Consider the following 57,671-nt stretch of genomic DNA (forward strand, 5'->3'; position numbering starts at 1 on the left):
ACGACGATACAAAAACAGGTGGAAGATCGAAAGAGTCTTTGCCTGGATTCAGCAGTTTCGACGTTGTCAAACAAGATTTGATTACTATGATGCTAATTTTCTCGGATTTGTACAATTAGCTTGTACAATTATATTATTAAGAAACTACTTTTGAGATACGCTCTAATTGTTTTTGAATCGTACCATAAATACCAGCTATTAAGAATTGACTTTACTTTAGTATTGGTAATTATTTTATTTTCTTTGTTTATCCACCAACAAGCCAATGCTATATTTAAACACTTGTCAGTAATTGCAACATTATTTTTTTTTGCATAATTAACTATTGCCTTATGTGATTTTAATATGTTATTTAGGGTTGATAATCTCATTTTTATTTATAATTTATTTGTTATTGTTTGATATTATTTGTTTCAATTCCTGTAATCGGTTTAGGTATGGTAAAAAGGTTTGTTTGCCTTTGTTCGCTTTCACAGTGGCAAGATGGCTTTCAATAAATGAGGAACAGTTGGTTATTGTGCTGCACCCGTTCAACTTTACAGAATGGGCTGGTAATTCAATGTTTGCAAAGTAGTTTTCAAGTTCGATAATATCCTGTTCCCAGCTTACGGTATTCGGTTGTTCAGGTTTACTGAAATAGTAAACGGGTTCGGGCTGTTCAAACGGTATTACCTCAACCAATGTTTGAACGGCTGGGGGTGGTTCGGTGGCTTCGGATTCAGGTAGGGCAAAGGCTTTGTAATTGAATCTTATTAAATAATCGGCAAGGTCAAGCCCTTGTTTCCTTTCTGCTTCAGTTGCTTTGCGTTCCAATAAATCGGAAACAGTAAATATTGTAATGTGTGAAAGTTCCTTTGCCCTGCTGCTCCATTTTTCAAACCCATTGAGGTCGGGAAATAGTGTAACAGTTCGCCCCTTTAGTATGCTGCATTTTTCAGCGTTAAGGTTGGTAAGACTGCCAACTGCAACCCAAATAAACTGGGGTAAATAAACGCTGGCAATAATAGCTGTTTTTTCGCTTTCAACTATAGCAACGGGTTTTGTTTTATCAATTAGTAAGTGTTCGCCAAATAAACATTGCCTTAACTCAAATTCGGGCTGTTTGAGGACTTTATGTACCCAGTTAATATGGTTGAACGGTTCTTTTACTCTTTTGCCTGTGGTGGGGCTGTAAAGCATTATTTTGCCCGTTCTTACTTTGCCCTGTGTATCTATTTGCCAAAATACCGTTGCACCGTTCCAATATTTTGAGGTGGCAATAAAATAACGACTTACTAATTCGCTGGCAACCCCAACCCCGAACAGGTTAATAAGGAACTTTACAAAGTTGTTCATTTGGTACGATGTGGGATTCAGGCTGTCTTTAAATACCTCAACGGGAATGAATGAAACGGGCTTTGGTTGAGGTGTAACAGGTCGAAGTTTGTATGCTTTGGGCTGGGGGGTATCAAACGAAATATTGTTATCCTGAAAATATTGTTTCGGGGTGTAGTGGTAACCGCAATTATTTTGACGGTTGCACCTACCAACGTTGGGGGATATGTGTTTGCCTGTTTCCGTATCAATGTATCTGGAAAAGGTTTTATCCCTTTGCTGGCAACTGGGGCAAGGGTAACGGGTATTCATTCCATTGTATGGTTCTAATATATATTTGCGTTCACTCATTTTTTACTTATTTTGGTAACATTAGTAACATTTAGTAACATTGGTAACAGGTGTTACTAAGTGTTACTACTGTTACTAATCCTGTTTGTAATCCGGCTAACTTTTACTTTAAAGCTATTAAACTTGCTTTCGTCCTTACATAACCGTTTTGCAATGGTATATGCTGTTATGCCGGGTTCAGCTTGTAATAATTCTTTGATACTGTTTTCTAATTCAGATTTTTCACTTTCACTAATTTGGATCAGGTGTTCCCGTTCTGTTCCGTAATTGAGAAACTCAAATTGTAAAAAATTAGAGGGCTTAGCTATTTGACAAATACAAACATATTCAGCATCGTAAATTTGTTCGGTGTTCCGCTGCTTAATCTGTTTCAGGTAGCGTAAATTTTTATCGATGTGGCTTTCACCGATTGAAAAGGAACTATCACAAAAGTTTATTAGCATCTTACTGCCTTGTAAATCATTTCGGGTTATGGGTTTTGATAAATCCCTTTTCGGTGTGTGTGCAAGTGCTAATATTGAAAGCCCGTATTTGTTCTTTAATGCTTTCAAATGTTTCATTAAGGGCAAAGCATCTTTAGCCTTTTCAGTTTCATTTTTGAGGTAAGTAATGTTATCAATGATTAAAACCTTTGCCCCTGTTTCGGTAATACTTCGTTCCAACGAATGGTTAAGGTAACCCTCAAAGGTTTGGTTTTCGGGTATTACTGCATCCGGGTTTATTTCAACCCGTATAAAGTTGTTATCAAAGCTGTAATGCTGTTTAAACTTTATTGAATATCGGTTTTCAAATTGTTTGTCGCTTAACTCAAAATCAAAATACAAAATCGGTTGCTTTGGTGTTTCCAATTTAAAGCCCACTATCTGTTCGCACCTGCTTATGCTATTACCAATTTGCACGGCTAAAATTGACTTACCTAAATTGGTATCGGCAAACAAAATACATAGTTCCCCTTCAAACCAAAATTCACCAAAAAGCATTTTTGGAATAGGTCGGGTTTTCGCCTGTTCAATCCAACGGCTGGCTGTTTTTACGGTGAACAGCCCTTTGTTTTCTTTGGCTTCATTGCCTTGCATTAAAAGCCTTTCAGCTTCGGTTTTAATATCCTCAACCCCGATACCGTATTTTTCAAATTCAAATTGAGGATAAAGTTCATTTAATTGCTTATCTTTGGGGCTGTTAAATATCTCATTAATCCCGTAATTCTTAGTATTCATAATCGGGGTTTTTTATTTGTGAGTATTTACGTAAGTTGCTGCCTGTATTTGCTTCTCCTGGTAACTTGTATTACTATTAGATAGCATCCAGGCTTCTAATTTTTCCCTGTCGAAAAAAATACGTTTCCCATTAGGTTTACTAAACGGCAAGATGCCGTTGGCAGTCATCTTATACACATACGATTTTGCATACCCTAAGTACTGGCATCCCTCTTCAAAGGTTAATACCCTTTTGTTTTGAAAATTCATATTAAATAAATTAAAAACTTAAAAAAATGAATAACCGGTCATCCTGTTAACGTAACGAAGATGGTAACAAAAGGAAGGGAAAATAATACTATTGGTAGAGTGTGTAGTTGATATGTAGTTGGTGTAGTTTGAAATACCTGTTATTATTCACTTTCAGGTAAATGAGCTGTTTTATTTTTATAACTACATGTTTATTTTCATGTAGTTGGTTTGGGGCTTTTAAAATGTGCTATTGCTTTTATCAAAATTTTATATCGTCCTTAGGCTTTTTCATCTCTATTATTTTGAAGTGCTCCAGCATCAATGTCCTTACCATTGTGGAAAAAACAGTTGCAGGTTTTTGTAAGATAGGTTTGGATGGCATTTTTAATGCAAGGCGATGAGCGTATTTTTTTCAAAAAATTGTAAGTCTTTAATAAAAGTGTTACTCTCTCTGCATCAAGTTGATATAGATACCCTTCAGGACAGCCAACCATAATTTATACATACCCTAAGGCAATACCCACAAACAAAAAGATAATTTTGAACTGCCTACAGCTACTCAGATTGTTTGGGCAGATGACAGGGAACAGCATACAACCAAAGTGAATGCCCGGTATTTGATTTTTAGGTAGCCAGTAATGGTATATAGGCTTTAAAACCCATCACCAACTACCGAAAATGTTTAACACATAATCTGCCAAATTGCCATTTGCTATAAAGTATTTGGATGATGTTATAAATTTCTATATATTTATTTTTTATAGATGTAGAACGCATAGATCCAGCAAGGCAAATAGCTAACGCATGGTTTAATTGTAAACAATAAGCTGTGGGTGAGGGCAGCGAAGCTATAGGTAAGAGTGACCAAAGAAGGGAAGAAGACATTCAATAAAGGTTGGCTTTACGAAAGCGTGTAAAAATGTATATGTATTGCGCAAAAATGATATAAGAAATTGAAAATCAATGCAACAATATTTTTTAACATAATAAAGCGGAACGCCTAAATATTCGTAAATAAGCGAGTTGGCTGTAATTTTCAATGACACTACCCGATAAAATAAATATTGCACTTGCGACACTCACTGCTTGTTATGTTTACTTAACTTATAGGCTATTACGTGTAGCATCAAAAACGAATGACACCAACCGAAATCTGTTGACAGAGCAGTTTAGATTGTCAAATTTTCCCATTTTGAATTTTGTGTCTTATTCCGAAGAAAACTTGAATTATCTAAAAATTCAAAACATTGGAAATACCCCATCATATGACATAGACATCTGGCTATTCCTTACAATAACAGATGAAGAAATAACGCCTGAGAACTATTTTGACACTTATGTCCCAGACAAGAATAAAAAATACATCAAGTTTGATAAAATAAAATATAGCGACAACTGGGGAATTTCTGACCGTGGCTGTTATCCAGTTTTAATTCCTAAAGCATCAATTCATATTCCTTTAAATTATCCACCTGTTGATGACTGGTTCTTTGATGTTTTGATACAATATCGAGATGTGTTAGGCAATAACTACTATCAGAGATTATTGTATAAGTCAAATCATCTTGACGGACAACCATATGTGGCAGACGAAATTGAGCCACCAATTCCTACCCTTATAGAAAGAATTGATTTCACAGATGAAAAGCTTGATGCGAAAAAACTAAATGAAGCATTTGCATGGTTGTACGAAAATTACAAAGCTTCCTTTTATGCTGACTCCTTAATTACAGGTCTGAACGTAGGACCAAGTTTAAAATGGAAAATTGCTTATGAATAAAACTACAGCCAACAGTTGAACCAACATTGCTTTGCGCAATGAGATGATGTTTTAACTTAGTGTTACTAAATTATTTATACAATGGAAAAAAAACAGTAACACCGTATGCAATTAATGCATTGCAGCGCACTTCAGATTTAATGGCATTAGGCCACTACAGTGAACTTACCCGTAAACATCTATGTTAGCAGAGGATGGTTAGACAAATATCCTTTACTGGTAGCTTAAACTTTACGACGCAACCGGCAGTGCGTGGTGATATTGACATGCCTCAACACAAAAAAATAAGTAAAAAAAGTAATCAATAGTTTGTATATTAGCTAACGCTTACAATGGACAACAGTTTCTAGACAGTCAAGAAATTGAGTTTGACGACCAAAATGACTTACTTGACAAAGTTCATCGAAAAGGTCTTGGTTACCATATAGTTGCTATGGCTTATGTTTGGAACAATTGGTTTGACGAAGCTTTTCGACTTGAAAGTAATTTTATGAGTAGAATGTATTGGCATTCATTTTCGGAAGGTATCGGACAATACTTAGAAATGCTAATCATAAAACAACAAACAGAACATTTGAAAATCTTATTTTCTGACATTGAGTTTAAATATGCTTTTTTGACACATTATGAAGTTTTCGTGTCGCTTTTAATCAACCCAGAATATACAATTACAAAAATGAATGAATTTGTTCCGTTAGTAAACAAAGTAAATGGACTCAATAAAACGTATGGCGACGGATACAAGTTTATTTGACAAAAAGGCGAACGCACAACATTGCATTGGCGTTATGTCGGCGGACAGATTAATGAACTTCAGCTTCAGCTATTTATCATTTTCAGTTCGAGCTGGACATTATTAATTTAGCTGTGGTTCTTATCTTCATCTTTTGTAATTTTATTCAGCATTAGTTATGGGCTGATGTTTTTCAAATTCCGCCACATCGCCAATGCGTGAACCGTTACCGGCAAGCATAAAGAACGAAACTAATGAAAATATCAAACATAAGAATAGAAAACTTTCGCTCAATAGAGACAACTAGTTTTGACCCGACAGACTTCAATATTTGCGTTGGGCAGAACAATTGCGGTAAGACAAATTTCTTTGAAGCAATTGAATTCTTTTTCAATGGTATTGGACGTAGTGGCAACATAAATGACCTAAAGTTTAAACGTGAAGTCGACAGAGAAATCTTAGTTGAATTGACTTTTACAGGAGTATTAGACGGTGCTGCCCAAATGCAACACGAAGGGAATAGAACGAAAATTGAGAATGTATTGAGCGGGAATGACGTTGTGACTGTAAGGCGTTCAAGTTCTAATCCGACAAAAAGAAAGGTTTTTGTAAACCGGCAAGAAGTTAATCCAGGAACAGGCTTTGACGCTGCATTAAATGATTTCCTTCCAAAATTTGAGTATGTAAATACTAAGCAATACTATGACAGTGTTGCAAAATATGGGAAGTCAACTCCCATCGGCATAATGCTATCAGGAGTATTGACAGCTATATTAGAAGAAAATGAAAAATATCAACAGTTTCAGGAAAAATTTAGAGAACTATTTGAAGATGATGATTCTCAAATTAAAGCAGAATTTGAAAACATAGGAAACTGTGTTAAAATTCATTTAGAAAAGCAATTCCCTGACTGCACAAAAGTTAAGTTTGAAGTTTCTGCACCCGTTTTTGATGACCTTTTAAAAAACTTTGAAACCACAGTTGACGATGGAATTGAAACCTCAGCAGAAGAAAAAGGCGATGGGATGCAGAGAGCTTTAATGCTTGCAATAATTCAGGCTTATGCAGACTTTAGAAAAGCTAACGAAGATTTAGGCAAGTCTTTTATTTTCTTCATTGACGAAGCAGAATTGCATTTACATCCGACAGCTCAAAGAAATTTAAAAAATGTGCTTCACCAACTCTCTACACATACAGACCAAGTTTTTATTAATACGCATTCATCTGTTTTTGTAGCTGACAACTACCCTCATCAAACAATTTTTAAAGTTGAGAAAAACAATGGAGCAACTTCAATAACACCAGTTTCTGATTTTGAAAAGCCTTATGTAGTTTTTGAATTACTTGGTGGCAGTCCAGCAGATTTATTACTTCCACGCAACTTCTTAATTGTTGAAGGTCAAAGTGAATTTGAACTATTAACAAGAGTAATTAGAAGATTCTATGCAGACCGACCGACAATTCAGATTATAAAAGCAAATGGAGACATTGACCAAGTTGTAAGAACGATTAACGCTATTGAAAAAGCATTCATACCCTTGGGTGCAAGTATTTACAGAGATAGAACTGTTATTCTTATTGACCAACCAAGTCAACAGACACAAGGCGGTGTAACACAGTTTTTACAGAAATATAACCATTTACAACAAAACAATCAATTCTTTCAACTTGGAGCAAGAGACATTGAACAATGTTACCCAGACCCACCAGACCAGACCTATGGCAATTGGAGAAAAACACAAGAAGAACTTGACGCTTTAAAACCAAACGGTGATAAGATAATTGATGGCAAAAAGAAAAAGCAACTTGCCAAACAGGTTGGTGAAAATATAAGTCAAAGTCAGTTTGAAAAAGACTTAGTAATTTGTTTTAATGCATTACAAAGATGTTGGGAATTGGCGTATTGACAGACATAAAAACAAGAATGCCAGCCGGTAACAGTAGTCAGGACTTCAGTTATTTTACTACACCCATTTCATAAGGTTGCTGATGAACCAATACGTAACGGATGCGATGGAGTAATTTTCGTGCGATCTTGATGATAACAGTCCGGCATTCCTTCCGTTTGATCTGCTCCTGGAAAAATAAAGCCATCGCAGGATCGACTCGTTTGGCTACCCATGCACTCTCCACAAGATCGCTTCTCAACTGCCGGTGTTTTCTCACTGTCAGCGATCCTCGGGTTTCGTTCTCTCCGCTACTATGTTCCATGGGCATAAGTCCTACAAAACTGTTAAGGTGATAGAATGTTTCAAAGCGCTTTACATCGCCTATTTCAACTAATAAGCTGGCGGCAGTTAACGGGCCAATACCGGGAATTGACCTTAGCAGATAATAGTTCTTTTTATAACGTTGCTCACGCATCATTTTCCTGATGGCATTGCTGATGCTTAACAGTTCTTTTCGCAGAAACTCCATTTGTGTGATCATAAAATCCAAAGCTGTTCGTCGGCTAATTTGTTTACAATCCAATGCCCGTAGCCATTTAATGAAGTTGTGACTCCAACTGGCTGTGTCATATTGTTCGGGGATATCGATGCCGGTAAAAGCGAGTAGTCCCTTGATCCTGTTCTTACACCGATTCAAATCGCTCCACAGCTTCTTTCGTTGCCTGAATAAGACACGGTCTGCCTCCTGTTGTTCGTCGGGAATATGGATACCTTTCAGTACGCCAGATTGCAATCGTAGCCCCAGATTACGTGCATCGCGTGGATCTGATTTATTCAAGGTGTCTTTTTGAGAACGGAGAATATCGGCCGGATTAACGACCATACATTCAACACCCAATTGTGTAAGCTGCCGTTGTATCCAGAAACCAAACTTTCCGGCTTCGTAAGTGGCTTTAAAAACAGCACCGGGGAAATGTTTGTGCAGGTAATCCACCATCACCTGAGGGCTTGGGTTCTGATGGATATTTCGAATGAAAAGATCATTCAAATAGATACCTAGGTTCCCTTAACTGCCTCAATAGCTTCTTTAAGGAGCTCTTTAGGTTACATGGAGACTTGGCAATAGTGGGGCTGACAGTAATAAACTCTACATTTGTAATTCTATTGAGCGTTTGTAAAAATGTTGGGCTGACGTTTTTCAAATGCCCCACCATCGCCAATACGTGAACCGTAAGCCGTCATTGTAAAACGACACACTACAACTTTTGAATGACTAATAAACTAAAAACCTTACTCAAAACATTTGCAGACTTTAAGGAAAGCGAACTTGACTGTATCCTTACTTTTTTCAAACCAAAGACTGCAAAGAAAAGTAGCATTTTACTACACGAAGGAAAAATTTGCAAAGAGTTTTACTTTATAAACACAGGCTGTATTCGAACACATTTTATTGACAAAAATGGTTATGAAAAAACAAGGTATGTAGTGCTTGACAATCAAATAGGAACTGCTTTAAAAAGTTTTATCACACAAAAACCATCTAGTGAATTTGTTGAAACCCTTGACGACACAGAATATTTAGCTATTTCTTATAACGACTTTTTTCAACTCAACAAAGAATTAGAAAATTGGAAACTCTTTTATCAAACCATTTTAGAAAGAGCCTACTCATTTCAAAATAGAAAAATTGAAGCCTTAATGACGCAAACTGCCAAACAACGCTACGAAGATTTAATGAAGCGAAACCCTGAATTAACTCAACGATTAAATAATAAAATCTTGGCTTCTTACCTTGATATGAGAGAAGAAACATTAAGCAGACTTAAAACCTCATAGCACGATTTTGACCTATATCAATGTTTGTTCATTTTGATAGTTGCAATTTTGCCATTCAAAAAATCATAAAAAATGAGCAATAAAAAAACAATCACAATCGGTGCAAACACCAACCAACCAATAACTATCAACCGTTTTGGTTATGGCACAATCAGACTTACTGGCGACTTCGTTTGGGGTGAACCCAAAAGCAGAACCGAAGCATTACAAATTCTTAAAACGGCAGTAAACAAAGGCATACAATTTATAGACACAGCCGATTTCTATGGCGAAGATGTTACTAACCGACTTATTGTAGAAGCCTTATATCCCTTCCAAACCGACTTGGTAATTTGCACCAAAGTAGGTACTTCAAGAGGTGCTGATAAAAGTTGGACAGTTTTTAATAGCCCAGAAAATTTAAGAACAAGCATTGAAAATAACCTTCGCACTTTAAAAATTGAGCAATTGAAATTGGTACACTTACGAATTATGCCGAATACGAAAACACCTTTTGCAGAGCAACTACAAGCAATGTTTGAAATGCAAAAAGAGGGAAAAATTTTGCACTTTGGATTAAGTAATGTAAGCCGAGATGAGTTAACAGAAGCACTTACATCGGGACAAATTGCAAGTGTAGAAAATGCTTTTGGCTATGGACAACGAACTTCATTTAAAGCGCATTATCAAGAATACAGAGGCATGCAGGAGGTAATGAACATTTGTATCGAAAACAAAATTACGATGATACCATTTTGGTCATTGCAAAATTCATTGCCAAAAAATGATGACAAAATTTCTTTAATTGCCGAAAAATACAACGCAACACCTGCACAAATAAATTTAGCTTGGCTTTTGCATTACAACGACCTGTTTTTACCAATACCAGGGACATCAAAACTTAAACATTTGGAAGAAAACGTAAAAGCAATGGACATTTCATTAAGCGAAGATGATATGAAATATTTAGGATAAATTAGCACATAGAACAAACAACGAACGGCTAACATGAACTGTGCAAAAGTCGGGCTGAAGAATATCGCCCATCAACTGTAGGAATTCTATTCAGCTTTTGTAATTTGGCTTCTGCTAATCGAGTCTTTAGTGGCCAAGCCAGCAGTGGGATCACGGATGGCCCAACCTTCGCAAAGCCTTTAACGTTAGGCGTTATTTATGGACAACATCATTCGACCAACCATAGCAGAGATAAAAGCAAGGATTTCAGAAATTGAAAACTTGAATTTGTTAGAAGCAGATATAGATAATATTAAAGAGCTTCTAAAACTTCTCTTTACTGGATATGCATTATCAACTCCAGTTTTTGACCCGGGCTTGATTTTATTTCGAGGTATAAAATACTCTGACAAGCCATCAAACATTTCATTTTTATCCTACAGAAAAGTTGGTGCTGCTCAAGGTAGAGCAAACAGGCAAAATGAGCCCTTATTTTATTGTGCCACTATGAGAGAAATTCCGTTTTTTGAACTTGATGTAAAGCCAGGTGATAAATTGGTTATTTCTAAATGGAAGACTGCTACGCGTTTATTAGTCAATAATATTGGTTACACAAAAGAAGTTTTTAAAGATTTAAGTTCGAACAGGGAAAATCAAGAGTGGAACAAAAGTGAAAAGCTGCATCCTGAAATAACGAAAGAAGAAAATGTTTTAGTTCAAAATTTCCTTGCAAGTCGTTTTAGCCAACCAGTTCCTAAAGACAAAACTGAACTCTATAAATTGACAATAGCTATTGCTGAAAAGCATTATATCGCTGACATATTTCAAGGTCTTTTATATCCTACGATACCAATGAAAGCCAATGGTGATAACTTTGCACTAAGACCTTCATTTATTGAAAGCGGCGGACTTGAGTTTGTAGAAGCTGAATGGATTGAGATTACAAAAGAATACGACTTCAAATATGACATTAATGTTTTAGATTGGGCTAATTCTGTTTCTCAAAAAGGAGAAGTTGAATGGAAGGGTAGGCTACCCCAATGGACGATTCCTGAAGGTGAGGAATTATTTTTTTTCGATAGAAAATGGCAAACAAATCGCTAGAAACAGAGATGGAGAAATAGTTGAGCCACATTAAACAACGCCTAACAACTAAGGCTTCGTTGGGTGCGTAGCGCCAACAATGAAGCCGCCTGTTGAACGAAACCGGTAAATTATGCGGGTGTTTATTGATTATGGAGTTATCGTTTTGCTACTGTGTTGCTGTAATTGAAAATCGGGGGGGTATTATTTTTTTCAATTCTTTGTTTACTGCTGTGTGCCTTTGCTTTGCCTGATGTGTAATATTTTTCTATCGAAGTCTAAGTCCTGCAAAGCAATACTCCTTACTTCCATGCACCTTAAACCTGTATTAGCCCCCTAAAAGGCTGGAGATATGTATAGAAATAGATTGACTTATTAAAAAGTCACTAAATTTTAAAAATATGAGTATCATCAACAGAAAATGGAGTGAGGCACAAAAGTTGTAAATCATCCAGGAAGTAGAAATGTATGGCTTGCAAGAAACGCTACGCAGGTACAATTTATCTCAATCACTTTTTTATAAATAGCGAAGATGGTAACAAAAGGAAGAGAAAATACTATTGATGGTCTGTGTAGTTGCTTAGTTAGTGTGGCGTGAAATGCCTTATATCGTTGATTTTATATCACATGAACAGCTTTATTTTTATAACTACATGTTTATTTTCCTGTAGTTGGTTTGGGGCTTTTAAGATGTGCTATTGCTTGTAGCAAATATTTGTATCGTTCTTTGTTTTTTACAACTCTATTATTATTTCCAAGTTTTTTAGCATCAATGTCATTACCCTCATAAGAAAAACATTTGCAGGCGATTTTGTAAATGCCCATTTTCTTTTTGCAAACTGCTTCACTTCCCTTTTCTTTTAAGTTGTTGTGCAAAAGAAAAATAAATCTTGCAAGTTCATTCAGATCACCTTCCCATGATATTTTTTCTTTTACTCCCCCTTTTATATTGAACAAACTATTGAAAACACTTTTTGTGGTAGCTTTATCTATAAAATTATTGTTCCGCAGCACATTATAACAACTTTCTGTATCAACATTGGCAAGTAATTCAAAATAATTTTGTATTGGAATTGCATCTTCTTCCAGTTTATCTATTTCATTAAAATATGGTTCAAACACTCTATAAATGATAGTTCCAAAATAACCGATAGAATTTTTAAGTAATTCCACATATCTCTCTATGTAAATAGGTTTTATAGAATTATCGTCTGTTTTAATTTCATGTAGTACAACTTTTGGAAATGGTTCATCATAAGATTTATTAAATTCATCAGCCCAACTTCTTCTATCATAACAAAGTTCTTTATAAAAATTACTTCGCTGTTCCTTGTTTAATACTCTGACATATGTTTGTAATGTTTTAATAGTTTTTATTCTATTTTTATTCAAAAAATATGTATCCATTTCTTTTGCGTGGGTAGTTAATTTTGCGATTACATTATTTCGCTCTGATTCTATTAAAATCTCATCCTTTTTAAGTTTATTAAAAAAATTAACGAGCGTAAAGTGAAATTCAGGAATTGCACTTAGTATATTTTTAATAACATTAACTTCACCTTCCATTATTATAATTTTAAATAATAAATAATCACTTTGTTATAAATCAAAATTGATTTTGTCTGTTGCTACTTGTTTCATTGCTTCTGCTGCTTTTACATACCGTTGTGTATGCTTCAAGCTGGTATGTCCTAAAAGTTTTGAGGCGGTTAAAACATCTACCTCATTAAATATTAAGTTCGTACCAAAGCTATGCCTTCCATTATGCCAGGTTATTGCTTTTTGAATTTTAGCACGTTTTACCCATGCCTTTAATGTTTTGTTCGCTCCATTGGCAGTTGGTAATACAAAAACATCTTTATCCGGGTTTTCAGCTTTACCTAAAAGTTTGATGGCTGTTTCATTTAAAGGGGTTGTAACAGATTCTCCTGTTTTACTTTGTGTTACTTCCATTTGTTTACTATCAATCTTTATGTTTTTCCATTTTAAAGTCTTTATATCGCACCAACGTAACCCGGTAACACAAGTAAATAAAAAAGCCCTTCTCACTTCGCTGCTTTCAGTAGGGGTTGCACTCAATATTTTTAATTCCTCCAGCGTTAAGGTATCTTTCTTTTTTGCCTTGCCTTTTACTTTACGTTCTACAAAATCCAGTACATTTTCTTTCATTAATTTTTTACGATAAGCCTGTTTAATCATTTTCTTAAAGCGGCTGTAGTATGACGCTGCACCTTCACCGGTGCTATTAGCTTCTAAGTAATCTATAAAATCCTCAATAATTAATGCAGTAAGGTTGCCAAAGGTTAAACCGGGCTTTTTTATTTCAATTAAATAATCAGCAAAACGATTGAGTGCTCCCTGCATATTTCGTTTATCTTTTTTTGTGTAGCCATCAATAAAAGTCTGCATCCACGCTGTAATGATTGTTTTTTTACCTGCATCACTAACCATGTTGTAATTATTAGCTTCTAATTCGGCTGCCCTTGCCGCCTTGATAGCTTCGGCCTGTTGCATCAGTTTTTTGTTTTCTTCACGGTCACCTATATTAGAAACCTTTGAAAGTTTAAGATTTGTAAGTGTTTCAATTTTGCGCTGCCCATTATTATAAATATCTAATCTTAATGAAATGCTGCCATCGGCATTTTTGCGCTTTCTTAGTATTACACTCATTTTTCCTTTGGTTTGATGTTAGTTTCTCTAAGGTATGAATTTTAAATGAAATTGTGTACCTGAGGTACAATAGAGGTACAAAAAAAGAGAAATAAATGATAAATTAAAAGAAATGAAAAGAAAGGAAAAACGTTAAAATCCATACTGGTATTGATTTTTAGGGCATAAAAAAACCACCTTAAAAAGGTGGTTTAGTGCCCAGAACAGGAATCGAACCTGCACTACCTTGCGATAACCAGATTTTGAGTCTGGCGCGTCTACCAGTTCCGCCATCTGGGCTTGGGGCTGCAATATTAAGGCATCCTGTTTAATACACCAAAATGCTGCAGGGTATTTTCTGGTTTTAAATAAAAATTTTGAAGCGTTCGTAACAACTTTTAGTTAATGCCTCTCTATCGTCGGGGTGTGCAATATCCACTAGTAATTTTGCCCGCTGCCTTAAATTTTTGCCATATAAGTAAGCCACACCGTACTCTGTTACTACATAATGAATATGGCCCCTAGTAGTAACAACACCTGCACTTTCTCTTAAATGAGGGGTAATTCTGGAAATACCTTTTTTAGTACGGCTGGTTAGAGCAATAATGGGTTTACCTCCTTCACTTAAAGCGGCTCCACGCATAAAATCCATTTGCCCGCCAATACCACTGTATTGAAATGGCCCAATACTATCGGCGCAAACCTGTCCGGTAATATCTACTTCAATGGCGCTGTTAATGGCTATTACTTTATTGTTTCTTCTAATTACGTGTGGGTCGTTTACATAATCAATATCTAAAAAAGCAAAAGCAGGGTTATCATTTACATAATCATACAATCTTTTGGTACCAATGGCAAAACTGGTTACGTTTTTATTGGGATGAATTTTTTTGAATTTATTATTGATAATATCCTTTTCCATTAAATCAATTACCCCATCACTGCACATTTCTGTGTGCAGGCCTAAATTTTTATGATTGTGTAAAGCTTTTAAAACAGCATCAGGTATGGTACCAATACCTAATTGTAATGTACTGCCATCGTCTATCATTTCGGCAATATATTTTCCTATCTGCAATTCTTCTTTACCCGATTTGCTGCCATAATCTACTTCAGGTAATTGCTCTTCATGATATACCATTTTGGTAATATGGCTTACATGCAGCAATCCATCACCGTGGGTACGTGGCATATAGGGATTTACCTGTGCAATAATGTATTTGGCCGTATTTACAGCAGTGCGTGCTATATCAACCGATAAGCCTAAAGTACAGTAACCGTGTTCGTCGGGTAGCGATACCTGCACAATGGCAACATCAATTGGTAATACATTTTTTTTAAATAAGTCCGGAATGTCACTTAAAAATGCAGGAACAAAATCAGCACGTCCGCTATTCACGGCTTCGCGAACAGAGGCAGATACAAACAAACAGTTGATATGAAATGCTTTTTGATATTCGGGCTTGTCAATTTCAATACTACCCTGAACAGTAATAAATACCGTTTCTACATTTTCTAATCGTGGTGCTTCTTTTGCCAGCTCTCTCAATAAAAATAAGGGTGTACATGCACTGCCCTGAATAAAAACACGCTGGTTGCTCTGTATAACCGATAAAGCTTCTGTTGCACTTACATATTGAATAGGATACATGTTTTTCAGCAAAGTAACATTTGTTTTGCTGCCTGAAAAATGATTTTTGTTAGGTTAGCTGTACATTGAACATACTTAATTGAACAGGATGGTATGGTTTACTTATTGATAGAATTGCTATAATAATTGTGTTTTGCCCTATTAGATTTTTCCTCTAAAACCAATCATGTATTCTTTTTTATTTATAAGTATAGAAAATTTGTGGTTTGGAAATTGGAATAATATAGTATGCATTATTTGTAGTGAATAAAATACCTTTATGTTTCAAATAGTAGCCGTATGATCAAGATTGGCCTGATTAAAGAAGGGAAAATTCCTGCTGATAGTCGCGTGGCTTTAATACCTGCTCAATGTAAATGGATGATGCAACACTTTCCTGATATTGCTATTGTTGTTCAGTCTTCTTCCAATCGTTGTTTTTCCGATGATGAATACCGAAGAGCCGGAATAAAGGTTACAGAAGATGTTACAGATTGTGATATTTTGCTGGGCATTAAAGAAGTGCCTAAAGCGGATCTTATTCCCAATAAAGTGTATCTTTTTTTTTCACATACCCGAAAGAAGCAACCCTATAACCGTGCTTTGTTTCATGAAATGATAAACAAAAAAATTACATTAATTGATTATGAATGTTTAGAACATGAAGATGGGCAACGAATTATAGGATTTGGATTTTTTGCCGGTATTGTTGGTGCCCACAACGGCATGATGTGTTACGGAAAAAGAACCGGCCTTTTTCATTTAGGCCGGGTATATGAAGTAAAAGATTACCGCTCTCTCATTCATCATTATTTTGGATTGAAATTACCCAACATCAAAATTGCTGTTACCGGCAGTGGAAGAGTGGCGCATGGTATTATTGAAGTAATGAATTTATTGGGTGTTACCGAGGTTGAGCCCGATGAGTATTTAGAAAAAAAATTTACATATCCGGTTTATGTGCAATTAAAAGGGGCCGACTTATTTACCCATAAATATTTAAAAACATATCAGCGTGAACATTTTCATACCAATGCAAAAGATTACAGAAGCAGGTTTTTACCTTATGCACACTGTACTGATATTTTGATGAATGGTATATTTTGGACAGAAGAAATGCCAAGGTTGTTTGAATTAACAGATATTGATGAACATTTTGCCATACAAACCATTTCTGACATAACCGACGATGCACATGGCTCTGTACCCATTAATTTAGGTGATCAAACCATTGAAGATCCTGTTTATGGAGTTGACAGAGTGAGCTTTACCAAAACCAAACCTTACTTACCCGATAGCATTGACGTAATTGCTGTTGGAAATTTACCCAATGAGTTACCCCGCGATGCCAGCCGTTATTTTGGTGAACAACTCATGAAACATGTATTACCCGATTTACTCAGCTCAGGTAGTAATATGATTGAAAGGGCTACTATTTTAAAGAATGGGCAACTAACACAAGCCTTTTCCTATTTATCTGATTATGCAGCCGGGTAAATTTTATTTAAAGAAACTGATAATAATCTTTTAATAATGCCGTAAAAGGTTCACTGTATGCATTATTGAGTTCTTTGATTGTTAACATTTCTTCTAACAAAGTAGGAGTTGGTGCTTTCGAAAAAATACAGATGGTTCTAAAAATATGGTGTTTAGGACTGGGTTTTACATCTAATTTATATTCTAAATAAAAATTATTTTGATGTGCCATTGCAATAAATGATGTGGTGCGCTGATAGGGCAAAAGCAATGCAAACCTTCCTTGTTGATTTAAAAATTGATTGCAAATGGGAAGTAAATCCTGCAGCCGAAGTTGTTCACTATGCATGGCTATGTTTTTGTTAACCTGTGGGCTTTTCAGGCTTTTTTCATAAAAAGGTGGATTACAAACCAGCCATTCATAAGTGGTTGCCGGTTGTAACTGTATTACATTACCTTTTATAACTGTTAAGCGTTGGTACCATGGCGATGTTGAAAAATTTTCTTTTGCCTGCATGGCTGCACCTTCATCTATTTCATAGGCATGAATAATTGCCTCATTTTTTTGCGCAATCATTAAACTCAACAGTCCTGTTCCAGTTCCAATATCGGCAATAGTTTTAGCCGGATTATTCGATATATATTGTGCCATAAAAGCCCCAAACAGGCAGGCATCGGTACATGTCTTCATGGCACATTTATCTTGTGCAATTCGAAATTGTTTAAATGAAAAATAGGAATTAGACATAATTTGAATAGGAGATAGCTATCAATAAAAGATAGGATATATTGGTATCATTTCTTGGAAAGCTTTTTGCACAAATTGCCTGGTAGGGTTGCAGGTACAGATGGGTTGGGTGAAATAAAACATCATGAATAGCATTTTAATTCAATATACGATAAATTTTAAGATTTGGCCGCATTGCATAAAAAAATCTCATTGTAGGTGAAGCAATGAGATTTTTTTTTCGATGAAAATTGGTGTAAGATTTATTTTTCTGCAACTAAACCTGCTTTTAAATATTCATTGTTTAGGCGAGCAATATTAGTGAGCGAAATTTCTTTCGGGCAGGCAGCTTCGCAGGCACCTGTATTGGTGCAGGAACCAAAACCCTCTTTATCCATTTGTGTAATCATATTGATTACACGATGATGGCGTTCAGGATCTCCTTGCGGTAAAAGCGCCAAATGCGATACTTTGGCTGAAACAAACAGCATAGCACTGCTGTTTTTGCACGCAGCCACACAAGCACCGCAGCCAATACACATGGCGGCGGCAAAGGCATTATCAGCATTATCTTTATCTACTAATATTGCATTCCCGTCTACTGCATTCCCGGTATTCACTGAAATGTATCCACCGGCCTGTATAATTCTGTCGAATGCAGAACGGTCAACCATTAAGTCTTTAATTACAGGAAAAGCATTGGCTCTCCAAGGCTCTACTACAATTGTGTCTTCATTTTGAAAGGCACGCATGTGCAATTGGCAGGTAGTATTGGCCTGCCACGGACCATGTGGTTTACCATTAATATACATTGAACACATACCACAAATACCTTCGCGACAATCATGGTCAAATGCAATCGGGTCTTCACCTGCCCGAATCAGTTGTTCGTTCAGTACATCAAACATTTCCAAAAAACTCATTTCCGAAGAAATGTTTTCTACCCGATACATTTTAAAACTACCCTTTGCATTTTTGTCTTTTTGTTTCCAAACTTTTAAGTTCAGATTCATGGTATAGTGTTCCATATAAAAAAATTAAAATCTTAAAAAAATAGGATTCAGTTATTTATTTGTAATTTCTTTGGGTGGGTTTAATTACATCGTACTGTAAAGGTTCTTTGTGTAATTCCCAGTTGTGTTCACCTTTGTATTCCCAGGCAGCTACATACATATAATTCGCATCATCTCTTAATGCTTCACCATCGGGTGTTTGGTATTCTTCCCTGAAATGTCCGCCACAACTTTCATTTCTGTTTAATGCATCTATGCACATTAATTCACCTAATTCAATAAAATCGGCAACGCGGCCCGCCTTATCTAATTCTGTATTCAGTTCATTAATGCCGCCGGGTATTTTAACGTCACTCCAAAATTCTTTTTTGAGCTGTTGTATTTCGGTAATGGCTTGTTGTAAACCATTGGCATTTCTGGCCATACCACATTTGTCCCACATAATTTTACCGAGGCGTTTATGAAAACTTTCTACAGTTTGTGTACCCTGAATACTCATCAGGCTTTCTAATCTTTCCTGTACCTTTTTTTCTGCGGTTTGAAAAGCTTCATGATTGGTTGAAATAGGTTTGTTGTAAATTTCGTCTGCCAGATAGTTTCCAATGGTGTAGGGTATTACAAAATAACCATCGGCAAGGCCCTGCATTAAGGCACTGGCACCTAAGCGGTTGGCACCGTGATCAGAGAAGTTAGCTTCACCCAATGCATATAATCCTTTTACAGTAGTCATTAATTCATAATCAACCCACAAGCCACCCATGGTATAGTGTACTGCAGGGTAGATGCGCATGGGAACTTCATAAGGATTTTCGCCGGTAATTTTTTCATACATATCGAAAAGATTACCATATTTTTCTTTTACTACCTGTTTGCCGAGTGATATAATTTGCTCTTTTGAAGGATTATCGATACCGTGAATACCTGCTTCTGTTGTACCATATCTTTCAAAAGCGGCACTAAAGTCAAGATAAACTGCTTGTTTAGAAGAGCCTACACCGTATCCTTCATCACATCTTTCTTTTGCAGCTCTGGAAGCCACATCACGAGGTACCAGATTACCAAATGCAGGATATCTTCTTTCTAAATAATAATCTCTTTCTTCTTCAGGTATCTGGCTGGCTTTACGCGTATCTCCTTTTTGTTTGGGAACCCATATACGGCCATCATTTCTTAATGATTCGCTCATTAAGGTTAATTTACTTTGATGATCGCCGGTTACGGGAATACAGGTAGGATGTATTTGTGTAAAACAGGGATTGCCAAATAATGCGCCATTTTTATGCGCTTTCCAGGCGGCAGTTACATTGCTACCCATTGCGTTGGTCGACAAATAAAACACGTTACCATAACCTCCACTACACAATAGTACCGCATGGCCGAAATGTCTTTCTAATTTTCCGGAAATCAAATCTCTTGCAATAATACCTCTTGCTTTCCCATCAATTACCACAATTTCCTGCATTTCATGGCGGGCATACATTTTTACATTGCCCAATGCCACCTGGCGTTCTAAAGCCTGATAGGCACCAATGAGTAATTGCTGACCGGTTTGCCCTGCAGCGTAAAAAGTTCTTTGTACTTGCACACCGCCAAATGAACGGTTGCTTAACACACCACCATATTCCCTGGCAAAGGGTACGCCTTGTGCCACACACTGATCAATAATATTGGCACTTACTTCGGCAAGGCGGTATACGTTGGCTTCTCGGCTGCGGTAATCGCCACCTTTTACAGTATCATAAAATAAACGAAAAACACTGTCACCATCATTTTGGTAATTCTTGGCCGCATTAATTCCACCCTGTGCAGCAATAGAATGTGCTCTACGCGGACTATCTTGAAAGCAGAAAGCTTTTACTTTATAACCCAATTCGCCCAAACTGGCAGCAGCACTGGCTCCGGCTAAACCGGTACCTACTACAATAATTTCTAACTTCCGTTTGTTGGCGGGGTTTACCAATTTGCAATGTCCTTTATAATCGGTCCATTTATGTTCTAAAGCGCCGGCAGGAATTTTTGATTCTAACATGGTACTACTTTTTTGTAGATTAAAATTGGTATTTTTTATAAAGGAAAACTTCTTTTGTTGAATGAAGCGGTTCCTTTTTGCTATTATATTTTTTCAATCAGCTAATTAAATGAAAATAAAAACTAATTGGCATCAATGCGAAAATGGCAGGAATCACAATGGCAAAACCATACCCAAATGAAGTGAGCATTTGCTGGTATCTTTTATTGTGTACACCTAAAGTTTTAAATGCACTTTGAAAGCCATGTGCTAAGTGGTAACCTAAGCTAATGCAGCAAATTACATAGAATATAACTACCCATAACTGCGAAAAAGTATCACGCATGAGTGCATATAAATTATGCACCTGCAACCCATTGGGCAGTGTTACTTCTTCTACACCGGTAAATCTGGAGGGTATCCAAAACTGTTTCCAGTGTACGATAAAAAACAATAAAAGTATGGTTCCTAAAATAGCCATACTGCGGCTGTACCACTTACTACCTCGGTTACCATATGCAATGGCATAACCTACTTTACGTTTACTACGGTTACCCGCTTCTAAAACATAACCCTGAATAATGTGGAGAAATATAAAAATGAACAAACCAATTTCTAAAATTCGGGGTACAATATTGCTACCCATAAAATTAGCTGCTCGGTTAAACATAATACCGCCATCATCTGCCCAAATACAGGCATTTAAACCGGCATGCACTACTAAAAACAAAATCAGGAAAACCCCTGTTAAACCCATTACTAATTTTTTTCCTACCGAAGAGGTAAACACTTGCTTCCAGGTCATATAGCAGAATTGAAGTTGAAAAAAAAATCTTTGCAAAAATACAATTCACAGCAATGCTATAACAAAATGATTTTTTTATTTTTTGCAAAATGCATTTATTCAAATAACAGTATTTGTTGGTATTTGTTGATGTATAGAAGCGAAGAATGCCATTTTTACTGCATTTTAATGATGTAAACACAACCTTTGTTTAACAATTTGAAATTTTATTTGCTTTGAAAAAAATATGCCCGGCTTTATTGTAGTAATTTAAATTCAGTTCATTGTTGAATTATTGCGCTCATCCTTATTAATATACGCTGAACCAATAATTTGAAAAAATGTGAAATAACACATTACATTTGGTTTATGATAAAATTGCTCACCATTATCTGGAACAGTTTTAAAATGGCTCTTCAGGAATTAAGGGTAAATAAGTTGCGTACTTTTTTGTCGTTATTCGGTATCACCATCGGTATTTTTTGCATTATTGGCGTATTGGCTACGGTAGATAGTTTAAAACGAAAGGTAAAAGGGGAGGTGCAAACCTTAGGTAATAATACTATTTATATTGATAAATGGGAATATGGCGGGGGCGGAGAGTATCCCTGGTGGAAGTTCGTAAAACGGCCAACTCCAACTTATGATGAAATGAAGTTTATTCAGGCTAAAAGCAAGTTGGCTGATGCAATGGCATTTTTTGCCTCGCAAAATGCAACTTTATCGTATGGTGACAATAGTTTAACCAATACAAACATTTACAGTGTTACAGAAGATTTTAATAAAATACAATCTATTAACGTTGCGGTTGGACGTTACATTAGCGATTACGATTTTACCTATGGCACCAATGCCACAGTAATTGGCAATAAAGTAGCTGAAGAATTGTTTGGCAATGCTGAAAAAGCAATTGGTAAAGAAATAGATTTTAACCACCACAAAGCCATCATTGTAGGTGTGCTGGAAAAGCAGGGCAATAGTTTATTGGGCGGATTTAATTATGATGATTGTATTTTATTACCTTATCGGTATTTTGCTTCTATTTACAATATTAAACAAAGCAGCCCTTTTATTATGGTGCAGGCAAAAAACAATATTGCTACAGCCAGTTTATCTGATGAGTTGAAGGGCATTATGCGGCAACAACGGAAGTTAAGTCCGCAGCAGGAAGATAATTTTGCTTTGAATGATGTGAATTTGTTGGGTAATTCTTTAAACGGATTGTTTGGTTCGTTGAATTTGGGCGGATGGGCTATAGCCGGTTTAAGTTTATTGGTGGGCGCTTTTGGTGTAGCCAATATTATGTTTGTAACCGTTCGGGAACGTACCAGCCAAATTGGATTAAAAAAAGCCATTGGTGCCAAAAAACGCACTATTTTAACCGAGTTTTTGTTAGAAAGTGCATTTTTATGTGTGATTGGCGGATTACTCGGTTTGTTTTTGGTTTGGATACTTACCATGGCACTGAGTAAGGTGTTACCTTTTCCTATTTTTATAGCACCCAACATCATTGTATTGGCATTGAGTATTTGTATTGTATTGGGAATTTTATCGGGTATTATTCCGGCCTCTATTGCCGCAAAAATGGATCCTGTTGTGGCCATACGAAGCAAATAGCCTGTACTTTTGCCAAAATTTTTATCTGTGTCTGTTTCTATTTTAGCTATTGAATCTTCCTGCGATGAAACCTCAGCCGCAGTTTGTACTGATGGAATTATTCTGTCTAATTTTATTGCCAATCAATCCATACATGCACAATATGGTGGCGTGGTTCCTGAATTGGCCAGCCGTGCACACATGCAAAATATTGTACCTGTTGTAGAAGCTTCATTGAAAAAAGCGCAAATACAGTTAGCTGACATCGATGCCATTGCATTTACACAGGCGCCGGGTTTATTGGGTAGTTTGCTGGTAGGTGCCCAATTTGCCAAATCGCTGGCATTGGGTTTAAATAAACCGTTAATTGCAGTACACCATATGCAGGCGCATGTTCTGGCCAATTTAATTGGTGAAAGAAAACCGGGTTTTCCATTTTTATGTTTAACGGTAAGTGGGGGACATACACAAATTGTGTTGGCGCATAGCCCTTTGCATTTAGAAGTGTTAGGTGAAACCATTGATGATGCGGCGGGCGAAGCCTTTGATAAAACCGCCAAATTATTAGGCCTGCCCTATCCCGGCGGTCCTTTAGTAGATAAACATGCGCAAACCGGTAATGCAACCGCTTTTAAGTTTGCCGAACCACAGGTGCCCGGCCTCAATTTTTCTTTTAGCGGGTTAAAAACATCCGTTCTTTATTTTCTGCAGAAGCAGTCACCTGAATTTGTTGCCAATCATTTGAACGATTTATGTGCTTCTATTCAGGCTACCATTATTAAAATATTATTACAAAAATTGAAATTAGCAGCTCACCAAACCGGCATCAGGCAATTATGCATAGCCGGCGGTGTTAGTGCCAATAAAGGCCTGCGTACTGCATTTGAAATGATGGGAAAACAAAACGGGTGGGATACTTTTATACCGGCATTTGAATATTGTACCGATAATGCAGGCATGATTGCTATAACTGCCTATTACAAATTTCAGGCAGAACAGTTTTCCGATTTAAGTGTTTCTCCATCGGCCCGGGCAAACTGGTAAATGAAAATATTTTTAAAGAAAATAAAAAAATATTTTTTGTTAACTAAAAAAATTAGTATTTTGCGGCTAAAATCATTAGTTTATGAGTTTTGCCGGAAAAAATTTAAGATACCTCCGCAAATTAAGAGGCTATACTCAGGAAGAATTTGCACAGAAATTAGGTGTAAAACGTTCCTTAATTGGTGCATATGAAGAAGAAAGAGCCGAACCAAAATTAGAAGTGCTGGAAGATGTAGCACAATTGTTTAAACTAAGTTTGGATGAATTACTCTTAAAAGAATTATCCGCTGCAAAAGGAAGCAGTTATCTGGAGCAAAGAAGAAAATTAAAAATGGCATCCTCGGGTTCTGCTATCATCTCTTTTGTTCCGGTAAAAGCTGCAGCCGGTTATTTAGCCGGTTATGCAGATACCGATTTTTTAGACGAACTCAACACGTTTACCCTACCCATGCTGGCGCCCGGCCAATATCGTGCATTTGAAATAATTGGTGATAGCATGTTGCCTACACCCAGCGGCAGTGTAATTGTTGGGGAAAAAGTAGAGGATATTGAAGAAGTAAAATCCAGCAATACTTATGTGGTACTGTCTAAACAAGATGGTATTGTTTACAAAAGAATTTTAAAAAATAACCGTGCCAAAAATAAATTAACGCTGGTGAGCGATAATCCAATATATGAACCCTATGCAGTAGCTACGGATGATATTCTGGAAGTATGGAAAGCATTGTTTATTTTACAAAAAGCCAATACGGTGCAGCGCTGGGATGTAAATCAGTTGGCAGGTATGGTGAATAATTTACAGGCACAGGTTTCTACTTTAAAAAAGAAACTGAATTAGGCTTGGATATTGGATAATGATGGATGATTTTTATGAATGAAAGAAGCTGTTCTTTTTAGAACGGCTTTTTTATTTGTATTTGTTACATCACTCATTATTTGCCATTCATCCTAAAATTGTACTCTGCGCTTTTCATTTCTATTTAGTTTTGGAGTGAAGGAGTATGAACCCATGCAAGGAAAAATTACATTATTCTTATTTTTATTGTTCATCAATTTTACCATTCAGGCACAGGTAAAACAGGTAAAGGCATTTAGAACGCAACATTCCATAAAAATTGACGGTATTTTAAATGAACCGGAATGGACTGCAGCAGAGGCAGCCACCAATTTTATTATTACACAACCAGAATTTGGGTTGCCTGCATCTAAAAATACAGTTGTAAAAATTATATACGATAATTCGGCTATTTATATTGCTGCATATTTGTATGATGATCCAAAACTGATAAGAAGACAATTCACCTTACGGGATGGAGAACAAAGGCAGGATGTGGATGTATTTGCAGTTTCTTTTGATACCTATCATGATGGCCAAAATGCATTCATGTTTAGTGTAACGGCTGCTAATGTGCAAAGTGACGCGAAGCTTTCAGGAAACAATACTTTCAATAATGGGGTGGATTACAATTGGGATGCTGTTTGGGATAGCCATGTAAGTATTGTTGCTGATGGCTGGATTGTAGAAATGAAAATTCCATACATGAGTCTTCGTTTTGCAAAGAAAGAGGTACAGGAATGGGGTATTAATTTTTACCGGTCTATTCGCCGGCTGAATGAATCCAGTTATTGGAATAAAGTAAGTCCAACCGTTTCCGGATTAGTGAATCAATTTGGATTATTAACCGGATTAGAAAGTTTAGAACCCCCGTTGCGGTTGTCGTTTCTGCCTTACATTTCTGCAGGTTACAGCACTGTGCCCACTGCTACCGGTACTATTCAAAATGCCATTCATAATGGCGGAATGGATGTAAAATATGGTGTGAATGAAAGCTTTACTTTAGATATGACTTTGGTACCCGATTTTGGACAAACATTGAGTGATAATGTGATATTGAATCTCTCTCCTTATGAAGTTCAGTTTGCAGAAAACCGCCCCTTTTTTACTGAAGGAACCGAATTGTTTAATAAAGCAGGGATTTTTTATTCCCGCAGGGTTGGGAAAACGCCCAGATTGTATGATAGTATTAATCAGTTGGCAACAGATAGCGGATATACCATTCTTCAAAATCCATCTTTAACACAATTATACAATGCTACAAAATTCTCCGGCAGAACCAGGCATAATTTAGGCATTGGAATTTTCAATGGCATAACAGCACCCATGTATGCCGGCTTGAAAGATAAGAGTGGGCAGTTACACCGTATTGAAACGGAACCATTATCAAATTATAATATTATTGTTTTAGATCAGGCTTTGGCCAATAGAAGCAGTATTACTTTTACCAATGCCAATGTATTGAGGCGTGGCGGCGATAAAATGGCCAATGTAAGCGTGGTAGATTTTAGTTTATTTGATAAAGAGAACAAATATAATCTGCAGTCGAAGGCTGCTTTTAGCACGGTGGGCGGCCTCTTTGCGCACAATGGGTTTAAATTAAAAAATAGTTTTGGTAAAGTAAGTGGTTTGTGGCAATGGAATATTATGAATAATATTGAAAGCGATCAATACGATCCAAACGATTTAGGATTTTTGAAAGCACCCAACGAAGTAAGTTATTTTGGCTCTGTTTCCTATAATCAATACAAACCCGGTAAGCGTTACAACTTTAAAGTTTATCGGTTTAGCATTAATTATCAAAACCTCTATAAACCCTATGCCTTCAGCAGTTTGAATTACAATGCCAGTTTCTTAAAAGTATTTAAGAATTTTTATGATATTTCATTAGAAGTGTCGGGTAGCCCAATTTGGAGTAACGACTATTTTGAACTGAGAATGCCGGGTACCAAACTCAAAAGAGTACCTTATGCTTTTGCAGGCATTTTCGGTAGTTCAGATAGTAGAAGAAAATTCTTTTTTAACTATGGAGTTGGTTATGCCTCTGCATACGATTATAAAGATGCCATTCCTTACTCAGTAGTAAGCGGTGGAATTAGATACCGTTTCAACAATCAGTTTACGCTTAGTTTAAACAGTAAAAAAGAATTTGATGCAGGTGAATTTGGCTGGTCGCATTTTGATGCCGTTACCAATGCACCTGTAATTGGGCAACGCAGGGTAGAGCGTATGGATAATGTATTGAATGTAATTTATAATTTTCAGGCAAGAATGAATTTGATTGTTAGGGTTAGGCATTATTGGAGTAAAGTGCATTATGTAAAAATGTTTAATGTAAATAATGAAGGATATTTTCAGGATTTAGAACGGCCACTTGAACCCGGCTACGATGATAATTTTAATGCATTGAATGTAGATGCTTTTTATACCTGGGATTTTCGGTTAGGAAGTCGTTTAATTGTTGCCTGGAAAAATGCAATTGGACCTGATGTAACCATTGATGGAACACAATACAATAAATACATTAATAATTTAATACAATCATTTTCATCGCCACTCAGTAACCAAATTTCCGCAAAGTTTATTTATTTTATTGATTACAACCAGTTGAAAAAAAACAGATTAATACAAATGTAAGGCAGTTCTAAATGTATTGCAGTGCGCCTCAATAATGGTGCGAATGTGGGGTGAATATCCGCCACCCATTGCCACAACAACGGGAATGCCTTGTTGTTTCAGTGTGTAAAATACCATTTCATCTCTTTTTTTGCAACCTGGTATGCTGATGTTCAATTTTCCAAATTTATCAGTAGCCAGTACATCAACGCCTGAAAGATAAAATGCAAAATCGGGTTTTACTGTTGGCAACAAAAACTCCAATGCTTCATACAATTGTTTCAAATAAATTGTATCATCCACTCCATCTGCCAAAGGCAAATCAATATCTGAAATTTCTTTGTTGAATGGATAATTGTACGCTCCATGCATGCTAAATGTAAATACTTCGGGATGGTTATTAAAAATTGATGCCGTTCCATTCCCCTGATGCACGTCCACGTCTATTATTAAAATTTGGTTGGCTAATTTTTGTTGTAATAAATAATGGGCAGCAACGGCAAAATCGTTCAACAAACAAAAGCCTTCTCCATGATCTTTAAAAGCATGATGCGTACCGCCGGCCACATTGAGTGAAACCCCATTTTTTAGTGCAGCATGGCAACAGGAAACGGTGCCTTGTGTTATTATCCATTCTCTTTTAGTTAAAGCAGGCGATTGCGGAAACCCTATTTTTCTTTGCTCTGCAGCAGTTAGTGTTTGCGTTTTCAATTTTTGAAGATAGGCCGCATCATGGGTTAATAAAACAATTTCATCATCTATCTCATCCGGATAAAATAAATTTTCTTTGCTAATAGTACCTTCATGCATTAACTGTGCCGGTATTAATTCATATTTTTCCATTGGGAAGCGATGACCCACAGGTAATGCATGTGCATATAATGGATGAAAAGCAATTTGTATCATGCTATAGGAATAATTTGTTGATTGGCGATGGCAAATACCTTTTCTTTTTTGCCGGGCTTAACAACAGCAACACCAGTAAAATTACTGAATGCAGGAAGGATGGCATGTTGTTTACCAAAATAAAAACAGGGTAATTTAATATGTTGCTTTCCAGTAATTTTTACACGTACACCCGGATGAATATGTCCTGAAATGATATAAGCATTTTTGTATTTTTCCGGAATTATATCTGCCATATCATGCATTAATAAAAATGGTGCTTTGTATAACCATTCGTTATGTAATATAATACCTGCATCGGCATACCATTGTTCCGGCAGCACATCATGATTACCTTTAATTAAATGAAATGGAATGTTTCCAAAATCAGATTTCCACTTAAAAAAATGCGCCGCATCTTCATTATTTTTTTTGTGCAATAAATCGCCAACTACCATAATTGCTTTGGGTTGAAAAACAGCGATAGCATGAAACAGCCGATGCATATCTTCTTTAAACAAAGCTTCCGGAACCGGAATGCCATTTTCTTTAAAATGCCCGGTTTTGCCAATGTGTACATCAGAAAGAATGAGAATTGCTTCTTCCTTCCAAAGCATACATTTTTCTGATGATAACCATAGGTGCTGACCAAGTAATTGAAATAAATATGGCGCCTGCATAGGAACAAATGTATCAACAAATGGCATAATTTTATGTAACTAAATTTTGCTGTATAAAAGGGGTGTATTATATTTATTGCAACAAAAAAAATAATATGATGACCGACACTCAACTGCAACCAGACATGCCAATGGCGCCTAAATATGGCAGCTTGAAGGTATTAACTATTTTAACTTTTATTGGGAGTGGTATTGCTATTTTATCCGGCATATACCAATACATCAACGCCGAAAAAAGTTTAGCGGCGATGGAGAAATTAATGAATAGCCCCGATTTTGCCAAACTACCCGATTTTGCCAAAAGTTTTTACTCTCCTGAAGCAATGGAGTTAATGCGAAAAGCAGCTACCAACAAGTTGCCCATTTTGGTGGTTACCCTAATTGGTGCTATATTATGTATTTTAGGTGCAATAGATATGCGTAAGCTGAAAATGCAGGGCTACTATATGTGGCTAATTGGTGAACTTTTCCCGGTAATTGCTACCGTTATTTTATTAGGAATGGCTTCTATTAGCGGTTGGACTGCTTATTTTGGATATGCTTTTTTATTGTTATTCATTATTTTATACACTACCCAACGCAAATACCTGATTTATTAATAGTTGATTGGATGCAGCAACAGTTGTTATTGTAAAAGCTGTTGCTGTATTTTTTTTATTCGGTATTCTAATTTTTCTGAGGATAAATGGTTGAGGCTTAACCCATCGGCAATAATAGGAAAACTAAAGGGTGTATATTGTTTGGGTTGTGTTATAATAATATTGGATTGTTGAATTCTTTGCAATGCCGTTCTTAACCTTACTTCTTCCATTTGCTTTTCAAAAACCTCTTTGTAAGCTTGTTGTAATAATACATTTTGAGGATCATCTTCATTCAATACTTTAAATAACAGTGAAGCAGAAGCCTGCAAATACTTGGTTTTTTTATTTTGTCCCGGATATCCCTGAAAAATCAATCCGCCTATTACAGCAATATCTCTAAATGCTCTTGCTGCCATTTCACTGGCATTCACACTTTTTTGCAAGTCGTTTAAGAGTTCATCGGTAGTAAATAAAGCTTGAATAGTTTGAGCATTCAGCTCAATTGGTTCATCGCACATTAATTCAAATCCATAGTCATTCATGGCGATAGAAAATGAAATGGGTGTTTTTTGTGAAAGTCGGTATGCCATTATTGCGCTCATGGCTTCATGAACCAACCTTCCTTCGAAAGGATATACCAAAATATGGAAACTTTTTTTCTCCTGAATTAATTCAACCAATATTTCCTGTATTTGTGGAATAACGGATAGCTGTTGCTGTAGTTGAAATAATGGTTGCAAAGCTTTCATTTCCTCCCTATTGCTAAGGCATCTGAGCATGTTTGTCGCAGTTGTTCCCCTAAATTGGCAGAGAGCGACATTCAGCCACCCATCCAACTGGGTATAATGGTGTTGGTAGCATTTAATTTTTTAACCCATACCGCCATATCTTTTATCATTACGAGTATTACATTTTTCCCGGCCAATACAAAACTATCGCCCACCTTTAGGCGATTGATGAACCATTCTTCAATTACACCTAAATAGCCTCCATGCATCTATTTTACTTTTAGCATGGCATCGCTTACAATAGTGCCAATATGCATTCTGTGCTGCAGGGCGGTTTTTCTGTGTTTAATGACATATTTTCCTTCTTCATCCTGTTCTAATTTTTTAAAAGCGTCGTATTCATGAAATGCATTACCGCCATTGGTTAAATATAGTGGTATATTGTTCCATTCGTCAATGGATAACTGTTGGTAACAATACGTTTGTTTTATTTCATTCAATAATTCATCTGCATAAAAACCTGCTCCAATAGCCGGGGTGCATAGGTCTTGTACCAAAACATCATAACACAATAGCAATGGATGTTAGGTTTTCCAAAATATTTTTTTGTATGCATTGTCTTAATGCTGCTAATTCAGCTAACTCTAACGAATGGGTAGGTAAAAAATAAATTTTTGCAGCTGCATCAGGTTGGTGCCCGCTTCTTTCTGCACATTGCATAAAACGGGCAATTCCTTTTGGTGAGCCAATTTGAATAACAGTATCTACCGGTTTAAAATCAACTCTCAAATCTAAACTTGCCGTGCATACAACAGCTTTTAATTTTTGTTGGTGTAAAGCTTCTTCAACCCAAACCCTTAATTCTTTTTCAATACTGCCATGATGTATGGCGATAGCTCCTGACAGATGTGGGGCAGTTTCTAAAATGGTTTGATACCATATTTCCATCATCCCTCTTTGTATTAATAAAAATAAGCGTAGAATTACTTTGCTCAATAATGGGAATAATTATGTGTACTAATTTCAATCCCAGATGACCCGCCCAGGGATAGCGTTCTACTTCATCTGGAATAATTGCATGAATATGAATTTTTTTGCTTTGTTGCGCTTGTATAATGCTGCCCGTTTTTTTGAGTGGTAGTAGTAAAACATTTTTGGCTTCTTCCAAATTACCAATAGTGGCACTGATCCCCCAAATACAAATATTTTTGTTTATTTTAATTTTTGATTGTGCCTTGTGTAAGGCAACTAACCTTGATAGGGCCAATTCAACCTGAACCCCTCTTTTATTGCTCAACAATTCATGCCATTCATCTACAGAAATAATTTTTAATGTTTTAAAATATTGTGTGTGTTGTGTATGCGAAAGTAATAAATGAAGGCTTTTGGGAGTTATTAATAAAATTTCAGGTAATTGTTTTTTTGTTGTAATCGTTCTTGTGTGGTGGTATCTCCGGTTCTAATACCAACTTGCCAAGGTATTTGTAAAGAATCTAATGTATTCTCCATGGCACGGGCTAAATCTTTTACCAATGCTTTTAAAGGGGTTATCCAAAGTAATTGCAGTCCGTTGTTGCGTTTTGTATGAAATTCATTCGGGTGGGGTGCTGATCAATGAATTGAATCAATGCTCCTAAAAAAATTGCAAATGTTTTACCCATTCCTGTCGGTGCATTTACTAAACCGCTTTCACCATTATTAATGGCATCCCATGTCATTTCCTGAAATGGGAAAGGCTTTTGATGATTGCTTTTAAAATATTCAGCAATTAGTGTATAACCTATTGATTTTTTCCTGTTCATTATTCTATTGAAAAGATAGGGTGTTTTTTATACAATAATATTAAGGTAATTGTGTAAAAAGTCATTATTTTTTTTTCATTACTAATTTACTTTCGCTGATAAAATGATTTATAAATAAAATGTATGTAAAAATAAATTGTTTATATTTAATTTTTTTAATGTCATGATTAGACTTTTTTTGGCTTACAAAGTTTTTAAATATTCAATAATAGCTTTTCTGTCTGCATCAGATAAATTATCGCCGAAATTATGACCATAATTACCATAACCCGGCTGAGTAGTGTTGTACACTTTTCTGCCACCGGCGTTTTTATGTGCTGTATAATTCCATCCAATCGTGGAATAATTGTAAGAGGGTTTTCTAAAATCTCTGCTCCAGTATGTAGGCCGCTTCTTACTATTGAGTACACCTTCTAATGTAGGCACAGAACCATTATGGAAATAGGGGGCCGTTATCCATATCCCATCTAATGGCGGTGCAATGTATCCATTGTAAGGAACCAATTTTGCAGGATGGTTACCGGTGGCAAACCAACTGTAATTAAACCACTGAATAAACTGTGGATTTTGTTGATTTGTTTTAAAAAGCAGTGAATCTGTACCAATTATTTTTTCGGGTATTAGTAAGTTTGGGTAGCTGCTATTAGGTCCATAACTGCCGTGGCATTTACTGCATTTGGTTGTAAATAATAATTCGCCCTCCATGGCCAATTCCCGATTAATGGGTTTTGTATATTTAGGTGGTTCAATAGATTGTATATATGCCAACACATCTGCAAAATGTTTGTACACTTCAGCAGTTTCAGTAGTATCTTTTACGGTTAAAATATTACTCAGCATTAAAAATTTACCAAAATCGCCACGGCCAAAACCTGTATAAAACATGGCATTTTTCTTTTTCAATAACCACCAGGCTGGTGCATCGGTGGGTACCACTTCATCGGGAACAGTTAATAAATTACTATCGCTCCATTGTAGGGTAACCGGATTGCGATGTGCTACTAACAACATCGCTAATCTATCGGCTGCATTTACACCTCTTACTTCCGTTTGTAAGTTGGGATAAATAGCTTTAAAAGATTGTACAATGGCTTTACTTCCTTCAAATTGTTTAGGTGCAATTGCTTTTAAAAATTTGAATGTAGTATTGGTTAGAATGGTATTTTGTTTTTTAGTATTGCTAAAATCAATAAAACTATTTCCTAAACCCACGTACAGGTGTTTGTCGAAAACCTGAGCATGGCATTGCAGGCAGTTAGGCACAACAATATCAATTCCCTGTTCATTTTTAATAACATTAAAGCTAAAGGGAACATTTGCATTTTTCCCGGTACGTTTCAGGTAATTATCCTTGTCTTTTCCGGCAATAATTCTGTAAAATTTATACGGAAACCCGCTGCTAACATAATTGCCTGTAATTAGATATTTGTAACCTTCTTGTGCATTGCCCAGCTGCTGTTGCTGGGGTGGTATAGGCTCGGGCTGTGGGGTTGTATCATCATCACGTTTCGTTATTGTGGCAGATAAGGTAATAAACGCCAGAATACACAAAATTCCTATGGTTTGTTTCCGATACATGCCGAATAGATTTGCTGAACTAAATTAAGTAACAAGTCTATTAGCATTTTGTTAAGTCCGTTATACGGAAGTATTGCTTTCTTTTTTGTTCAACAAATAATCAATCCATTTGTCAACCAGGTTTTCAGCTTTTGTTCCGGCTTTAAGTAACCACTTTTCAACATTTTGTTGAATGGCCGGAATGCCCAGTAAAGTAATTAAGATATTTCCTTTTTTGAGTATGGGATATTTTTTGAAAATTGTATTTTTAATCAATACCGGATATTGTTCCTGCAGTATTTCCCATTTAAATGCAATGGTTGATTCCATTTCTTTTTTTTGTTGCTTTAATTGATGAATGGCTTCATTTAATTCAGATAAATTGCGGATGCTTGTTGGCTGTGGCATAATTTTTTTTTGAATGAATCAATAGAAATAACTGTATTGGGCTACATTATTTAATCGTCTAAATCGATGGTTTGTTGTTGTATAATAATTTTAATAAAAGGATTGATGCACAACTGTTTCCTGAAAAGCGTAATCAGTACAATTAAAATTGAAAAAATAATGGTGGTAATGGCAAAGCCCGCCGGAATATTTTGTAACAAGGCACCCATCCAAAAGCTAAATGCAAATCCAGCAAACAACAACAAACCAAAAAATAAAAATACAAAAATCAGCATCCAAAGCAAAAGGCCACCAATGGTTGCATTTTTTTTTATTAATTCTAATTTAAAGATTTTTATTTGTATGTTCACATAATCCTGCAACACTTTTTTGGCATCTTCAAAAAATTCGAATAAAGTAGTTGTATTGGTATCCATCATTTTTTTGTTTAAAGTTAACTCATTTTAGCTTAAAAGCTTATTAATATAACTGCTTTCTATATACTGCAAATAGCAGATTGCAGGTATTTGTATTAGCGTAATTAGTATACCGAAAAAATTAAAACAATTTGTAGTGCCATGAAAGTTGATATATGCACCAGGGTAGTTATATTGTATTTAAATGCCTTAATTGGCAGATGCAAGATTGGTATTGTCCAAAACTTACTTTTTTAAGATGGTGAAAGGTTTGCGCTTAGAAATGTAAGCCAATTTCTGCAATTAGTTAACAGACTTTATCACTCCTCCGATTTTTTTTAAAAAATAGAGCTTTTGATTTTCCTGATAGTTGATAATTCCTAGGTTTTTTTGATCTCTTACTGGCTGAATTTTAAACGTATTAAACAATGTAAAGTGGTTGTCGGACAAATGATTGATGGCATCTGCACCATATTGTTGCCAAACTTTAATGAAATGAAAAACGGTTTCATAGCCCTTCAGCATCATATCACTGGGATAGCTGTTTAGTTGTTGTTTGTATTTATCGGCAATACTATTATAAAGTGCAGTAGTTCGGTTACAGTAAAATGGGGTAGTATATACAATACTGGCATTGTTAAACATGGGTTGGTCTAAGCCCGGCATGGCATCCCAGGTGGGCATTCCTACAACCAGCGATGGATAATTTTTTGCATCGCTGGCTGCTTTAATTAATTGTAATGCAAAACCATCATTTAATGAACCACAAATTAAAATATTTTGTCGTGTACTATCCATATAAGGTGTAATCTGCTTAACCGAAAATGTGTCGGGTAATTGTACCGTTAAATATTTTAATGGAATACTATACGTAATATGACTCATTTGGGTAAATATGGACTGAATAATTTCAGCGGGCCTCCCTTTTCGTGTAAATAATATAATTTTATCAAATGCATGATTGCGTTGCAGGTATTTGTAAATTTCTCTGCAATGTGTTTGTATCGTAGAGTTTAATATGATAAAGAAGGAATTGTTGATAATACCTGCGTTGTTTGGATAAGTTGCTGATATTAGCGGAATTTGATGTAATAGAGCAAAATTGGCTAATTTTTTTAAATCATCTCTGTCATTACTTGAAGTAATGATAAAATTAACATCCTGTATATCATTACTGTTCAATATACTATCTATAGGTTGGCGTTGGCTTTTGGTATCATATACAGATACAACAACAACAGCCTGTACACCTTGTTTTTGCAGAGAATCTATGGCCGCTATTGCGCCGTTATAGAATTCTAAACCCGGTAGTATTTGTTTGGGCAAATTAGCATTACCTAACTGATAGGTATTGCCATTGAAGGCAGAATCGATATATAATGGTGAGAAGATGGCAACTTTTATAGGTATTACCTGTGCATAACATGTAGTAAATACCATCAGCAGACTCACTAAAGCCAATCGGAGTTTTAATTTCATGAAAGTAATTTAATGTTCAAAACCTTGGTATTGATGAAACAAAAATCATTCCCATTCAATGGTAGCAGGTGGTTTGCTACTAATATCGTATACCACCCGGTTAATTCCTTTTACCTGATTAATGATTGCATTGGAAACATTGGCTAAAAACTCATAAGGTAAATGTGCCCAATCTGCCGTCATTCCATCTACACTGGTTACCGCTCTCAATGCAACCGTAAATTCATAAGTGCGTTCATCACCCATCACACCCACACTTTTTACGGGTAATAATATAGCACCGGCCTGCCAAATACTATGATACAAATTGGCAGTTCGAAGTGAATCAATAAAAATAGCATCGGTTTCCTGTAATAATTTTACTTTTTCTTCTGTTACTTCTCCTAAAATACGGATGGCCAAACCGGGTCCGGGAAAAGGATGCCTGCTAATCAATTCAGTTGGTATACCTAATTCAATACCTACTTTTCTTACTTCATCTTTAAATAAAAAACGTAATGGCTCTACCAATTCCAATTTCATGTAATCCGGCAATCCACCTACGTTATGATGGGATTTAATGGTTTGCGATGGGCCATGCACACTTACACTTTCTATTACGTCAGGATAAATGGTACCCTGACCAAGCATACTGATATCGTTCATATGCTTTGCTTCGCGATCAAATATTTCAATAAATGTATTGCCGATAATTTTTCTTTTTTCTTCCGGATCCGTTTTTCCTGCCAGTTTGGTATAAAAATGTTCTTTGGCATCAATGCCTTTAACGTTAAGTTGCAATAAGCGATAAGTATCGAGCACCTGTTCATATTCATTTTTTCTTAATACACCATTGTCAACAAATAAGCAATATAAATTGGCTCCAATGGCTTTGCTGATTAAAGTGGCAGCAACAGTACTGTCTACACCACCACTTAAGGCCATAATTACTTTTTTATCACCAATTTTTTCTTTCAGCGCTGCAACTGTTTCATAAATAAAATTGGCCGGTGTCCAGTTTTGGCTGCAGCCACAAATATTCACCAAAAAATTCTTGATAATAGTTTTCCCTTCTGTAGAGTGGTATACTTCCGGATGAAATTGCAGCCCATACAAACCTTTATGTGAAGTACTGTGGTGTTTAAAAGCTGCAACCGGAATACTTTCTGTTGTTGCTAAAATTTCAAAATTACCGGGTAGTTGTTGAATGGAGTCGCTATGGCTCATCCACACCTGCGATTGTGGGGGTACATTTTCGAAAAGCGCATCGTTTTTTTGTAATAATAACGTAGCCCGTCCATATTCTCTTTTATTGCTTTTATTTACAATGCCGCCATACGTTTTTGCAGTTAATTGCGCACCATAACAAATTCCTAAAACAGGTAAGGCTTCATTATAGCTTGCAATAGGTACAATAGGTGCATTTGTATCGTTCACGCTAAAAGGTGAACCACTTAAAATAACACCTTTAATACCATCGGTTAATGAAAACGGTTGGTGATAGGGTATAATTTCGCAATAAACATTGGCTTCTCTTACCGCCCTTGCTATGAGTTGGGTGTACTGGCTCCCAAAATCGAGAATGATGATCTTTTCTGTCATTCGGCGAAGGTAACCTAAAATTGAGTTTTTCAAAATGGCATACACCTGTTTTATTACTGAATGTTACTCATCTGGTTTATTTTCCTTTCTTCCTGCTGTAGCTCCGTTTTTATTTTTTTTGTTGGTTTACCCTGTTATTTAACTTTACTTTAATGCTCCGGCAGTATTGCAAACAATTATTGCGATTGGTTAGGTTTAAAAATATTGTTCAACTTTTATTACTATTACATGTATCTAAAATCATTGGCGGTTATCATTGGTAGCCTTGTATTATTTTCTTCCTGCAATTTCTGGTTCGATCAGAAAATTACGGGAAACGGAATTGTGACTACCCAACAGCGTACCATTCCATCCGTAAAAACCATTAAATCGATGGGCGATTTTAATGTAACCGTTACACAGGATTTACCCGTTGGATTAACCATTCAGGCCGATGAAAATGTGTTGCCTTATATTATTACCCGTGTAAATGGAGATGGTACTTTAGAAATATGTGTTAAAAATCATTATCGTATTGATACCAGGAAAAGAGTTCAAATAAAAGTAAAGGTTGAAAATTTGGAAGGGGTGTATATAGCGGGTTCCGGCAATATTACCGGTATTGGAAAATTTAGCGGCGGCAATGAATTGCATGCCGAAATTGCAGGTAGCGGTAATATTAATTTATCGGTAAATACACCAAAAGTAATTTCAAAAATTGCTGGGACCGGAAATATTAGCTTAAATGGCGAAACCAAAGATGAAAATATATCCATTGCAGGAAATGGAGATGTGAAATGTGCGAACCTGAAAGCAGAAAATGTAAAAATTAAAATAGCCGGTAGCGGCAATGTACACGTATTTGCAGATAACCAGCTCGATATTTCCATTGCAGGCAGTGGTACTGTTTATTATGCAGGAAAAGCTGCCCTGTCACAATACATTGCTGGAAGTGGAAACATCAAAAAACTGGAATAATATTATTTTCAACCATACTTATTAAAATTAATATAAATACAATTCTATGGAAAATAAACGTGTTAGCGGCTATGTCCAAACCAACCTCTACAATTAACCTACATGAGATATTTGTTAATCGCTGCATTTTTACCCATCAGTACAATTGTCCAAGCTCAAAAATTTGGAGAAAAAGAAGCGATTATCAATAAATGGACAAAAGCAACAGTAAATGTGCTTTGCTACACAAAAACAGAAAGAGATAATTTATTGTTGCTTGACAGCTTCTTAACGATTGGACAAATCGATTCTAATAACCATTCTTATTATGTAAATCAAATTATACTTTCTGCCAGTTGTGGTACAGCGATTTGGTTTACCTATCAAAAACATAATTTCCTACTCTCAGCTAGGCATGTATTTGAAGATACAACTATTGGACAGGGCAGTTGCTTCAACGAAATACATATTGTCGAAAATGACACTCTTCATTCAATAGACTTAAATAGTTTTGAGTTAAGACCTCACAGAACTATTATAGGCGAAATCGGTAGTCCATCAGAGATAGTATTTGTAAATAATACTAAGCTGTTTACATTTTCTTCAAAAGAGAATGATATGGCTGTTGTTAATCTTGACTCGTCGTATTATTCTTATGGACTATTCAAATTTTTAAAAATAAGTGGTTACGAGCCAGTAGACATAAAAGATATTGACACGCTTTTTCATGTTAAAAATCAAGAACCAGTTATTGCGATAGGATACCCAAATGAATCAATTACCAAAGTAAAAAATCAAAAAGAGTTACCAACAAAATTTGCCTTATTTACAAGTCCAATTTTTACTATACCGATTGTAACAAATGGTACAGTATTCGATAACGGTGCTACAACAGATAGCTTTGAAGTTAACATCTTTACTTATCATGGGTTTTCTGGAGGTCCAATTATTAATAACAAAGGAAAATTAATTGGTATTACACATGGTTACACAATCCCTAAAAAAAATAATTTGAAAGGTAACTATTATGAATATCATGGAGAATTTAAGAAAACCACTTTATTAATGCCATTGCTTCACAACCTTTTAAGACAAATTCAGTCTCAGCAAATGCAATTAGAACATTTTTAAATTTAAAGAGAAAAAACACAGCCGCTAACAAAAGTATCCATTGTACCTAATACAACCCTGAGGATAGATAATATGGTAGTTGATTAATTTTCTTTTGAAAGAGAAAGATTGATAAAGATTATCAACCTTTCCCCTTCGCAAGTTTTTTTCCTATTTCAAATTTAATAATTTTTTTAAGTCAACATACTTCAGCATCCATTGAGTTATCAACCGCAATTTTCCAGCCAATTTTATTTCTGTTTTGAAAGTAAAAAAGGAAAATTTTCAGGATTATACTCTAAAAATTACACAATAAGCATGATTTGTGATGTGGTGGAAAAGTTTTTTCATTACTTTGCTGTGTTAATACATCAATTCTAATGGAAAAAAACTACAGAATACTTTTAGCAGAAGATGAACCCAAGTTGGGGCAGGTTATTCAGGAAGAGTTAACAAGACTCGATTATCGGGTTGATTTGGCCTATGATGGCCTGGTAGCCGAAAAGCTTTTTGCCGAACATAACTATGCCTTGATATTGTTAGATATCAATCTGCCCTACAAAAACGGTTTTGCCCTTTGCAAACAATTTAGGGAAACCAATAACAAAGTACCCATCATTATGTTAACAGCATTAGGCGAAATTCAGGATAAGATGGATGCATTTAACTTAGGCGCCGATGATTATATTGTAAAACCATTTCATTTTGATGAATTAAATGCCCGAATTAAGGTTGCTCTGAAACATGCTGAAACTACGGAAGAAGTATTTGAAAATATTGAAGTGGGCGATTTAACCATAGATTTTTCTACTAAAATGGTTACCCGTGCCGGAACTGAAATACCATTAACTGCCAAAGAATTTTCTTTATTGGCTTTGCTGGCACGCAACAGAGGAAAAGTTATTTCCAAGCAACAAATTCTGGAAAAAGTGTGGGATCTGAGTTTTGATACTGGAACCAATACAATAGAGGTGTATATTAGTTTTCTTCGCAACAAAATTGATAAACCCTTTAATGATAAACTAATTCATACCAAGCCGGGATTTGGTTATTACATCAAATAAAAATCCGGTTGCCTTATGAGTTTAAGACTTCGCTTTGCCCTGCTTTTTACCATTTTTGTAGCGATTGTTTTACTCATTTCATCCGTTACCATTTACATACTTTACTTTAATTATCGACAGGCCGACTTTTATGAGCTGGTGAAAAGTGAAGGGTTAGAATTCTACGATTTTGTAACCAAAATAGCTACTCCAAAAAATAAAATTTCCTCTAAAAATGTGCAAATGCTGCACGAAACTATTCTTTGGGATGAAACTTTGCTGCTTATTGATTCTACCGGAAAAGTTATCGATAAAATTCCTGATACACTTTCATATTCAATTAAACCGGCCTTTTTAAACCACATCAAAAAAATAGGCGAACATCGATACTTAGATAACCAACGGCAGTATGTTGCCATGTACATACCCCAAACGCACCATTATATCATTGCATCGGGGGTTGATGTGGTAGGTATGAATAAATTAGCCGATTTACGTATTATTTTAACAATGGTATTTTTAGGTGGACTGCTGATTACCGCTTTATTTTCATTCTTTTTCGTAAATGGCGCTTTAAAACCCCTGCGTTTGCTAAGTACACAAATGAAGTATACTACAGAACAAAATTTAAACAAACGCCTTCCTGAACGAAAAACACATGATGAACTTTGGCAAATTGCCCAAAATTTTAATGAAATGCTTAGCAGGCTGAACAAAGCCTTCGAAAACCAAAAAAGCTTTGTACACCATGCATCACATGAACTGCGTACACCCCTGGCCAGCATGCTGTCTCAAACTGAATCGGCTCTAAATAAAAAATTAACAGAGCAGGAATATGTGCTGGTATTGCAATCATTAAAAGAGGATGAGCTGAATCTTATTGAATTGACCAATGCTTTGCTCTTGTTATCACAATACGAGAAAATGAACGAAAGTACCCAATGGCCCAAAATAAGAATAGATGAACTGATTTATGAAACCATGGCCAATGTACAAAAAATGATTCCGGATGACACAGTGCTTTTTCAATTTTCTTCATTACCGGATGATGAAGAAGACATTATGGTGCAGGGCAATGATGCACTGTTAAAAGTGGCGATGATAAATCTAATAAAAAATGGAATCAACTATTCAAATGACAGAAAAGTGCTGATAACCATTGTTCCGGAAAAATCAGTAATGAAAATTCAATTTGAAAATAGTGGTACTGTATTAACCGAGGCTGAAAGTAACAATATGATGGTTCCATTTTTCAGAGGTGCCAATGTACAAAAAGTGAAAGGTTATGGACTAGGTTTGTCTATTGTTCAGCGAATTTTACAATTACATCAGGGAAGTTTGTTGTATACTGCTGTTAACAATTCTATTAATCGGTTTACCATTGTACTGCCCAAAGCTTAAATAGTATAGCCCCCTGTTTATCAGGAGGCTATATATGTTATTTAAATATTTACATCAAATATAGAAACAAGACAAAGAGTACTATACTATGCAGTAGCCGTTGTTTTTTTCTTTGATAACTTACTTTTTAAATTAGCCGCTTTATTTTTATGGATAATTCCCCTTTTCGCTAACTTATCAATCATTGAAATTACATCGGATAATTTACCTGTATAATCAGCTTCTTCGTTGGTAGCTTTTAAAGCACGAATGGCATTACGTGTGGTTTTACCGTAATACTTATTTCTTTCTCTGCGTTTGGCGGCTTGCCTGGTATCTTTTTTTGTAGCTTTATGATTTGCCATTGTATCCTTTTTTAAGGACGGCAAAGTTAAGGGCATTCGGGGAAAATTAAAAATTTAAATCAAAAAAATAATTTTTTGCACCAAAATGCAATGGGTATTATTAAATTATCTGTAAATCTATTCATTTATTCAGCTGATTTCTTAATGCAATGTACGATATTTGCACACCATTAAATTGCAAGCACAATCTCGCACAAAATGAAGGATTTTTCATACATCACCAACTCGCATCCGGCATATATAGAAAGTTTATATCAGGAATTTGTAAAAAACCCTGACAATATAGATCCGGACCTTAGAAAATTTTTTGAAGGATTTGATTTCGCCATTAGTAACTCAACCGGGTTACCTGCAATTGCAGTAACCACCAACTTACCCAGTAATATTGACTGGATGAAGGAAGTGAATGTGTACCGCATGATTCTGGGCTATAGAAACAAAGGGCATCTCATTGCCAATACCAACCCTATCAGACCAAGAAAAGACAGAGGCGCTAATTTAGAACTGGCGCATTACCATTTATCCAATGCCGATTTAGACCAAACCTTTCAGGTGGGAAATTTAATTGGTTTAGGCGCATCTACTTTACGAAATATTTTACAACACCTGCAGTTGTGTTATGCCAACCATGTGGGTATTGAATTTAAATACATCAGCGATCAGAAAAAAGTAGACTGGTTAACCAAGGCCATTGAAAAAGAATTTTTTGAACCGCTGCCATTGGCCAAAAAACAACGCATTCTTGAAAAACTGAATCAGGGTGTAATTTTTGAAAAGTTTTTACACACCAAATATGTTGGACAAAAACGATTTTCATTAGAAGGCGGTGAAACTACCATTGCAGCTTTGGATGCCATCATCAATACAGCCGCCAATCATGATGTTCATGAAGTGGTAATTGGCATGGCCCATCGCGGCAGACTGAATGTACTGGCCAATATTATGGGTAAAACCTATGAGCAAATTTTCAGCGAATTTGAAGGAACCGCCAAAGTAGACCAAACCATGGGCAGTGGCGATGTAAAATATCACCTGGGTTTTGGCAGTGAGGTAAAAACCTTAGATGATAAAACTATTCATTTAAAATTAATGCCCAACCCATCCCATCTGGAGGCAGTAGACCCTGTTGTAGTAGGTTTTTCCAGAGCCAAAGCAGATGTGTTGTATAAAAGTAATTATGACAAAATTTTACCCATATTAATACATGGCGATGCTTCAGTAGCAGGGCAGGGTATTATTTATGAAGTATTGCAAATGTGCAACCTGAAAGGTTATTATACAGGTGGCACCCTTCATTTTGTGATCAATAACCAAATTGGGTTTACGACCGATTTTGATGATGCTCGGAGTGCCGATTATGCCACCTCCGTTGCAGCAATGGTGCAGGCGCCGGTATTGCATGTGAATGGAGATGATGCCGAAGCCGTGGTAAAATGTGTTGAAATAGCCACCCGGTATCGTCAAGAATTTAATTCCGATATTTTTATTGATATGGTATGCTATCGCCGGCATGGACACAATGAAGGCGATGACCCCAAATACACTCAGCCTCAATTGTACAAATTGATCGATCAGCATCCTAATCCGCGGGAAGTGTATGTGCAATATCTAATGCAACACGGCGAACCCGATGCGCAGCAGTTAGCCAAAGAAATGGAGAAAAAGTTCTGGGACGATTTACAGGAAAGATTGGATGAAGTAAAACAAAAGCCATTACCATACACCTACCAATTACCTGAATTGGCCTGGAAAAGTTTACGAAAGGCTACACCTGATGATTTTATACAATCTCCTGAAACAGGAATTCCCGAGGCAGAAGTACGCAGGCTTTTTAAAGGCATTATGACTTGGCCTGATGATTTTAAGCCATTGAAAAAAATAGAAAAGCTATTACAGGAAAAAATTAAATTATTAGAAACCGAAGATAAAATTGACTGGGCTACAGCCGAATTATTGGCCTATGCAAGTATTATTGTAGAAAATAAAATTGTGCGGATGAGTGGGCAGGATGTGAAGCGGGGCACCTTTTCGCACCGGCATGCCGTTCTTAGGGATGAAGAAACCAACCGGGGCTATAACCGATTAAAACATTTACAAGCGCATCAGGAAAAATTCCGCATTTACAATTCTTTATTAAGTGAATATGGTGTACTGGGCTTTGAATACGGTTATGCATTGGCGAATCCGGATGCATTGGTAATATGGGAAGCACAGTTTGGAGATTTTAGCAACGGTGCACAAACCATGATTGATCAGTTTATAGCCGGTGGCGAACAAAAATGGAATAGAATGAATGGGTTGGTGATGTTACTGCCACATGGATATGAAGGGCAGGGCCCCGAACACAGCAGTGCCAGAATGGAACGGTTTTTACAAATGTGTGCCGAATTAAATATGATTATTACCAACGTTACATCGGCCGCTAATTTTTTCCATCTATTACGCAGGCAAATTGCATTCCCATTTAGAAAGCCGTTGATAAATTTTTCACCCAAAGCTTATTTGCGTTATCCCGGAACGTATTCTCATATTTCTGAATTTACAGCAGGAGGCTTTAAAGAAGTAATTGACGACACATTAGTGTCACAACCCGATAGCGTTAAGAAAGTTTTATTTTGTTCAGGTAAATTGTATTTTGAACTGGCTGAACGGCAGAAAAAAGACAATGCAACACATATTGCCATTATTCGGTTAGAGCAGATATATCCATTGCCACACCGGCAATTAGAGGCTTTGTATAAAAAATACGGCAAAGCAACATGGTTTTGGGTACAGGAAGAACCCCTCAACATGGGTGCAGCTTCATTTTTGAAAATGAATTTAACACAATTGAATTTTGGAATTATCAGCAGGCATGCCAGTGCAGCTACTGCTACGGGTTATTCAAAAATTCATGCACAGGAACAGGCGGAAATTATTGATACTGCATTTGCTATTTGATGCACAGGATTACAATTGTACAAGTGTGCGACGCAACAGATGCTGCACATGGTGATAAAGCTGATAACAAAAACATATTAAGTATATTTTATGATAGATATTAAAGTACCTACCGTTGGAGAATCAATCAGTGAAGTAACTTTACTGAAATGGCTGAAAAAAGATGGCGCTTATGTTGAACGCGATGAGGTGATTGCTGAATTAGAAAGCGAAAAAGCAACCTTTGAAGTAAATGCAGAAAAAGCCGGCATTTTAAAAACTCTGGCCAATGAAGGCGATACCATTTTAATTGGTGCAGTATTGGCACAAATAGATGAAACAGCTGAAAAGCCTGCTGCCATTGCTGAAACTGAGAAAAAAGAATCAGTGAGCACAGAAACACCGAAAGCCCCTGCTGCACCGGCGCAGTTACCGGTAACAGCTATTCCGAATAACGTAAAGGCTACTCCCGTTGCCAGCGCAATCATTGCCGATAAAAATATGAATCCAACCCATATTAAACCTTCCGGTTTTGGAGGCAAAATTGTTAAAAATGATGTATTGGAAGCTTTATCCAACCCCGGCAAAAAAGCATTTGCGGGTGCAGAATTATTTTCACGTGTGGTGCGAAAAGAAAAAATGAGTAACCTGCGTAAAACCATTAGTCGCCGATTGGTTGAAGCGAAAAATACAACGGCTATGCTAACTACTTTTAATGAAGTAGATATGAGCCGTATTATGGATGTGCGTAAACAATACAAAGATAAGTTCAAAGAAAACCACGGTGTAAACCTTGGATTTATGAGCTTTTTTGCCAAAGCCTGTGCCATTGCGTTAAGTGAATGGCCTGCCGTAAATGCTTTTATTGATGGCGATGAATTGGTGTATCACGATTATGCCGATATTAGCATTGCAGTAAGTACACCACGCGGATTAACAGTACCGGTTATCAGGAATGTTGAAAGCCTGAGTATGGCTGAAATTGAGAAAAAAGTAGTTGAATTGGCAGGTAAGGCACGTGATAGCAAATTAACTGCAGAAGAATTACAGGGTGGCACATTTACCATTACCAACGGTGGTGTATTTGGCAGCTTAATGAGTACACCCATCATCAATATTCCCCAAAGTGCCATTCTGGGTATGCATAAAATTCAGGAGCGGCCCATGGCTATTGATGGAAAGGTTGAAATACGCCCCATGATGTATTTGGCCTTAAGCTACGATCATCGCGTAATTGATGGCCGGGAAAGCGTAAGTTTTTTAGTGAGGATAAAAGAATTATTGGAAAACCCTGAACTGCTGTTGTTTGGAAAAGATCCCGTAAAAACATTGTTAGAGTTATAAAAAAGAAGTTCTTTAATAAGTAAAAGGAAGTCTCAAAAGTAAAATGAAGCGTTTGAGAATGGCTTAAATGAAAACTTTCTCCACCCCCCCCACCGAATAAAAAGAGGCTGCCTCGGACTTTTGAGACAGCCTCTTTTGTTTTTTTAATAGCTTTATTATGTTTGATGAATGTTACATGTTCGTTTATGCTTATAAAAAATTATGCGCTACCAATCTTATTTCAATACTGCTTTATTCATTATTCAGCAATACAAAGGTGAAATGCCTTTGGCACATTTTATCAAACAATATTTTGCCCAACATAAAAAACATGGTAGTAAAGACAGGAAAATAATTACCAATGCCTGTTATGCTTACTTTAGGTTGGGTAAGGCTTTATCTGAAGTAGCTGTAGATATAAGATTGAAAGCTGCTTTATACTTATTATTGGAAGAACCCGGTGTATGGGAGATAGTTTTTGAACCGTTATGGTTAAAGGATTGGCCTGCTGAATGGCAACAAAGGTGGTATGTATTGCAGCAAAGATTTTCTGGTTTAAAATATGAGGATATTTTTCCTTTTAAAAATGAGGTGAGTGAACAATTGGATATAGTAGCTTTTACTCAATCTTTTTTTACTCAGCCTGATGTATTTATTCGTATTCGTCCGGGTGAGAAAGAAAATATAGTGAATCGATTCAATGAGGCCGGTATTCCGTTTCAACAATTAAGCCATCAAACCATTGCTGTAAAAGCAGGCACTAAAATAGATCACCTTTTTAATATAGATGCAGCACTGGTTATACAGGATTTTAGTTCGCAACGCATCGCTGAATTTTTGCAGTTGATTCAGTGGAATAATACAATACCATTGGTATGGGATTGCTGCGCAGCCAGTGGAGGCAAATCTATTCTGGCTAAAGATATATGGGGTAACATACAATTAACTGTGAGTGATGTTAGGGAAAGTATTTTGCACAATCTATCAAAACGATTTCAGACGGCTAACATAAGCAATTACACAGCCATAGTGGCAGATTTATCACAGCCACTACCCAAATCATTATTGCAACGCTATTTTGATGTGGTTATTGCCGATGTGCCTTGCACAGGAAGCGGCACTTGGAGCCGCACACCTGAACAATTGTTCTTTTTTTCTGCTGCACAGATAAACACTTATAGTTGGTTGCAAAGGGCAATTGTGCAACAGGCAATTCCTCAAATAAAACCGGATGGTTACTTCATATATATTACCTGTTCTGTTTTTAAACAGGAAAATCAGGAAATGGTGGCATACATTATTAATGCTTATGGTTTGGTATTGATAAAGGAAGAACTTTTAATGGGGTATCACCAAAAAGCCGATACGATGTTTGCTGCATTATTTCAAAAGCCCAAACAGACTTAGCTCATAAAAAATGGTGTTATACCAAATTGCTACGCATAATGGTACCACCACCAATTACATCATTGCCTTCATAAAACACAGCACTTTGTCCTGGTGCAATACCCTTCACGTGTTCCAAAAATTGTACTTCTATTCCATTTTCATGCATTTGTAATCTGCTGAAAGCGCCTTTATCTTTGTACCTGATTTTAGTGGTTGCTTCCATGCCATTAGTTATGCCTGCATATTTAATATAATTTAAACGGGTAACTACCATGTTGTTTTGTTCCAGATCTTTTTCATCGCCCAATACCACAGTGTTCGTTTCGGGGTGAATGGCTGTTACAAAAGCAGGTTTACCCAAAGCAATATCCAATCCTTTTCTTTGGCCAATGGTATAAAAAGGGTAGCCCTTGTGTTGTCCTAATTTTTTTCCGGTTTTATCTACAAACCATCCGCCATTTACCCGCTCTTCCAGGCCGGCTACTTTATTTTTTAAAAAACCGCGGTAGTCATTATCCGGCACAAAACAAATTTCATAGCTCTCGCTTTTTTTGGCCAGTTCAGGATATCCAAAATCATGCGCCATTTGTCTGATCTCGGTTTTCTGATATCCACCTAATGGCAAAATAGTTCTGCTAAGTAAATCCTGTTGCAGCCCCCATAAAACATAGCTTTGATCTTTGGTTTCGTCTTTTCCTTTACAAATTACATAACGGTTATTGGTATGTTGATATATAGAAGCATAATGCCCTGTAGCAATAAAATCGCAATTCAATGCATCGGCACGCTTTAGCAGGGCTCTCCATTTTATATGTGTATTACACATAACACAAGGGTTAGGGGTACGGCCGGCAATATATTCTTCAACAAAGTTTTCAATTACAAAATCTCCAAATTCATCACGTATATCCAATATAAAATGAGGAAATCCATGTTGAACGGCAGCCTGTCGTGCATCATTAAATGAGTCTAAATTACAGCAACCGGTTTCTTTACTGCTGCTGCCGCTACTGGCATAATCCCAGGTTTTCATGGTAATGCCTACTACTTCATAACCTTGTTCATGTAGCATTAATGCGGTTACAGTACTATCCACTCCACCACTCATTGCCACCAATACTTTTCCGTTTCTGCTCATTATTTTTTTTGATTTTTAACGTGCAAAGATACATTTTACAGATTATTTATTGCCGTTAGGAGGGATTGTAATTTGCGATGAAAGGAATTTTTAGCTGTTTTTATGTTGTAAATACTACAAAAGCCTATGCCCTGTATAATTTTATTTGTTTTTTATTTCAACAGACATGTAATACCCTTTTTTTGTTTAAATCCGGGAATAGCCTGTTTTATTAAAAGTTGATAGCTTTTAAAATGTATTTACCCGAAGGGCCACTGTATTCAAAATGGCAAAATTGAAGCACATCTCTGCCTAAAATACCCTGGTACGGCGTTTGTTGAAAATTGCCTTCTACAATATCTAAGGGAAGCCCCTTTTGTAAAAAAATAGGCAGATAAAGCACACATCGGTATTTCTTTAATTGCACTAAGCCACCGGCTCCTTCTACCTGCGCTAATGCTGTGTATTCGGGTAGTTGCAGTAATTGATTAAATTTTTATCTAATCCCGAAATACTGGCTCCTGTATCAATCAACAATCTGGCTTTTTTGTACAATGAAGGATGTTGTTTGTTTTTATTATATAAGAATGTATGCTCATTTGTATGAATTTCTGCCAAAATAATGGGCCCGTTTTCATTTAGTTCTTCTATAATAAATTGTTGTTGCTGCATTGGGATGTTTTATAACCAAAAGCTACTAATTTATTCGAAATCACCATATGTGTTTTTTGTTTATCTTTTTTTGAAAATTCCCTACACAAATTTTTAAAAGAACTGTTTTTGGCTTTGTTTTTTTTACTAATTTTCCATTTTACGCTTTTATTTTATTCAATGCCCAAAATTTAGAGATATGATTAAACTTCAGGTGATTGGAAATCTTGGTAAAGATGCCGTAGTAAACAATGTAAATGGCCGTAATGTCATTAATTTTTCAGTGGCACATACCGAGCGTTATAAAGATGCACAAGGCGCCCAGAAAGAACGAACAACCTGGGTAGAGTGTGCTTATTGGACCGACAGGACAGCTATTGCCCCTTATTTAAAAAAAGGCACCCAGGTGTATGTGGAAGGCCAGCCCGATGTTAGAACTTATGCAACACAAGATGGCAGACAGGGTGCTTCTTTATCGCTGCGTATTGCCAGTGTTCAGTTATTGGGCAGCAGGCAGGAAGGTGGTACGGGTGGAAATAATCCTTCCGGGAATGCATCGGGTGGTGCTTATCAGTCAACTCATACATCTGTAGAGCAAGCCTCTGATGCTCCGGATACCGGTGATGATTTGCCATTCTAAAATACAATATAATTTTTGTTTCAGCCGGGTACCTCAATGCCCGGCTTTTTCATATCGCTTTTAAATGCGGTATGCATACTATTTTAAAACATATTACCGTATTGCTAACAATTATTACTGAATGGTTTTAATAAATTGCAACTTTTTCATCCTTATTTATCGCTATGTTGTACTCCTATTCTACACTTTTTAAATTTACCAAAAACACATTCTTACAAATGGGCTGCTCTGAAACAGATGCACAAACTGCTACTACTGTTTTGCTTTCAGCCGATGTAAGGGGTATTGACAGTCATGGTGTTGCCCGCCTAAGTGGTTATGTGCGTTTATGGGAAGCAGGCCGTATCAATACAAAACCCCATATTAAAATAATACATGAAACTCCTTCAACGGCAGTGGTAGATGGTGATGCCGGATTGGGCCTGATAGTTGCTCCTTTTGCCATGAATATTGCCATACAAAAGGCCCAACAATGTGGCACCGGTTGGGTAAGTGTACAAAATAGTAACCACTTCGGTATTGCCGGTTATCATGCCATGATGGCTTTACAGCAAGATATGATTGGTATTGCCATGACCAACGCCAGTGCGTTGGTAGCACCTACATTTTCTGTTGAAAAAATGATAGGTACTAACCCAATAGCAGTGGCCATACCGGCCGGGCAACAGCCACCCTTTGTGGCTGATTTTGCCACTACAACCGCATCGAATGGGAAATTGGAAATTTTGCAACGGAAAAATGAAGCTGCACCGTTAGGATGGGTGCAAAATGAAACAGGAATGCCTACTCAGGATGCCGCCATTTTAAAAAAAGGTGGTGCCATGCTGCCATTGGGCAGTGATAGGGAACATGGCAGCCACAAAGGTTATGCTTTGGGAAGTATAGTAGATATTTTTTCAGCAGTTTTAAGTGGTGCGGCTTATGGTCCATGGGTGCCCCCATTTCCTGCCTATGTACCCATGCCTGAAGATATGCCGGGAAAAGGCCTGGGGCATTTTTTAGGAGCAATGCGTATTGATGCATTTAGACCAGTCAATGAATTTAAACAGCACATGGATCATTGGATTGAACGTTTTCGCAATGCTAAAACCGTAAATGGACAGGATAAAGTTTTAATTCCCGGCGATCCGGAACGGGAAATGGAAAAAATAAGGATGGAAACAGGCATACCATTATTGGCACCTGTTGTGAACGATTTAAAAATGATTGCAGAAAAATTTGAACTGGTTTGGTAGAGGTAAAAAGTGAAATTTTCTTTCTAACACAAACATGGCAGCGAATTTGTATGGCAGTTACAACTGTGTTGAAATATTATTGTATGAAGATAAAGCTGAACAAAATTTGGATGATATTGCTAACGATAATCATGACTTTTTCATTTATGTCATGGATATCTTCCCGCAGTCAATCAAAGTTGCCCGGCCCAATTGTAACAGATAGTTTGGCCGTACAAAAAAGAGTATTATCGTATTTAAATCAACAAAAGTGGAATGAATTGTTCCCGCATCGGTATGGCATTCAGTCGGCAAATTCAAAAAATGGTTTATCTGATTTTTATTCATTTGATGCTTTTTTGAATGCCGTAAAATTTTTCCCCGAATTTTTAGATGTAAAAGATAAAGTATTACAAAAACGAGAACTGGCTGCATTTTTAGCCAATATGGCTTATGAAACAGGTGGGGGATGGCCCGATTCCCCAGATGGATATTTTAAATGGGGACTACATTTTGTGGAAGAACAGGGTTGTACAAAAGGATGCCCACAGTATACCGATACTTCTAAAAAAGACTGGATGCCGGTAGTCGACAAGTCTTACCATGGCCGGGGTCCTTTACAACTCAGCTGGAATTATAATTACGGACAATTCAGTCAATTTTTTTACGGCAATAAAGATAGTTTGTTACTACATCCTGAAATAGTGGCTGAGAATTCATTGGTTTCATTTGCTTCTGCATTATGGTTTTGGATGCATGCGCAAAAGCCCAAACCTTCCTGCCATGCAATTATGGCTGGCAGCTGGAAACCCAATGGTTATGATAGTGTACGTAATATTTTGCCGGGTTTTGGTGCTGTTGTCAACATCATCAACGGAGGTATAGAATGCGGTACCGGCAAACCCGATGGCACTTATAGCCGTGTAGGATACTATCAGTATTTTTGTAATTATTTTAAAGTAAGTACGGGGACAGATAGCAGTTGTATGGAACAAAAGCCATTCAACAGTATAAATTAACCTATCGGGTAAAAGTATACGCCCAGTAAATCAATACAAACTGCAACAAAGTTCTAATAAACGCCAGTTGTTTGGTGATGGTAAATTTTCCCATTTTAAAAGGAGCCAGTTGTTGCATGTGAATGTGTACCGGGAAAAAACTAGTAAGCATAGCCATAATAATCCATGCAGCCCAATAACGCGTTTCATCAAAATATAATGCTATGCCCAGTGTAATTTCTGCAATACCAGCCGCGATATTCAAGAATTTTTTAGCAGGAAAATAAAATGGCATTATTTTGATATATATTCTAGGCTGGAGAAAATGATTGATGCCCGCAGCCACATATAGTACTGTCATTGACCAAAGTGAAACTGTATTGAAATTGGCTTGCATCTGCTTCAGGATTTTTGTGTACAATTATAATAAAACCTACAAACGTTTGTTCTTAAAAAAGAATAGTAGTATATCAGTTACGGCTATTACTTTTGCAAACAATTTAGTGAAAAGTGATGAAACACTTTAATGCTTTAATTCATTTAAAATAAAATATTTCATACAGTTAAAATTTGATAGGCATATATGAAAGTAATGAAATTCGGAGGCACCAGTGTAGGAAAACCGGAAAGAATGCATCAGGTAGCCCAACTGATTACAAAAGACAATGAACCGGTAATTATAGTACTGAGTGCACTCAGTGGCACTACTAATGCCTTAGTTGAAATTAGTAACCATTTGGCAGAAAGTAACAAAGATGAGGCACGTGTATGTATTCAAAAATTAGAAGCGCATTATCAATCATTCATTCTTTCACTTTTAAAACAACCCGAATTTTTAGCAAAAGCCAAGGCAATTGTAGCTGAGCATTTTGAATTTCTGAATATCATTACACGGATATCATTTAGTGAGGCATTAAATAAAGATATTTTAGCACAAGGTGAATTGATGAGTACACGGTTGTTTTCAGTGTATTTGGAAGAACAAGATATTGATCATGTATTATTACCTGCATTAGAGTTTATGCGGATAGATGCTAATGAAGAACCCAATTTACCTGTAATTAAAACCAAGATAGAGGCTTTACTGAAACAGCATTCCGATAAAAAATTATTTATTACCCAGGGGTATATTTGTAGAAATGCTCGTGGCGAGGTAGATAATTTGAAAAGAGGTGGAAGCGATTATACTGCATCACTGATTGCAGCAGCAGTGAATGCCAGTGTTTGTGAAATATGGACAGATATTGACGGTATGCACAATAATGACCCCCGTGTTGTAAATAAAACCATTGCTATTGAGCAATTAAGTTTCGATGAAGCAGCTGAGCTGGCCTACTTTGGTGCAAAAATTTTGCATCCTACCTGTATTTGGCCTGCACAACAGCAAAATGTTCCGGTTAAGTTACTGAATACCATGGAACCCACTGCAAAAGGCACTACCATTATGCATGAAGCGGGCAGTGTTGGGGTAAAAGCCATTGCAGCAAAAGATGGTATTTTTGCCATAAAAATTCGAAGCAGCCGCATGTTACTGGCTTATGGTTTTTTACGTAAAGTATTTGAGGTGTTTGAAAAGTACAAAACTTCTATTGATATGATTACCACTTCTGAAGTGGCTGTTTCTGTTACAATTGATAATCCTGTTTTTTTAAATGAAATCATCCGTGAATTAGAACCATTTGGTGTTGTTGAAACCGATACAGAACAAACCATTATTTCCATTGTAGGTAATCAGATTGCCGAAACCAAAGAAGTGCTGATGAAGTTGTTTGATGCCATACATGATATCCCTGTACGGATGGTAAGTTATGGTGGTAGTCCGCACAATATTTCGCTTCTGGTACCTTCTGCCTATAAAAAAGAAACCCTTCAATTATTGAACAAGGGTTTATTTGGCCTGGAATAATTACATATAAACATATATAAAGACTGCAATTTTTTCAAGCTGCAGTCTTTTTTAGTTTTAGATTTTGTTGTGATGCTTAAATAATCAGTAAAGCATCACCATAGCTGAAGAAACGATATTTATCTTTTATTGCTTTTTTATAAGCCTCCATGGTTAAGTCATAACCCGCAAATGCACAAGTCATAATTAACAAACTAGTTTTGGGTAAATGAAAATTGGTTACCAAACTGTCTGCCACACTAAATTCATAGGGAGGATGTATAAAATGATTGGTCCAACCTTCACTGGGCTTTAATAGTTTTTGTGCAGTAAAACTACTTTCCATAGCACGCATGGTAGTGGTACCAATTGAGCAGATGCGATGGCCGGTTTGTTTGGCCGTATTCACAATGCGGCAGGCTTCTTCTGTAATTTGATAATATTCTGCATCCATTTTGTGTTTACTTAAATCTTCTACTTCAATGGGCCTAAAAGTACCTAAGCCGGTATGCAGTGTAACCTCCGCAAAACGGATACCTTGAATTTCGCAGCGTTTAATTAACTCTTTACTAAAATGCAGACCTGCAGTGGGGGCTGCTACAGCACCTTCATATTTTGCATAAACGGTTTGGTAGCGCTCTTTATCTTCTTCATCGGGTTTGCGTTTAATGTATTTGGGTAAGGGTGTTTCACCGAGTGTTTCCAGCATTTCTTTAAAACTGGCGTCATCTCCTTCCCACAAAAAACGAATGGTACGGCCACGGCTGGTGGTGTTATCAATTACTTCTGCCACCAATTCTTCATTATCACCAAAATATAATTTATTACCTACTCTTATTTTGCGGGCCGGGTCTACAATAACATCCCATAAACGGTTGGGTTTATTGAGTTCTCTTAAAAGGAAAACTTCAATTTTGGCACCTGTTTTTTCTTTTCTACCATACATTCTTGCCGGAAAAACCTTGGTGTTATTGACAACAAATACATCTTTGTCGTCGAAATATTCCAATATATCCCTAAAATGTTTGTTTTCCATGTTGCCGGTTTTACGGTCAACCACCATCATTCGGCTGTCTTCTCTTCTTTTTGTGGGATTTTGGGCAATGAGGTTTAAAGGTAAATCGAATCGAAATTGAGATAGTTTCATGTGTCTAATCTTTTTTTTGAAATGATAGCCACATTCAGTTTGCCGCCGCCTTACGGGGCGACTCGCTTCATGTTACGGCATGAATTTTTTTGAAGGGTGCAAAGTTAAGCTTATTCGCTGTACTTACAAAGTAAATCATGCAAATATATTACAGCATGGCATTGATTAGGGTTTGGGTATAAGCGCTTGTTGGATGATGGCAAATTTGTTCTGTAGTACCTATTTCTTCTATTCTGCCTTTATTCATTATCATTATTCTGTCGCTGATATATTTTACAACACCCATGTCGTGCGAAATAAATATGCCTGTAAAATTGAATTCATTTTTTAAATCATTGATTAAATTTAAAATCTGTGCCTGCACACTTACATCTAAAGCAGCTACACTCTCATCGAAAATAATGAGGCTTGGATGTACTGCCAAAGCTCGTGCAATCACCACTCTTTGTCTTTGACCGCCACTGAGTTCTTTAGGATAACGGCTATAATAATTGGGATTGAGTTTTACTTTCTCCAGCAAAGCCAACACATGTTCTTTCTTTTCAGATGGCGTTGCAAACAACCCGTGTACTTTCATTGGTTCGACAATGGTTTCTCCAATGGTTTGGCGGCTGTTTAATGAGGTATAAGGGTCCTGAAAAACCATTTGTATTTCTTTGCGCCAGTGCTTGTTTTTAGAAGATAGGGCAGATAAATTCATTCCATTAAAATAAATGGAACCATTTTCAACAGGTATAATTTGCATGATGGCTTTTGCCAATGTGCTTTTGCCACATCCACTTTCACCTGCCACACCCAAAATTTCACCTGTATACACTTCAAAATGAATATTGTGCAATATGTTTTGGAAGGCAATTGGGGTGCCTGCCATATTTCTTTTAATAGGAAAACGAATATTCAGCTGTTGTACCCGCAAAATTGGGGTTTTACTGATAGGTGCAATTGTTGATGTATATTTTAAAGCCGGTGAATGGTATGTTTTTGCAATGATACTCCCGTCTATTAATTCTTCCATTAAATCCTGAACCAGCGGTAAATGTTGCCCATGAAGGTACATGGATGGGCGGCAGGCTAACAAGGCTTTTGTATAAGGATGCGAAGGATGACTAAAAATAATATCACTGGTATTGCTTTCAACAATTTTTCCTTTATACATCACCATTACTTTTTGTGCGTATTTTTTCACTACCCCTAAATCGTGGCTAATGAACAGGAGTGCCATTTGATGGGTTATTTGTAGTTGCTGTAATAAATCGAGCAAAATTTTTTGAACGGTAGCATCCAGAGCTGTGATAGGTTCATCGCAGATCAACAGGTCGGGCTGGCAACTCATGGCCATAGCAATCATCACTCTTTGTTTTTGGCCGCCACTTAGTTCATGTGGGTATTTATAAAATAAACGTTCCGGATCGGGTAATTGGACCTGTTGAAATAAGGCCAGCGCTTTTTGTTTAGCTGCTTTTTTTCCCATTGACAAATGAGCTTTTATAGCTTCTGTTACCTGCCTGCCACAAGTCATGATGGGATTCAGCGATGACATGGGTTCTTGAAAAATCATGGCGATTTTTTGACCTCTGATGTTGCGTATTTGTTGCATTCCGGTAGTAAGCAAATCAATCGTTTCTTCCTTGTTATTGTAAACAATACTTCCGTTTTTGTAAAAAGCAGGAGGGCTTGCAATTAAACGTAGTACTGACAGGGCGGTAACAGATT

The 57,671-nt window shown here is 36.5% G+C and carries 53 protein-coding genes, 1 tRNA gene and 1 pseudogene (1 of these 55 running past the window's edge); 23 read left to right on the plus strand and 32 right to left on the minus strand.

Translation table 11 applies throughout. The annotated features are described in order from the left end of the window. Positions 1-154: transposase (locus EO766_RS09355; RefSeq protein ID WP_287100667.1), on the plus strand; the 154-nt coding region annotated here is incomplete at its 5' end. Positions 155-384: 230 nt separating this feature from the next. On the opposite strand, the gene EO766_RS09360 is transcribed toward EO766_RS09355, so the two are convergent. From EO766_RS09360 to EO766_RS09370, 3 genes are read right to left on the minus strand one after another with little or no spacing between them, the layout of a single operon-like run. Then, complete coding sequence (locus tag EO766_RS09360; RefSeq protein WP_074421062.1) at positions 385-1,665, minus strand: DUF6965 family protein; 1,281 nt, start codon at positions 1,663-1,665, stop codon at positions 385-387. A 56-nt stretch (positions 1,666-1,721) separates the two neighbouring features. After that, positions 1,722-2,882 (minus strand): AAA family ATPase, encoded by a 1,161-nt coding sequence (locus EO766_RS09365; RefSeq protein WP_081301278.1) that lies wholly within the window; start codon positions 2,880-2,882, stop codon positions 1,722-1,724. 12 nt (positions 2,883-2,894) lie between these two features. Then, complete coding sequence (locus EO766_RS09370; RefSeq protein ID WP_074419930.1) at positions 2,895-3,131, minus strand: helix-turn-helix transcriptional regulator; 237 nt, start codon at positions 3,129-3,131, stop codon at positions 2,895-2,897. Positions 3,132-4,152: 1,021 nt separating this feature from the next. On the opposite strand from EO766_RS09370, the gene EO766_RS09375 reads away from it, so the two are divergent. Then, positions 4,153-4,893 carry a hypothetical protein gene (locus tag EO766_RS09375; protein WP_074419928.1) on the plus strand — a complete coding sequence of 247 codons (741 nt, stop codon included), beginning with the start codon at positions 4,153-4,155 and terminating at the stop codon, positions 4,891-4,893. A 987-nt stretch (positions 4,894-5,880) separates the two neighbouring features. Then, on the plus strand, positions 5,881-7,533 hold the full coding sequence (locus EO766_RS09380; protein WP_074419926.1) for an ATP-dependent nuclease: 1,653 nt from the start codon (positions 5,881-5,883) through the stop codon (positions 7,531-7,533). Positions 7,534-7,582: 49 nt separating this feature from the next. Here the strand turns inward: EO766_RS09380 and EO766_RS09385 are convergent, their stop codons facing one another. After that, positions 7,583-8,563 (minus strand): IS110 family RNA-guided transposase, encoded by a 981-nt coding sequence (locus tag EO766_RS09385; RefSeq protein ID WP_143439385.1) that lies wholly within the window; start codon positions 8,561-8,563, stop codon positions 7,583-7,585. Positions 8,564-8,784: 221 nt separating this feature from the next. On the opposite strand from EO766_RS09385, the gene EO766_RS09390 reads away from it, so the two are divergent. From EO766_RS09390 to EO766_RS09400, 3 genes are all read left to right on the plus strand, one after another. Next, positions 8,785-9,351 (plus strand): Crp/Fnr family transcriptional regulator, encoded by a 567-nt coding sequence (locus tag EO766_RS09390; RefSeq protein WP_074419924.1) that lies wholly within the window; start codon positions 8,785-8,787, stop codon positions 9,349-9,351. 72 nt (positions 9,352-9,423) lie between these two features. Then, positions 9,424-10,305: an aldo/keto reductase gene (locus EO766_RS09395; RefSeq protein WP_074419923.1), complete on the plus strand. Its 882-nt coding sequence runs from the start codon at positions 9,424-9,426 to the stop codon at positions 10,303-10,305. 198 nt (positions 10,306-10,503) lie between these two features. Then, a complete protein-coding gene (locus EO766_RS09400) occupies positions 10,504-11,388 on the plus strand; it encodes a hypothetical protein (protein ID WP_074419922.1) in 885 nt (294 codons plus the stop codon). A gap of 636 nt (positions 11,389-12,024) precedes the next feature. Here the strand turns inward: EO766_RS09400 and EO766_RS09405 are convergent. The 4 genes from EO766_RS09405 to EO766_RS09420 form a co-directional block, all read right to left on the minus strand. Further along, positions 12,025-12,933, minus strand: a complete 909-nt coding sequence (locus tag EO766_RS09405) for a hypothetical protein (protein ID WP_074419921.1) — start codon at positions 12,931-12,933, stop codon at positions 12,025-12,027. A 33-nt stretch (positions 12,934-12,966) separates the two neighbouring features. Beyond that, on the minus strand, positions 12,967-14,037 hold the full coding sequence (locus EO766_RS09410) for a tyrosine-type recombinase/integrase (protein ID WP_074419920.1): 1,071 nt from the start codon (positions 14,035-14,037) through the stop codon (positions 12,967-12,969). 195 nt (positions 14,038-14,232) lie between these two features. Next, a tRNA-Leu gene (locus EO766_RS09415) sits at positions 14,233-14,316 on the minus strand. Between the two features lie 64 nt (positions 14,317-14,380). Then, complete coding sequence (locus tag EO766_RS09420) at positions 14,381-15,667, minus strand: acetyl-CoA hydrolase/transferase family protein (protein ID WP_074419919.1); 1,287 nt, start codon at positions 15,665-15,667, stop codon at positions 14,381-14,383. Between the two features lie 279 nt (positions 15,668-15,946). Here EO766_RS09420 and EO766_RS09425 point away from each other — a divergent pair, with 279 nt between their 5' ends. Next, entirely contained in the window at positions 15,947-17,143 is a 1,197-nt protein-coding gene (locus EO766_RS09425) for an NAD(P)-dependent oxidoreductase (RefSeq protein WP_074419918.1), read from the plus strand. A 7-nt stretch (positions 17,144-17,150) separates the two neighbouring features. Here the strand turns inward: EO766_RS09425 and EO766_RS09430 are convergent, their stop codons facing one another. The 4 genes from EO766_RS09430 to EO766_RS09445 all read right to left on the minus strand — a co-directional run bounded on the left by EO766_RS09430 (position 17,151) and on the right by EO766_RS09445 (position 21,675). Further along, positions 17,151-17,870 carry a tRNA1(Val) (adenine(37)-N6)-methyltransferase gene (locus EO766_RS09430; protein ID WP_074418516.1) on the minus strand — a complete coding sequence of 240 codons (720 nt, stop codon included), beginning with the start codon at positions 17,868-17,870 and terminating at the stop codon, positions 17,151-17,153. A gap of 242 nt (positions 17,871-18,112) precedes the next feature. Beyond that, positions 18,113-18,877, minus strand: coding sequence for a succinate dehydrogenase/fumarate reductase iron-sulfur subunit (locus tag EO766_RS09435; RefSeq protein ID WP_074418517.1), 765 nt, complete (start codon positions 18,875-18,877; stop codon positions 18,113-18,115). A 40-nt stretch (positions 18,878-18,917) separates the two neighbouring features. Further along, positions 18,918-20,891 carry a fumarate reductase/succinate dehydrogenase flavoprotein subunit gene (locus tag EO766_RS09440; protein ID WP_074418518.1) on the minus strand — a complete coding sequence of 658 codons (1,974 nt, stop codon included), beginning with the start codon at positions 20,889-20,891 and terminating at the stop codon, positions 18,918-18,920. Positions 20,892-20,988: 97 nt separating this feature from the next. Further along, positions 20,989-21,675 (minus strand): succinate dehydrogenase cytochrome b subunit, encoded by a 687-nt coding sequence (locus EO766_RS09445; RefSeq protein WP_074419917.1) that lies wholly within the window; start codon positions 21,673-21,675, stop codon positions 20,989-20,991. Between the two features lie 348 nt (positions 21,676-22,023). Between EO766_RS09445 and EO766_RS09450 the strand changes: the two genes are divergently transcribed. The 4 genes from EO766_RS09450 (at position 22,024) to EO766_RS09465 (ending at position 27,766) form a co-directional block, all read left to right on the plus strand. Next, the gene (locus EO766_RS09450) at positions 22,024-23,271 is read left to right on the plus strand and encodes an ABC transporter permease (RefSeq protein ID WP_074419916.1); all 1,248 of its coding nucleotides are present in this window, start codon (positions 22,024-22,026) and stop codon (positions 23,269-23,271) included. 27 nt (positions 23,272-23,298) lie between these two features. Beyond that, on the plus strand, positions 23,299-24,294 hold the full coding sequence (gene tsaD / locus EO766_RS09455) for a tRNA (adenosine(37)-N6)-threonylcarbamoyltransferase complex transferase subunit TsaD (protein ID WP_081301277.1): 996 nt from the start codon (positions 23,299-23,301) through the stop codon (positions 24,292-24,294). 82 nt (positions 24,295-24,376) lie between these two features. Beyond that, on the plus strand, positions 24,377-25,132 hold the full coding sequence (locus EO766_RS09460; protein ID WP_074419914.1) for an XRE family transcriptional regulator: 756 nt from the start codon (positions 24,377-24,379) through the stop codon (positions 25,130-25,132). A gap of 171 nt (positions 25,133-25,303) precedes the next feature. Continuing rightward, complete coding sequence (locus EO766_RS09465; RefSeq protein ID WP_143439384.1) at positions 25,304-27,766, plus strand: DUF5916 domain-containing protein; 2,463 nt, start codon at positions 25,304-25,306, stop codon at positions 27,764-27,766. Here EO766_RS09465 and EO766_RS09470 read toward each other — a convergent pair. Both EO766_RS09470 and pdeM read right to left on the minus strand, forming a co-directional pair. Continuing rightward, a complete protein-coding gene (locus tag EO766_RS09470; RefSeq protein ID WP_074419913.1) occupies positions 27,752-28,651 on the minus strand; it encodes a histone deacetylase family protein in 900 nt (299 codons plus the stop codon). The genes EO766_RS09465 and EO766_RS09470 overlap by 15 nt on opposite strands. Then, entirely contained in the window at positions 28,648-29,337 is a 690-nt protein-coding gene (pdeM, locus tag EO766_RS09475; RefSeq protein WP_081301275.1) for a ligase-associated DNA damage response endonuclease PdeM, read from the minus strand. The genes EO766_RS09470 and pdeM overlap by 4 nt, the downstream gene beginning before the upstream one ends. Before the next feature lie 68 nt (positions 29,338-29,405). Between pdeM and EO766_RS09480 the strand changes: the two genes are divergently transcribed. After that, positions 29,406-29,909, plus strand: a complete 504-nt coding sequence (locus EO766_RS09480) for a hypothetical protein (protein WP_143439383.1) — start codon at positions 29,406-29,408, stop codon at positions 29,907-29,909. A 26-nt stretch (positions 29,910-29,935) separates the two neighbouring features. Here EO766_RS09480 and EO766_RS09485 read toward each other — a convergent pair whose 3' ends face one another. The 11 genes and pseudogenes from EO766_RS09485 to guaA all read right to left on the minus strand — a co-directional run bounded on the left by EO766_RS09485 (position 29,936) and on the right by guaA (position 37,841). Continuing rightward, entirely contained in the window at positions 29,936-30,640 is a 705-nt protein-coding gene (locus EO766_RS09485; RefSeq protein WP_287100937.1) for a DEAD/DEAH box helicase family protein, read from the minus strand. A gap of 71 nt (positions 30,641-30,711) precedes the next feature. Beyond that, positions 30,712-31,197: pseudogene (locus EO766_RS09490) on the minus strand (hypothetical protein). Next, complete coding sequence (locus EO766_RS09495) at positions 31,181-31,570, minus strand: helicase-related protein (RefSeq protein ID WP_287100938.1); 390 nt, start codon at positions 31,568-31,570, stop codon at positions 31,181-31,183. The pseudogene EO766_RS09490 and the gene EO766_RS09495 overlap by 17 nt, the downstream one beginning before the upstream one ends. Further along, positions 31,488-32,051 carry a DEAD/DEAH box helicase gene (locus tag EO766_RS18435; RefSeq protein WP_353744834.1) on the minus strand — a complete coding sequence of 188 codons (564 nt, stop codon included), beginning with the start codon at positions 32,049-32,051 and terminating at the stop codon, positions 31,488-31,490. Before EO766_RS18435 ends, EO766_RS09495 begins: the two co-directional genes overlap by 83 nt. Then, entirely contained in the window at positions 32,015-32,152 is a 138-nt protein-coding gene (locus tag EO766_RS09500) for a DEAD/DEAH box helicase family protein (protein WP_287100939.1), read from the minus strand. The genes EO766_RS18435 and EO766_RS09500 overlap by 37 nt, the downstream gene beginning before the upstream one ends. Positions 32,153-32,166: 14 nt before the next feature. Beyond that, on the minus strand, positions 32,167-32,421 hold the full coding sequence (locus tag EO766_RS09505; RefSeq protein WP_287100940.1) for a DEAD/DEAH box helicase: 255 nt from the start codon (positions 32,419-32,421) through the stop codon (positions 32,167-32,169). A gap of 183 nt (positions 32,422-32,604) precedes the next feature. Continuing rightward, the gene (locus EO766_RS09510) at positions 32,605-33,999 is read right to left on the minus strand and encodes a c-type cytochrome (protein WP_074419911.1); all 1,395 of its coding nucleotides are present in this window, start codon (positions 33,997-33,999) and stop codon (positions 32,605-32,607) included. Positions 34,000-34,059: 60 nt separating this feature from the next. After that, on the minus strand, positions 34,060-34,386 hold the full coding sequence (locus tag EO766_RS09515; protein WP_074419910.1) for a hypothetical protein: 327 nt from the start codon (positions 34,384-34,386) through the stop codon (positions 34,060-34,062). A gap of 50 nt (positions 34,387-34,436) precedes the next feature. Continuing rightward, positions 34,437-34,805 carry a hypothetical protein gene (locus tag EO766_RS09520; RefSeq protein ID WP_074419909.1) on the minus strand — a complete coding sequence of 123 codons (369 nt, stop codon included), beginning with the start codon at positions 34,803-34,805 and terminating at the stop codon, positions 34,437-34,439. Positions 34,806-35,084: 279 nt separating this feature from the next. Then, positions 35,085-36,260 carry a hypothetical protein gene (locus tag EO766_RS09525; protein WP_074419908.1) on the minus strand — a complete coding sequence of 392 codons (1,176 nt, stop codon included), beginning with the start codon at positions 36,258-36,260 and terminating at the stop codon, positions 35,085-35,087. Between the two features lie 45 nt (positions 36,261-36,305). Beyond that, positions 36,306-37,841: a glutamine-hydrolyzing GMP synthase gene (guaA, locus tag EO766_RS09530; protein WP_074419907.1), complete on the minus strand. Its 1,536-nt coding sequence runs from the start codon at positions 37,839-37,841 to the stop codon at positions 36,306-36,308. 228 nt (positions 37,842-38,069) lie between these two features. Here guaA and EO766_RS09535 point away from each other — a divergent pair, with 228 nt between their 5' ends. The 4 genes from EO766_RS09535 (at position 38,070) to EO766_RS09550 (ending at position 42,331) form a co-directional block, all read left to right on the plus strand. Then, a complete protein-coding gene (locus tag EO766_RS09535) occupies positions 38,070-38,798 on the plus strand; it encodes a head GIN domain-containing protein (RefSeq protein ID WP_074419906.1) in 729 nt (242 codons plus the stop codon). A 102-nt stretch (positions 38,799-38,900) separates the two neighbouring features. Continuing rightward, positions 38,901-39,908 (plus strand): S1 family peptidase, encoded by a 1,008-nt coding sequence (locus EO766_RS09540; RefSeq protein ID WP_218331151.1) that lies wholly within the window; start codon positions 38,901-38,903, stop codon positions 39,906-39,908. A 359-nt stretch (positions 39,909-40,267) separates the two neighbouring features. Continuing rightward, on the plus strand, positions 40,268-40,951 hold the full coding sequence (locus EO766_RS09545; protein ID WP_068246664.1) for a response regulator transcription factor: 684 nt from the start codon (positions 40,268-40,270) through the stop codon (positions 40,949-40,951). 15 nt (positions 40,952-40,966) lie between these two features. Next, complete coding sequence (locus EO766_RS09550; RefSeq protein WP_287100941.1) at positions 40,967-42,331, plus strand: HAMP domain-containing sensor histidine kinase; 1,365 nt, start codon at positions 40,967-40,969, stop codon at positions 42,329-42,331. Between the two features lie 86 nt (positions 42,332-42,417). On the opposite strand, the gene rpsT is transcribed toward EO766_RS09550, so the two are convergent. Continuing rightward, on the minus strand, positions 42,418-42,675 hold the full coding sequence (gene rpsT, locus EO766_RS09555) for a 30S ribosomal protein S20 (protein ID WP_218331153.1): 258 nt from the start codon (positions 42,673-42,675) through the stop codon (positions 42,418-42,420). Positions 42,676-42,873: 198 nt separating this feature from the next. Here rpsT and EO766_RS09560 point away from each other — a divergent pair, with 198 nt between their 5' ends. From EO766_RS09560 to EO766_RS09570, 3 genes are all read left to right on the plus strand, one after another. Beyond that, positions 42,874-45,615 carry a 2-oxoglutarate dehydrogenase E1 component gene (locus EO766_RS09560; protein ID WP_287100942.1) on the plus strand — a complete coding sequence of 914 codons (2,742 nt, stop codon included), beginning with the start codon at positions 42,874-42,876 and terminating at the stop codon, positions 45,613-45,615. Between the two features lie 90 nt (positions 45,616-45,705). Then, positions 45,706-46,938: a 2-oxoglutarate dehydrogenase complex dihydrolipoyllysine-residue succinyltransferase gene (odhB, locus tag EO766_RS09565; RefSeq protein ID WP_218331155.1), complete on the plus strand. Its 1,233-nt coding sequence runs from the start codon at positions 45,706-45,708 to the stop codon at positions 46,936-46,938. A 201-nt stretch (positions 46,939-47,139) separates the two neighbouring features. Next, positions 47,140-48,324 carry an RsmB/NOP family class I SAM-dependent RNA methyltransferase gene (locus EO766_RS09570; protein ID WP_218331156.1) on the plus strand — a complete coding sequence of 395 codons (1,185 nt, stop codon included), beginning with the start codon at positions 47,140-47,142 and terminating at the stop codon, positions 48,322-48,324. Between the two features lie 16 nt (positions 48,325-48,340). Here EO766_RS09570 and mnmA read toward each other — a convergent pair whose 3' ends face one another. The 3 genes from mnmA to EO766_RS09585 form a co-directional block, all read right to left on the minus strand. Then, positions 48,341-49,444, minus strand: coding sequence for a tRNA 2-thiouridine(34) synthase MnmA (mnmA, locus tag EO766_RS09575; protein ID WP_218331157.1), 1,104 nt, complete (start codon positions 49,442-49,444; stop codon positions 48,341-48,343). 211 nt (positions 49,445-49,655) lie between these two features. Then, positions 49,656-49,826: a hypothetical protein gene (locus tag EO766_RS09580; protein WP_218331158.1), complete on the minus strand. Its 171-nt coding sequence runs from the start codon at positions 49,824-49,826 to the stop codon at positions 49,656-49,658. A gap of 50 nt (positions 49,827-49,876) precedes the next feature. Beyond that, positions 49,877-50,095 carry a hypothetical protein gene (locus tag EO766_RS09585; protein ID WP_218331159.1) on the minus strand — a complete coding sequence of 73 codons (219 nt, stop codon included), beginning with the start codon at positions 50,093-50,095 and terminating at the stop codon, positions 49,877-49,879. Positions 50,096-50,273: 178 nt separating this feature from the next. On the opposite strand from EO766_RS09585, the gene EO766_RS09590 reads away from it, so the two are divergent. From EO766_RS09590 to EO766_RS09600, 3 genes are all read left to right on the plus strand, one after another. Then, entirely contained in the window at positions 50,274-50,714 is a 441-nt protein-coding gene (locus EO766_RS09590; RefSeq protein WP_068246641.1) for a single-stranded DNA-binding protein, read from the plus strand. Between the two features lie 164 nt (positions 50,715-50,878). Then, the gene (locus EO766_RS09595; RefSeq protein WP_218331160.1) at positions 50,879-51,949 is read left to right on the plus strand and encodes an Ldh family oxidoreductase; all 1,071 of its coding nucleotides are present in this window, start codon (positions 50,879-50,881) and stop codon (positions 51,947-51,949) included. An 83-nt stretch (positions 51,950-52,032) separates the two neighbouring features. Continuing rightward, a complete protein-coding gene (locus EO766_RS09600; protein WP_287100945.1) occupies positions 52,033-52,947 on the plus strand; it encodes a chitinase in 915 nt (304 codons plus the stop codon). A 1-nt stretch (position 52,948) separates the two neighbouring features. Here the strand turns inward: EO766_RS09600 and EO766_RS09605 are convergent, their stop codons facing one another. Then, positions 52,949-53,323, minus strand: coding sequence for a DoxX family protein (locus EO766_RS09605; protein ID WP_074421302.1), 375 nt, complete (start codon positions 53,321-53,323; stop codon positions 52,949-52,951). A 186-nt stretch (positions 53,324-53,509) separates the two neighbouring features. Here EO766_RS09605 and EO766_RS09610 point away from each other — a divergent pair, with 186 nt between their 5' ends. Beyond that, on the plus strand, positions 53,510-54,832 hold the full coding sequence (locus tag EO766_RS09610; protein ID WP_074419935.1) for an aspartate kinase: 1,323 nt from the start codon (positions 53,510-53,512) through the stop codon (positions 54,830-54,832). 76 nt (positions 54,833-54,908) lie between these two features. On the opposite strand, the gene queA is transcribed toward EO766_RS09610, so the two are convergent. Then, the gene (gene queA, locus EO766_RS09615; protein WP_068246625.1) at positions 54,909-55,958 is read right to left on the minus strand and encodes a tRNA preQ1(34) S-adenosylmethionine ribosyltransferase-isomerase QueA; all 1,050 of its coding nucleotides are present in this window, start codon (positions 55,956-55,958) and stop codon (positions 54,909-54,911) included. Between the two features lie 148 nt (positions 55,959-56,106). Continuing rightward, on the minus strand, positions 56,107-57,671 hold the 3' portion of the coding sequence (locus EO766_RS09620; protein ID WP_287100946.1) for a dipeptide ABC transporter ATP-binding protein. It continues 193 nt past the right edge of the window; 1,565 of the gene's 1,758 nt are visible here — the last part of the coding sequence; its start codon lies off the right edge, out of view — the gene reads right to left on this strand; the stop codon is at positions 56,107-56,109.

This window comes from Hydrotalea sp. AMD (assembly GCF_004100315.1).
GTDB lineage: Bacteria > Bacteroidota > Bacteroidia > Chitinophagales > Chitinophagaceae > Hydrotalea > Hydrotalea flava.

Coding starts and splice junctions, on each gene's coding strand:
- EO766_RS09360 (WP_074421062.1), bottom strand. CDS start 1,665: ATGAGTGAACGCAAATATATATTAGAACCATACAATGGAATGAATACC.
- EO766_RS09365 (WP_081301278.1), bottom strand. CDS start 2,882: ATGAATACTAAGAATTACGGGATTAATGAGATATTTAACAGCCCCAAA.
- EO766_RS09370 (WP_074419930.1), bottom strand. CDS start 3,131: ATGAATTTTCAAAACAAAAGGGTATTAACCTTTGAAGAGGGATGCCAG.
- EO766_RS09375 (WP_074419928.1), top strand. CDS start 4,153: ATGACACTACCCGATAAAATAAATATTGCACTTGCGACACTCACTGCT.
- EO766_RS09380 (WP_074419926.1), top strand. CDS start 5,881: ATGAAAATATCAAACATAAGAATAGAAAACTTTCGCTCAATAGAGACA.
- EO766_RS09390 (WP_074419924.1), top strand. CDS start 8,785: ATGACTAATAAACTAAAAACCTTACTCAAAACATTTGCAGACTTTAAG.
- EO766_RS09395 (WP_074419923.1), top strand. CDS start 9,424: ATGAGCAATAAAAAAACAATCACAATCGGTGCAAACACCAACCAACCA.
- EO766_RS09400 (WP_074419922.1), top strand. CDS start 10,504: ATGGACAACATCATTCGACCAACCATAGCAGAGATAAAAGCAAGGATT.
- EO766_RS09405 (WP_074419921.1), bottom strand. CDS start 12,933: ATGGAAGGTGAAGTTAATGTTATTAAAAATATACTAAGTGCAATTCCT.
- EO766_RS09410 (WP_074419920.1), bottom strand. CDS start 14,037: ATGAGTGTAATACTAAGAAAGCGCAAAAATGCCGATGGCAGCATTTCA.
- EO766_RS09420 (WP_074419919.1), bottom strand. CDS start 15,667: ATGTATCCTATTCAATATGTAAGTGCAACAGAAGCTTTATCGGTTATA.
- EO766_RS09425 (WP_074419918.1), top strand. CDS start 15,947: ATGATCAAGATTGGCCTGATTAAAGAAGGGAAAATTCCTGCTGATAGT.
- EO766_RS09430 (WP_074418516.1), bottom strand. CDS start 17,870: ATGTCTAATTCCTATTTTTCATTTAAACAATTTCGAATTGCACAAGAT.
- EO766_RS09435 (WP_074418517.1), bottom strand. CDS start 18,877: ATGGAACACTATACCATGAATCTGAACTTAAAAGTTTGGAAACAAAAA.
- EO766_RS09440 (WP_074418518.1), bottom strand. CDS start 20,891: ATGTTAGAATCAAAAATTCCTGCCGGCGCTTTAGAACATAAATGGACC.
- EO766_RS09445 (WP_074419917.1), bottom strand. CDS start 21,675: ATGACCTGGAAGCAAGTGTTTACCTCTTCGGTAGGAAAAAAATTAGTA.
- EO766_RS09450 (WP_074419916.1), top strand. CDS start 22,024: ATGATAAAATTGCTCACCATTATCTGGAACAGTTTTAAAATGGCTCTT.
- EO766_RS09460 (WP_074419914.1), top strand. CDS start 24,377: ATGAGTTTTGCCGGAAAAAATTTAAGATACCTCCGCAAATTAAGAGGC.
- EO766_RS09465 (WP_143439384.1), top strand. CDS start 25,304: ATGCAAGGAAAAATTACATTATTCTTATTTTTATTGTTCATCAATTTT.
- EO766_RS09470 (WP_074419913.1), bottom strand. CDS start 28,651: ATGATACAAATTGCTTTTCATCCATTATATGCACATGCATTACCTGTG.
- pdeM (WP_081301275.1), bottom strand. CDS start 29,337: ATGCCATTTGTTGATACATTTGTTCCTATGCAGGCGCCATATTTATTT.
- EO766_RS09480 (WP_143439383.1), top strand. CDS start 29,406: ATGATGACCGACACTCAACTGCAACCAGACATGCCAATGGCGCCTAAA.
- EO766_RS09485 (WP_287100937.1), bottom strand. CDS start 30,640: ATGAAAGCTTTGCAACCATTATTTCAACTACAGCAACAGCTATCCGTT.
- EO766_RS09495 (WP_287100938.1), bottom strand. CDS start 31,570: ATGATGGAAATATGGTATCAAACCATTTTAGAAACTGCCCCACATCTG.
- EO766_RS09505 (WP_287100940.1), bottom strand. CDS start 32,421: ATGAACAGGAAAAAATCAATAGGTTATACACTAATTGCTGAATATTTT.
- EO766_RS09510 (WP_074419911.1), bottom strand. CDS start 33,999: ATGTATCGGAAACAAACCATAGGAATTTTGTGTATTCTGGCGTTTATT.
- EO766_RS09515 (WP_074419910.1), bottom strand. CDS start 34,386: ATGCCACAGCCAACAAGCATCCGCAATTTATCTGAATTAAATGAAGCC.
- EO766_RS09520 (WP_074419909.1), bottom strand. CDS start 34,805: ATGATGGATACCAATACAACTACTTTATTCGAATTTTTTGAAGATGCC.
- EO766_RS09525 (WP_074419908.1), bottom strand. CDS start 36,260: ATGAAATTAAAACTCCGATTGGCTTTAGTGAGTCTGCTGATGGTATTT.
- guaA (WP_074419907.1), bottom strand. CDS start 37,841: ATGACAGAAAAGATCATCATTCTCGATTTTGGGAGCCAGTACACCCAA.
- EO766_RS09535 (WP_074419906.1), top strand. CDS start 38,070: ATGTATCTAAAATCATTGGCGGTTATCATTGGTAGCCTTGTATTATTT.
- EO766_RS09540 (WP_218331151.1), top strand. CDS start 38,901: ATGAGATATTTGTTAATCGCTGCATTTTTACCCATCAGTACAATTGTC.
- EO766_RS09545 (WP_068246664.1), top strand. CDS start 40,268: ATGGAAAAAAACTACAGAATACTTTTAGCAGAAGATGAACCCAAGTTG.
- EO766_RS09550 (WP_287100941.1), top strand. CDS start 40,967: ATGAGTTTAAGACTTCGCTTTGCCCTGCTTTTTACCATTTTTGTAGCG.
- rpsT (WP_218331153.1), bottom strand. CDS start 42,675: ATGGCAAATCATAAAGCTACAAAAAAAGATACCAGGCAAGCCGCCAAA.
- EO766_RS09560 (WP_287100942.1), top strand. CDS start 42,874: ATGAAGGATTTTTCATACATCACCAACTCGCATCCGGCATATATAGAA.
- odhB (WP_218331155.1), top strand. CDS start 45,706: ATGATAGATATTAAAGTACCTACCGTTGGAGAATCAATCAGTGAAGTA.
- EO766_RS09570 (WP_218331156.1), top strand. CDS start 47,140: ATGCGCTACCAATCTTATTTCAATACTGCTTTATTCATTATTCAGCAA.
- mnmA (WP_218331157.1), bottom strand. CDS start 49,444: ATGAGCAGAAACGGAAAAGTATTGGTGGCAATGAGTGGTGGAGTGGAT.
- EO766_RS09585 (WP_218331159.1), bottom strand. CDS start 50,095: ATGCAGCAACAACAATTTATTATAGAAGAACTAAATGAAAACGGGCCC.
- EO766_RS09590 (WP_068246641.1), top strand. CDS start 50,274: ATGATTAAACTTCAGGTGATTGGAAATCTTGGTAAAGATGCCGTAGTA.
- EO766_RS09595 (WP_218331160.1), top strand. CDS start 50,879: ATGTTGTACTCCTATTCTACACTTTTTAAATTTACCAAAAACACATTC.
- EO766_RS09600 (WP_287100945.1), top strand. CDS start 52,033: ATGAAGATAAAGCTGAACAAAATTTGGATGATATTGCTAACGATAATC.
- EO766_RS09605 (WP_074421302.1), bottom strand. CDS start 53,323: ATGCAAGCCAATTTCAATACAGTTTCACTTTGGTCAATGACAGTACTA.
- EO766_RS09610 (WP_074419935.1), top strand. CDS start 53,510: ATGAAAGTAATGAAATTCGGAGGCACCAGTGTAGGAAAACCGGAAAGA.
- queA (WP_068246625.1), bottom strand. CDS start 55,958: ATGAAACTATCTCAATTTCGATTCGATTTACCTTTAAACCTCATTGCC.